Annotated in this window: 46 protein-coding genes, 4 tRNA genes, 3 rRNA genes and 1 riboswitch (2 of these 54 only partly in view); of the genes, 26 read left to right on the top strand and 27 right to left on the bottom strand. The window is 56.0% G+C overall.

What is annotated here, in order from left to right:
• A protein-coding gene (locus tag MWU60_RS09785; RefSeq protein WP_247227080.1) for a trimethylamine methyltransferase family protein crosses the window boundary here: on the bottom strand, positions 1-1,417 show its 5' portion. 122 nt of this gene lie to the left of the window's left edge; 1,417 of the gene's 1,539 nt are visible here — the first part of the coding sequence; it begins with the start codon at positions 1,415-1,417; the stop codon falls past the left edge of the window.
• A gap of 116 nt (positions 1,418-1,533) precedes the next feature.
• Between MWU60_RS09785 and MWU60_RS09780 the strand changes: the two genes are divergently transcribed.
• Complete coding sequence (locus tag MWU60_RS09780; protein WP_247227079.1) at positions 1,534-2,430, top strand: LysR family transcriptional regulator; 897 nt, start codon at positions 1,534-1,536, stop codon at positions 2,428-2,430.
• Positions 2,431-2,480: 50 nt separating this feature from the next.
• On the opposite strand, the gene MWU60_RS09775 is transcribed toward MWU60_RS09780, so the two are convergent.
• The 6 genes from MWU60_RS09775 to MWU60_RS09750 all read right to left on the bottom strand — a co-directional run bounded on the left by MWU60_RS09775 (position 2,481) and on the right by MWU60_RS09750 (position 7,867).
• A tRNA-Met gene (locus MWU60_RS09775) sits at positions 2,481-2,557 on the bottom strand.
• A 69-nt stretch (positions 2,558-2,626) separates the two neighbouring features.
• Positions 2,627-2,741: ribosomal RNA gene (rrf, locus tag MWU60_RS09770) — 5S ribosomal RNA — on the bottom strand.
• Positions 2,742-2,867: 126 nt separating this feature from the next.
• Positions 2,868-5,699, bottom strand: a 23S ribosomal RNA gene (locus tag MWU60_RS09765).
• 355 nt (positions 5,700-6,054) lie between these two features.
• Positions 6,055-6,131, bottom strand: a tRNA-Ile gene (locus MWU60_RS09760).
• A gap of 27 nt (positions 6,132-6,158) precedes the next feature.
• A tRNA-Ala gene (locus MWU60_RS09755) sits at positions 6,159-6,234 on the bottom strand.
• Between the two features lie 169 nt (positions 6,235-6,403).
• Positions 6,404-7,867 (bottom strand): 16S ribosomal RNA (locus MWU60_RS09750).
• Together the 16S, 23S and 5S rRNA genes with 3 tRNA genes alongside form the textbook arrangement of a ribosomal RNA operon.
• Positions 7,868-8,728: 861 nt before the next feature.
• On the opposite strand from MWU60_RS09750, the gene MWU60_RS09745 reads away from it, so the two are divergent.
• Complete coding sequence (locus tag MWU60_RS09745; protein WP_247227078.1) at positions 8,729-9,499, top strand: TylF/MycF family methyltransferase; 771 nt, start codon at positions 8,729-8,731, stop codon at positions 9,497-9,499.
• 42 nt (positions 9,500-9,541) lie between these two features.
• On the opposite strand, the gene msrQ is transcribed toward MWU60_RS09745, so the two are convergent.
• Entirely contained in the window at positions 9,542-10,159 is a 618-nt protein-coding gene (gene msrQ, locus MWU60_RS09740) for a protein-methionine-sulfoxide reductase heme-binding subunit MsrQ (RefSeq protein ID WP_247227077.1), read from the bottom strand.
• Positions 10,160-10,161: 2 nt separating this feature from the next.
• Positions 10,162-11,058 carry a protein-methionine-sulfoxide reductase catalytic subunit MsrP gene (gene msrP, locus MWU60_RS09735; protein WP_247227076.1) on the bottom strand — a complete coding sequence of 299 codons (897 nt, stop codon included), beginning with the start codon at positions 11,056-11,058 and terminating at the stop codon, positions 10,162-10,164.
• A 283-nt stretch (positions 11,059-11,341) separates the two neighbouring features.
• On the opposite strand from msrP, the gene MWU60_RS09730 reads away from it, so the two are divergent.
• Positions 11,342-11,818 carry a fasciclin domain-containing protein gene (locus MWU60_RS09730; RefSeq protein ID WP_247227075.1) on the top strand — a complete coding sequence of 159 codons (477 nt, stop codon included), beginning with the start codon at positions 11,342-11,344 and terminating at the stop codon, positions 11,816-11,818.
• A 58-nt stretch (positions 11,819-11,876) separates the two neighbouring features.
• On the opposite strand, the gene MWU60_RS09725 is transcribed toward MWU60_RS09730, so the two are convergent.
• The 3 genes from MWU60_RS09725 to clpB all read right to left on the bottom strand — a co-directional run bounded on the left by MWU60_RS09725 (position 11,877) and on the right by clpB (position 17,606).
• On the bottom strand, positions 11,877-13,496 hold the full coding sequence (locus MWU60_RS09725) for a glutamate synthase-related protein (RefSeq protein WP_247227074.1): 1,620 nt from the start codon (positions 13,494-13,496) through the stop codon (positions 11,877-11,879).
• 78 nt (positions 13,497-13,574) lie between these two features.
• Positions 13,575-14,858, bottom strand: coding sequence for a hypothetical protein (locus MWU60_RS09720; RefSeq protein WP_247227073.1), 1,284 nt, complete (start codon positions 14,856-14,858; stop codon positions 13,575-13,577).
• 132 nt (positions 14,859-14,990) lie between these two features.
• Positions 14,991-17,606, bottom strand: a complete 2,616-nt coding sequence (gene clpB, locus MWU60_RS09715) for an ATP-dependent chaperone ClpB (protein WP_247227072.1) — start codon at positions 17,604-17,606, stop codon at positions 14,991-14,993.
• A 372-nt stretch (positions 17,607-17,978) separates the two neighbouring features.
• Here clpB and pyrF point away from each other — a divergent pair, with 372 nt between their 5' ends.
• Positions 17,979-18,695: an orotidine-5'-phosphate decarboxylase gene (gene pyrF / locus MWU60_RS09710; protein ID WP_247227071.1), complete on the top strand. Its 717-nt coding sequence runs from the start codon at positions 17,979-17,981 to the stop codon at positions 18,693-18,695.
• 35 nt (positions 18,696-18,730) lie between these two features.
• Here the strand turns inward: pyrF and MWU60_RS09705 are convergent, their stop codons facing one another.
• The 3 genes from MWU60_RS09705 to MWU60_RS09695 are packed head-to-tail and all read right to left on the bottom strand — an operon-like array spanning position 18,731 to position 21,179.
• Positions 18,731-19,003 carry a hypothetical protein gene (locus MWU60_RS09705; RefSeq protein ID WP_247227070.1) on the bottom strand — a complete coding sequence of 91 codons (273 nt, stop codon included), beginning with the start codon at positions 19,001-19,003 and terminating at the stop codon, positions 18,731-18,733.
• Entirely contained in the window at positions 19,003-19,896 is an 894-nt protein-coding gene (locus MWU60_RS09700; RefSeq protein WP_247227069.1) for an SPFH domain-containing protein, read from the bottom strand. Before MWU60_RS09700 ends, MWU60_RS09705 begins: the two co-directional genes overlap by 1 nt.
• Positions 19,897-19,937: 41 nt before the next feature.
• Entirely contained in the window at positions 19,938-21,179 is a 1,242-nt protein-coding gene (locus MWU60_RS09695; RefSeq protein ID WP_247227068.1) for a D-amino acid dehydrogenase, read from the bottom strand.
• 108 nt (positions 21,180-21,287) lie between these two features.
• A riboswitch (glycine riboswitch) is annotated at positions 21,288-21,375 on the bottom strand.
• A 158-nt stretch (positions 21,376-21,533) separates the two neighbouring features.
• On the opposite strand from MWU60_RS09695, the gene MWU60_RS09690 reads away from it, so the two are divergent.
• Complete coding sequence (locus tag MWU60_RS09690) at positions 21,534-21,938, top strand: VOC family protein (RefSeq protein WP_247227067.1); 405 nt, start codon at positions 21,534-21,536, stop codon at positions 21,936-21,938.
• 13 nt (positions 21,939-21,951) lie between these two features.
• Here MWU60_RS09690 and MWU60_RS09685 read toward each other — a convergent pair whose 3' ends face one another.
• Positions 21,952-22,389 (bottom strand): NUDIX hydrolase, encoded by a 438-nt coding sequence (locus tag MWU60_RS09685; protein ID WP_247227066.1) that lies wholly within the window; start codon positions 22,387-22,389, stop codon positions 21,952-21,954.
• Between the two features lie 25 nt (positions 22,390-22,414).
• On the opposite strand from MWU60_RS09685, the gene MWU60_RS09680 reads away from it, so the two are divergent.
• Positions 22,415-23,668: a DNA polymerase IV gene (locus MWU60_RS09680; RefSeq protein ID WP_247227065.1), complete on the top strand. Its 1,254-nt coding sequence runs from the start codon at positions 22,415-22,417 to the stop codon at positions 23,666-23,668.
• Between the two features lie 214 nt (positions 23,669-23,882).
• Complete coding sequence (locus MWU60_RS09675) at positions 23,883-25,397, top strand: ABC-F family ATP-binding cassette domain-containing protein (RefSeq protein WP_247227064.1); 1,515 nt, start codon at positions 23,883-23,885, stop codon at positions 25,395-25,397.
• 29 nt (positions 25,398-25,426) lie between these two features.
• Here MWU60_RS09675 and MWU60_RS09670 read toward each other — a convergent pair whose 3' ends face one another.
• A complete protein-coding gene (locus MWU60_RS09670) occupies positions 25,427-29,026 on the bottom strand; it encodes a hydantoinase B/oxoprolinase family protein (protein ID WP_247227063.1) in 3,600 nt (1,199 codons plus the stop codon).
• Between the two features lie 109 nt (positions 29,027-29,135).
• Between MWU60_RS09670 and MWU60_RS09665 the strand changes: the two genes are divergently transcribed.
• From MWU60_RS09665 to MWU60_RS09655, 3 genes are all read left to right on the top strand, one after another.
• Positions 29,136-30,095 (top strand): TRAP transporter substrate-binding protein, encoded by a 960-nt coding sequence (locus tag MWU60_RS09665; protein ID WP_247227062.1) that lies wholly within the window; start codon positions 29,136-29,138, stop codon positions 30,093-30,095.
• Positions 30,096-30,172: 77 nt separating this feature from the next.
• Entirely contained in the window at positions 30,173-30,697 is a 525-nt protein-coding gene (locus MWU60_RS09660) for a TRAP transporter small permease (protein WP_247227061.1), read from the top strand.
• Between the two features lie 2 nt (positions 30,698-30,699).
• Positions 30,700-32,001, top strand: coding sequence for a TRAP transporter large permease subunit (locus MWU60_RS09655; RefSeq protein ID WP_247227060.1), 1,302 nt, complete (start codon positions 30,700-30,702; stop codon positions 31,999-32,001).
• Here MWU60_RS09655 and MWU60_RS09650 read toward each other — a convergent pair.
• Together MWU60_RS09650 and MWU60_RS09640 are read right to left on the bottom strand one after the other, a co-directional pair.
• Entirely contained in the window at positions 31,998-32,519 is a 522-nt protein-coding gene (locus MWU60_RS09650) for a winged helix DNA-binding protein (RefSeq protein WP_247227059.1), read from the bottom strand. The genes MWU60_RS09655 and MWU60_RS09650 overlap by 4 nt on opposite strands.
• Positions 32,520-32,989: 470 nt before the next feature.
• Entirely contained in the window at positions 32,990-33,853 is an 864-nt protein-coding gene (locus MWU60_RS09640; protein WP_247227058.1) for an N-formylglutamate amidohydrolase, read from the bottom strand.
• A 154-nt stretch (positions 33,854-34,007) separates the two neighbouring features.
• Here MWU60_RS09640 and MWU60_RS09635 point away from each other — a divergent pair.
• The 4 genes from MWU60_RS09635 to MWU60_RS09620 all read left to right on the top strand — a co-directional run bounded on the left by MWU60_RS09635 (position 34,008) and on the right by MWU60_RS09620 (position 36,898).
• Positions 34,008-34,082: transfer RNA gene (locus MWU60_RS09635), tRNA-Val, on the top strand.
• Positions 34,083-34,159: 77 nt separating this feature from the next.
• Complete coding sequence (gene ykgO, locus MWU60_RS09630) at positions 34,160-34,285, top strand: type B 50S ribosomal protein L36 (protein WP_008231708.1); 126 nt, start codon at positions 34,160-34,162, stop codon at positions 34,283-34,285.
• Positions 34,286-34,412: 127 nt separating this feature from the next.
• Positions 34,413-35,606, top strand: a complete 1,194-nt coding sequence (locus tag MWU60_RS09625; protein WP_247227057.1) for an NADH:flavin oxidoreductase/NADH oxidase family protein — start codon at positions 34,413-34,415, stop codon at positions 35,604-35,606.
• Positions 35,607-35,704: 98 nt separating this feature from the next.
• The gene (locus MWU60_RS09620) at positions 35,705-36,898 is read left to right on the top strand and encodes a DVUA0089 family protein (protein ID WP_247227056.1); all 1,194 of its coding nucleotides are present in this window, start codon (positions 35,705-35,707) and stop codon (positions 36,896-36,898) included.
• An 87-nt stretch (positions 36,899-36,985) separates the two neighbouring features.
• Here MWU60_RS09620 and MWU60_RS09615 read toward each other — a convergent pair whose 3' ends face one another.
• The 5 genes from MWU60_RS09615 to MWU60_RS09595 all read right to left on the bottom strand — a co-directional run bounded on the left by MWU60_RS09615 (position 36,986) and on the right by MWU60_RS09595 (position 43,134).
• Positions 36,986-38,461, bottom strand: coding sequence for a peptidoglycan-binding protein (locus tag MWU60_RS09615; RefSeq protein WP_247227055.1), 1,476 nt, complete (start codon positions 38,459-38,461; stop codon positions 36,986-36,988).
• 125 nt (positions 38,462-38,586) lie between these two features.
• A complete protein-coding gene (fdhF, locus tag MWU60_RS09610; protein ID WP_247227054.1) occupies positions 38,587-41,355 on the bottom strand; it encodes a formate dehydrogenase subunit alpha in 2,769 nt (922 codons plus the stop codon).
• Between the two features lie 134 nt (positions 41,356-41,489).
• A complete protein-coding gene (locus MWU60_RS09605; protein WP_247227053.1) occupies positions 41,490-42,329 on the bottom strand; it encodes a PA2778 family cysteine peptidase in 840 nt (279 codons plus the stop codon).
• Positions 42,317-42,718, bottom strand: a complete 402-nt coding sequence (locus MWU60_RS09600; RefSeq protein ID WP_247227052.1) for a PA2779 family protein — start codon at positions 42,716-42,718, stop codon at positions 42,317-42,319. Before MWU60_RS09600 ends, MWU60_RS09605 begins: the two co-directional genes overlap by 13 nt.
• A 128-nt stretch (positions 42,719-42,846) precedes the next feature.
• A complete protein-coding gene (locus tag MWU60_RS09595; protein ID WP_247227486.1) occupies positions 42,847-43,134 on the bottom strand; it encodes a YggT family protein in 288 nt (95 codons plus the stop codon).
• A 138-nt stretch (positions 43,135-43,272) separates the two neighbouring features.
• Here MWU60_RS09595 and MWU60_RS09590 point away from each other — a divergent pair, with 138 nt between their 5' ends.
• From MWU60_RS09590 to MWU60_RS09560, 7 genes are all read left to right on the top strand, one after another.
• On the top strand, positions 43,273-43,815 hold the full coding sequence (locus MWU60_RS09590; RefSeq protein WP_247227051.1) for an acyl-CoA thioesterase: 543 nt from the start codon (positions 43,273-43,275) through the stop codon (positions 43,813-43,815).
• Between the two features lie 69 nt (positions 43,816-43,884).
• Complete coding sequence (locus tag MWU60_RS09585) at positions 43,885-45,261, top strand: MFS transporter (RefSeq protein WP_247227050.1); 1,377 nt, start codon at positions 43,885-43,887, stop codon at positions 45,259-45,261.
• On the top strand, positions 45,246-46,148 hold the full coding sequence (gene mepA / locus MWU60_RS09580; protein WP_247227049.1) for a penicillin-insensitive murein endopeptidase: 903 nt from the start codon (positions 45,246-45,248) through the stop codon (positions 46,146-46,148). Before MWU60_RS09585 ends, mepA begins: the two co-directional genes overlap by 16 nt.
• Before the next feature lie 39 nt (positions 46,149-46,187).
• On the top strand, positions 46,188-47,000 hold the full coding sequence (locus MWU60_RS09575; RefSeq protein ID WP_247227048.1) for an esterase-like activity of phytase family protein: 813 nt from the start codon (positions 46,188-46,190) through the stop codon (positions 46,998-47,000).
• A 78-nt stretch (positions 47,001-47,078) separates the two neighbouring features.
• Entirely contained in the window at positions 47,079-47,720 is a 642-nt protein-coding gene (locus MWU60_RS09570; protein ID WP_247227047.1) for a queuosine precursor transporter, read from the top strand.
• Positions 47,721-48,023: 303 nt separating this feature from the next.
• Positions 48,024-48,437: an alternative ribosome rescue aminoacyl-tRNA hydrolase ArfB gene (gene arfB, locus MWU60_RS09565; protein ID WP_247227046.1), complete on the top strand. Its 414-nt coding sequence runs from the start codon at positions 48,024-48,026 to the stop codon at positions 48,435-48,437.
• Positions 48,438-48,525: 88 nt separating this feature from the next.
• Positions 48,526-49,623 (top strand): diguanylate cyclase, encoded by a 1,098-nt coding sequence (locus tag MWU60_RS09560; protein ID WP_247227045.1) that lies wholly within the window; start codon positions 48,526-48,528, stop codon positions 49,621-49,623.
• 28 nt (positions 49,624-49,651) lie between these two features.
• Here the strand turns inward: MWU60_RS09560 and pncB are convergent, their stop codons facing one another.
• Positions 49,652-50,944, bottom strand: coding sequence for a nicotinate phosphoribosyltransferase (gene pncB / locus MWU60_RS09555; protein ID WP_247227044.1), 1,293 nt, complete (start codon positions 50,942-50,944; stop codon positions 49,652-49,654).
• 72 nt (positions 50,945-51,016) lie between these two features.
• On the opposite strand from pncB, the gene MWU60_RS09550 reads away from it, so the two are divergent.
• Together MWU60_RS09550 and MWU60_RS09545 are read left to right on the top strand one after the other, a co-directional pair.
• On the top strand, positions 51,017-51,553 hold the full coding sequence (locus tag MWU60_RS09550; protein WP_247227043.1) for a hypothetical protein: 537 nt from the start codon (positions 51,017-51,019) through the stop codon (positions 51,551-51,553).
• Positions 51,554-51,590: 37 nt separating this feature from the next.
• A complete protein-coding gene (locus tag MWU60_RS09545) occupies positions 51,591-52,448 on the top strand; it encodes a DMT family transporter (RefSeq protein WP_247227042.1) in 858 nt (285 codons plus the stop codon).
• Here the strand turns inward: MWU60_RS09545 and pncA are convergent.
• Entirely contained in the window at positions 52,445-53,038 is a 594-nt protein-coding gene (gene pncA, locus MWU60_RS09540; protein WP_247227041.1) for a bifunctional nicotinamidase/pyrazinamidase, read from the bottom strand. The genes MWU60_RS09545 and pncA overlap by 4 nt on opposite strands.
• 79 nt (positions 53,039-53,117) lie before the next feature.
• Between pncA and MWU60_RS09535 the strand changes: the two genes are divergently transcribed.
• From MWU60_RS09535 to MWU60_RS09525, 3 genes are read left to right on the top strand one after another with little or no spacing between them, the layout of a single operon-like run.
• Positions 53,118-54,419 (top strand): Hsp70 family protein, encoded by a 1,302-nt coding sequence (locus MWU60_RS09535; RefSeq protein WP_348644680.1) that lies wholly within the window; start codon positions 53,118-53,120, stop codon positions 54,417-54,419.
• A 24-nt stretch (positions 54,420-54,443) separates the two neighbouring features.
• Positions 54,444-55,349, top strand: coding sequence for a rhodanese-related sulfurtransferase (locus tag MWU60_RS09530; RefSeq protein ID WP_247227040.1), 906 nt, complete (start codon positions 54,444-54,446; stop codon positions 55,347-55,349).
• Positions 55,350-55,359: 10 nt separating this feature from the next.
• Entirely contained in the window at positions 55,360-56,409 is a 1,050-nt protein-coding gene (locus MWU60_RS09525) for an AbrB family transcriptional regulator (RefSeq protein ID WP_247227039.1), read from the top strand.
• Here MWU60_RS09525 and gyrB read toward each other — a convergent pair.
• Positions 56,406-57,671 carry the 3' portion of a DNA topoisomerase (ATP-hydrolyzing) subunit B gene (gene gyrB, locus MWU60_RS09520; protein ID WP_247227038.1) on the bottom strand. Its footprint extends 1,149 nt past the window's final position, so only the last 1,266 of its 2,415 coding nucleotides appear in the window; its start codon lies beyond the right edge, outside the window — the gene reads right to left on this strand; it ends in the stop codon at positions 56,406-56,408. The two genes, MWU60_RS09525 and gyrB, sit on opposite strands and share 4 nt — an antisense overlap.

Below are 57,671 nucleotides of genomic sequence, written 5' to 3'. Positions count from 1 at the left end.
GGTCCGCTTCGTTCCATTCCTTTGGGCTCATCCGGTTACCCAAGGTGGGGTAGATGTATTCAGTCTGCATCAATTCAAGCGTTTGATCGGACCCTAGGTAGTGACCGGGGCCGTCAAGACAAACGGCTTTCATCGCCTCAATCGAGGTGCTGTCTTCGGTCACGTCGATACCGCGGACGGTGCGCAAGACTTGCCCGATCACGTCATCGCCCAACACCAGCGATTCAAGGCAGAACCCCAAGAGCGAGGCATGCATACCAACGGCCTCATACGCCATGTTGAGGCCTGAGAGACCAGCAAGCACATTGGTGATGCCAGTTTCCCAGCCTGCCTGCATGTCGGGCAATTTCGCATCCGAGATACCAGCGGCAGCGCCACCCGGGATATCATAGAACCGATGCATCTGCGCGCAGCCCGCCGTCAGGAGTGCCTGTTCAGCGGACCCACCGGACATCGCCCCGGTGCGCAAGTCAGATACAAACGGCCATGTCCCAAAGACCGCGGTGTGTCCTGGCGCCATGGCGTTCACATAAACGACCCCGGCAAGGCATTCCGCCACTGCCTGCACGATCGCCAATGCGATGGGCGCGGGCGCTGTTGCCCCCGCTTGTCCGGCCGACAGCAGCAGCACCGGCATACCGGCGCGAATGCAGGCCTCCATCGACCGGCAGCTTTCCTCGGCAAACTTCATGGGTGGCACCACAAAGCAGTTCGAATTGGACACGAAAGGGCGCGCACGCCATGCGTCTTCGCCCCCGGCCAGACGGTGCAAGAGTTCAATAGCGGGTGCGACATGGCTGGGGTCATCAAAGGACGTGCCAATATGCTTGGTCGTGCCAGCACAGCAGGCGTAGATTGTGTTAAGGTCCATTTCAAGGTTGTCAGGGATATCACGGGCGACCATCGCCCGCTGGAAGAAATGTACGTTATCAAGAGCATGCGTTATTTTCGCTGCATTATGCAGGTCTTGTGCAGTGCTATCGCGGTAAGTGTTGGTTTCCAGGTCAACCACATGAACTGCGGCGCCAGCTGTTCCAAAATGAACGTTGGATCCGGTCAGATGCAAATCATATTTTTCCTCACGGCCACATAGGGTGATATTACGTGCAGCTTTCGCAAGCATGTCTTCCACCAAAGCACGCGGGAACCGGATGCGCCCGTCATCGCCCAGAATGGCACCAGCTTTGGTCAGGATTTCAACCCCAGAGGGCGGCGCTTGTGACAAACCAATCTGTTCAAGTGCATCAAGGGCGGCATGATGGATCCGCGTGACATCAGCATCAGTAAGCGGTTTGTACTGACCGCCCGGTAATCCCGGGCGAACCGGGCGCAGATCTTCGGACAAAGGCGCACTGCGCAATGCGACACGTGCGGCACGCCCACCGCTACGACCTGTTCTTTTTCGTGGTTCTGTCATGGGGCAGCCTCCGCTCTGCTGGAAAGTAGTATTCTCGCCTCTTCACCTCTGATCAATCCGCAGGTCCGGTCATTATTGATCGGAGTAGCCGATTAGTGCAGTCTAAGGATATGCAAATGGAACTGATCGACACCTTTCTGGACCTCTGTGAGACCAAGAGCTTTAACCAAACCGCCGAACGGTTAGGCGTCACCCAATCAACGGTGTCAGGTCGGATCAAATCGCTGGAGGCGGCGGTTGGTGTCAGGCTGTTTCAACGATCACGTGCCGGGACCGCACTGACCACGCAAGGGCTACGGTTTGAACCGCACGCCCGTAGTCTGCGCCACAATTGGATCACGGCGCTGAACGCAACCCGCGACACGGCCATGGCTGGCGTGACAATGCGCATTGGCCTGCAGCATGATCTGGTCAGTCTTGAAATGAACCGATTGATTGGCGCGTTTCGGGATGTGTTACCGGATACGGCGTTTTTGGTCGAGGCGGACTATTCGACGCAAATGTGCGCTGATCTGATGTCGGGGGCGCAGGACATTGCGGTCCTTTACTCACCGCGACAGCAGCCCGACCTGCATTTTCAGACGCTGGGCGACGTGCGCTACGTCATGGTATCGACCGAATGCGAGGATCTGTCCAAGATCGACCCCGCCAGCTATATCCTTGCCAACTACTCTCCGGCATTTGCGCACGCACATGCAGCACTGCTTCCGGCTCTCACCCATGTGTCGTTGTCGATTGGGCAAAATGCGGCCATGGTCGATTTGCTGACATCACTATCAGGGAGCGGCTATGTGTTAGAGCATTCGGCAAAAGCGCTGGTCGCATCAAAAGTATGTGCCCATGTCGCCGGCGCACCCGTCATTCATCAACCGGTTTTTGCGGGCGTAAACCTACGTAACCGACATCGGGCAGCCTATCGTAAGCTGATCCGTATTCTCCATGGCCAATACACACCTAAAACGCCAGATAGGCGGCGGGACCGTGTCGTGGGCAGAGTGCGCAAAAAGGAATAAACGCAAAAAACGCCCAATGGGCGTTTGCTTTTGTGTCGGACTTGGTGATTTGGTTGCGGGAGTAGGATTTGAACCTACGACCTTCAGGTTATGAGCCTGACGAGCTACCGGGCTGCTCCATCCCGCGCCAAAAAGCGCACCTCAGAATGTCGAATTGAGGTGCATCGATAGAGAGATAAATTGTACTTCTTATTAGGTTTGGCAATGACTTACTCTCCCACGCCTTAAGACGCAGTACCATCAGCGCTGCGGCACTTAACTGCCGAGTTCGGGATGGGATCGGGTGTTTTGCTCGCGCTATGATCACCAAACCAAAAAAGAAGTACAAAACATCAGCCTTGCATGCACCGCATGCAATCGTTGTTCCAGATATCATCGTATACTGATGATTGTGTGTGTATGAACTTTGATTTTTTCCAGTCTTACTATTACTGGATCAAATCAAGCCTATCGAGCAATTAGTACCAGTCAACTGAACGCCTTACAGCGCTTACATCTCTGGCCTATCGACGAGGTGGTCTACCTCGGCTCTCAGGGATATCTTGTTTTGAAGGGGGCTTCCCGCTTAGATGCCTTCAGCGGTTATCCTGTCCGATCATAGCTACTCAGCACTGCCGTAGTCGACAACTGATCCACCAGTGGATCGTTCACCCCGGTCCTCTCGTACTAGGGGCAACTCTTCTCAAATATCCTACACCCACGGAAGATAGGGACCGAACTGTCTCACGACGTTCTAAACCCAGCTCACGTACCTCTTTAAACGGCGAACAGCCGTACCCTTGGGACCTGCTCCAGCCCCAGGATGAGATGAGCCGACATCGAGGTGCCAAACGGTGCCGTCGATATGGACTCTTGGGCACCATCAGCCTGTTATCCCCAGCGTACCTTTTATCCGTTGAGCGATGGCCCTTCCACTCGGGACCACCGGATCACTATGGCCGTCTTTCGACTCTGCTCGACTTGTCAGTCTCGCAGTCAGGCTGGCTTCTGCCATTGCACTCAACGAGCGATTTCCGACCGCTCTGAGCCAACCTTCGCGCGCCTCCGTTACAATTTGGGAGGCGACCGCCCCAGTCAAACTACCCACCACGCAGGGTCCCGGACCCGGATAACGGGCCGCGGTTAGACATCAAGCAGAATAAGGGTGGTATCTCAAGGGAGGCTCCACCGAAACTGGCGTTCCGGTTTCAAAGCCCACCACCTATCCTGCACATACTGTGCCTGATGCCAATGCGAAGCTATAGTAAAGGTGCATGGGGTCTTTCCGTCTAACCGCGGGTATCCTGCATCTTGACAGGAAATTCAATTTCGCTGAGTCCACATTTGAGACAGCGGGGAAGTCGTTACGCCATTCGTGCAGGTCGGAACTTACCCGACAAGGAATTTCGCTACCTTAGGACCGTTATAGTTACGGCCGCCGTTTACCTGGGCTTCAATTCGGAGCTTGCACTCCTCCTTTTAACCTTCAGGCACCGGGCAGGCGTCAGACCCTATACGTCGTCTTGCGACTTCGCAGAGCCCTGTGTTTTTAGTAAACAGTCGCCACCCCCTGGTTTGTGCCCCCGCCCAAAAGTTGCCTTCTGAACGGGCCTCCTTCTCGCGAACTTACGGAGGTATTTTGCCGAGTTCCTTAAATGTGGTTCTCTCAAGCGCCTTGGTATTCTCTACCTATCCACCTGTGTCGGTTTAGGGTACGATCTTATGGAGGGCTATTTCCAGGAACCAATTAACTGCTGGGGCAACTACGCCTGATCCAACAATCTTCATGATCCGTCACCATCTCCTGGCCCAGGAATATTAACCTGGTTCCCATCGACTACGCCTTTCGGCCTCGTCTTAGGGGTCGGCTTACCCTGCTCAGATTAGCTTTAAGCAGGAACCCTTGGATTTTCGGCGAGGGAGTCTCTCACTCCCTTTGTCGCTACTCATGTCATCATTCTCACTAGTGATCTCTCCACCGGATCCCTCACAGGCCGGCTTCACAGAAAATTCCTTGCGTCCAATACCCCCCGAAAGAGGTTAAGGACGCATGGAATTATGTCACACTACGCTCTGCTACCATGCAATAAATTGCATCCTAGACTTCGGCTCATGGCTTGAGCCCCGTTACATCTTCGCCGCAGGACAACTTATTTAGACCAGTGAGCTGTTACGCTATCTTTAAAGGATGGCTGCTTCTAAGCCAACCTCCTGGTTGTTTTGGTCGTCCCACCTGCTTTCCCACTTAGCCATGAATTAGGGGCCTTAGTCGTAGGTCAGGGTTGTTTCCCTCTCCACAACGGACGTTAGCACCCGCTGTGTGTCTGCCGGATATTACTCCTCGGTATTCGGAGTTTGATTAGGATCAGTAAGGCTGTGGGCCCCCATTACCCATTCAGTGCTCTACCCCCGAGGGTATTCGTCCGACGCTCTACCTAAATAGATTTCGCAGAGAACCAGCTATCTCCGAGTTTGATTGGCCTTTCACCCCTAGGCACACCTCATCCCGACCTTTTTCAACAGGTGTGGGTTCGGACCTCCAGTAAGTGTTACCTTACCTTCATCCTGGACATGCCTAGATCACTCGGTTTCGGGTCTAATGCATCTAACTCAATCGCCCTATTAAGACTCGCTTTCGCTGCGCCTACACCTAACGGCTTAAGCTTGCTAGATACACTAAGTCGATGACCCATTATACAAAAGGTACGCTGTCAGGCCGCAAGGGCCCTCCAACTGATTGTAGGCGTTCGGTTTCAGGTACTGTTTCACTCCCCTCGTCGGGGTGCTTTTCACCTTTCCCTCACGGTACTGGTTCGCTATCGGTCAGTAAGGAGTACTTAGCCTTCGAAGGTGGTCCTCCGATGTTCAGACAGAATTTCACGTGTTCCGCCCTACTTAATACGTCTGATCATGCTTCTTATACGGGACTGTCACCCACTATGGTTGGCCATTCCAGACCATTCTAATCACACTCACAGCTCGGCTGGTCCCCGTTCGCTCGCCGCTACTAGGGGAGTATCTATTGATTTCCTTTCCTCCGGGTACTTAGATGTTTCAGTTCCCCGGGTTTGCTTTTTTAACCCTATGTATTCAGGTTAAAAATACCTGTTTTACCTCATTATTAATCACCCCGAAGGATAATAATAACAAAGTATCAGGTGGGTTGCCCCATTCAGAAATCCATGGATCAAAGCTTATTCTCAGCTCCCCATGGCTTATCGCAGAGTATCACGTCTTTCATCGCCTCTTACTGCCAAGGCATCCACCAAACGCCCTTTTCGCGCTTGATTTGATCCAGAAACAGTCAGACTGCTTCTGTGGGCCCACCCTTTTGTAAAGTTCAATGGGCCCTTAATCAAAATGCATACATTGCAGTGCTTGCCGCTGGTTCGCAACAAACACTGTTCGAGTAGTATTACTACTACTCCGGTTAGTGTACTTGACTTGGAACAAAATAGATTTGCGTGACGGTCAATGGCTCCATGCGGAACCTCACGTCAGCTGTTGATCCCTTACGCGGGTTCAACATCTATTCTGATGTTTTGTATCTCTCTAAACGATGTCAAATGATCCGAAGATCAAGTCGTCCAGTTGGACGGCAAAACAGCAATGCTGTTTAACGGTCTAACTGGCTTTTGAAGTTGTTGGTGGGTCGAGGAGGACTTGAACCTCCGACCTCACGCTTATCAGGCGTGCGCTCTAACCACCTGAGCTACCGACCCAACTAGGTTGAAGTCAGAGACTTCAAATGGTGGAGCGTATCGGGATCGAACCGATGACCCCCTGCTTGCAAAGCAGGTGCTCTCCCAGCTGAGCTAACGCCCCATAGGTGAGTTCCGCCGATGCGAAACTGCTAACTGAAGAGATATGAGGACGGCCTGGCTCTAGGTCACTTCCAAGGAAAGAGGAAGTGCCTGAATATGCCGGCTTTGTTTGCCGACTGCTAAGTGTTCCACGAGTATGAACAAGTTCATGCTGCTAGGAACATCCTTAGAAAGGAGGTGATCCAGCCGCAGGTTCCCCTACGGCTACCTTGTTACGACTTCACCCCAGTCGCTGATCCTACCGTGGCCGCCTGCCTCCCCGAAGGGTTAGCGCAGCGTCGTCGGGTAGAACCAACTCCCATGGTGTGACGGGCGGTGTGTACAAGGCCCGGGAACGTATTCACCGCGTCATGCTGTTACGCGATTACTAGCGATTCCGACTTCATGGGGTCGAGTTGCAGACCCCAATCCGAACTGAGACATCTTTTGGAGATTAACTCACTGTAGATGCCATTGTAGCACGTGTGTAGCCCAACCCGTAAGGGCCATGAGGACTTGACGTCATCCACACCTTCCTCCCGCTTATCACGGGCAGTTTCCCTAGAGTGCCCAGCCGAACTGCTGGCAACTAAGGATGTGGGTTGCGCTCGTTGCCGGACTTAACCGAACATCTCACGACACGAGCTGACGACAGCCATGCAGCACCTGTCACTTGGTCTCTTACGAGAAAACCAGATCTCTCTGGCGGTCCAAGGATGTCAAGGGTTGGTAAGGTTCTGCGCGTTGCTTCGAATTAAACCACATGCTCCACCGCTTGTGCGGGCCCCCGTCAATTCCTTTGAGTTTTAATCTTGCGACCGTACTCCCCAGGCGGAATGCTTAATCCGTTAGGTGTGACACCGAAGGGCAAGCCCCCCGACGTCTGGCATTCATCGTTTACGGTGTGGACTACCAGGGTATCTAATCCTGTTTGCTCCCCACACTTTCGTACCTCAGCGTCAGTATCGAGCCAGTGAGCCGCCTTCGCCACTGGTGTTCCTCCAAATATCTACGAATTTCACCTCTACACTTGGAATTCCACTCACCTCTCTCGAACTCTAGACTGATAGTTTAGGAGGCAGTTCCAGGGTTGAGCCCTGGGATTTCACCCCCTACTTTCCAATCCGCCTACGTACGCTTTACGCCCAGTAATTCCGAACAACGCTAACCCCCTCCGTATTACCGCGGCTGCTGGCACGGAGTTAGCCGGGGTTTCTTTACCAGATACTGTCATTATCATCTCTGGCGAAAGAGCTTTACGACCCTAAGGCCTTCGTCACTCACGCGGCATGGCTAGATCAGGCTTTCGCCCATTGTCTAAGATTCCCCACTGCTGCCTCCCGTAGGAGTCTGGGCCGTGTCTCAGTCCCAGTGTTGCTGATCATCCTCTCAAACCAGCTACTGATCGTAGACTTGGTAGGCCGTTACCCCACCAACTATCTAATCAGACGCGGGCTAATCCTTCACCGATAAATCTTTCCCCCGAAGGGCGTATACGGTATTACTCTCAGTTTCCCGAGGCTATTCCGTAGTGAAGGGTATATTCCCACGCGTTACTAACCCGTCCGCCGCTCACTCCGAAGAGTGCGCTCGACTTGCATGTGTTAGGCCTGCCGCCAGCGTTCGTTCTGAGCCAGGATCAAACTCTCAAGTTGAAAGCATCTTGCGATGCTAACCTTGACGTTCGAACCTCTGCACATCACCACTTGGCCTTACTGAAACCAAATGGCGTTTTCTCTGTTTATCGTGCTTCAGTTATCAAAGATAACTGGAAGCCGTCCAAACAGTGAAGCTGACACTCTATAATCGAACCGAAGTTCTAAGAGCGTTGATATACAGACGTCTGATCCATCGAACTGAACCAAACCGCCCACATATCTCTTCAGATATATCAATTTCAAACAGCGTAGAGACAAAAAAGAACTAGATGCGCCGTAACTTTCTGGCGCGCCTGGCCTGTATTATCTCTGTTTTTAGTCTTGCGTCTCGTTGCCGTGTGGCCCGTCTGGCGCCCCGTTGGTGCTTGTTAGCGCCGCCGGTGAGGGGGGTTCTACGGTTAGTGGCTGGTACCCGCAACCCCTTTTTTCGAGAAAAATGCATTTTTTATGACAAACCCTATTTTTCCTATGTTTTAAGGGGTTTAGCGCAATTTCGATACGTCTACCCTAGGTCATATCGCAATTTTCTTAGGCGGAATAGAAACAGAACATACCATATTTGGGGTTATCCACAGAGTCCCCCACAAGACTCGCATAGACTCAGGGGGACTCAGCGCCACAAATTGACCTGAATCGCATCGATTCATCCTTTGTTAAGGGGACAGGTGTCAGTTTGGCATCAAGATTCATCGCGATTCTCCTCCTCAGAACGCAAAGACCCGGCAGTTTTGCTGCCGGGTCAGTGAATCAAGCTGTTGCACCACCCCTAGTCGGCTGGTTCCTTTTGACCCAAGACACTGCGCAGCGCTTTGGACGGATGCTTGCACCCCTAACCAATCGGTGTCTTAAAGACGCCAAATGCTGACCAGTCCTATGGGCGATCATCAGCGATATGGGGATGGGTCTAAGATGAAACTACTGGCACGGCTTAAGAAGAAAGCATCAGCACTACTATACAAGGTCCTCCTAAGCGCCGATGCAAAAGCCGTGCGGGCGGACAAGCTGACCTATCTTCATCCACCAAAGATACGTCGGCTTGAACGTTTGGCGCTCCGCGCAATGAAAACGACTGATGGTTGCCTGATGGAGTTTGGCGTGGCGCTCGGCGGCTCTGCCATTCTTTTGGCAAAGCAGGCGCGACTAGAACAGCGACAATTTCACGGCTTTGACGTGTTTGACATGATACCTGCCCCCACATCCGACAAAGATGGTGACGGCGCGAAGGCCCGCTATGAGGTTATTGCATCAAAACAGTCTGTCGGAATTGGTGGTCAGGAATACTACGGTTACCGGTCAGATCTTTATGGCGATGTCTGCCGCGCGTTCGACAAACACGGCATTCCCGTTGACGGCGCTGGCGTGCAACTTCATCGCGGCTTATTCGAGAACACCCTTGCCAGCTTCCCGCAAACAACCATTGCATTCGCTCATGTCGACTGTGACTGGTACGATCCGGTAAAGCTCTGCTTGAGTGAGATAGACGCGCGCTCATCTGTCGGCACAATCATCCTTCTTGATGACTATCACCACTATGATGGCTGCAAAACAGCGACAACGGAATTCCTGCAAAATCATCCAAACTACCGGCTGGAAGATGGTCCAAACGTTGCTCTTGTTCGTGTTGAGTGAACTGTCGGCCAAGCAGTTTGGCAATTAATCAGCTTTTCGGCGTCACATAGCTGCGCGCCGCTTTTCCTGCCAGTTCAATCTTGTCGCCAGAAGGCCCAGGATCACCACCAGATAAATGATCGGCTCGAGCTGAAAGCCTTTTACAAGCCATAGATAATGTATCGCCCCAAGGATCGCCGCCGGATAGGTCAGCTTGTGCATCTTGCGCCAGGCTGCCGACCCCATCTTGCGCACTGACAGGTTGTTAGATGTCACAGCCAACGGGATCAGCATCAAGAATGCCGCCATGCCGACTGTCACATAAGGTCGCTTCACGATCTCTGTCCAAACGCGACTGACGCTTTGGACATCCAGGATGGCAAAGACAAGGAAATGGGCGAGGACAAACAAGAACGCCGTCACCCCAATGGCCCGGCGAAACTTGATCAGGTTCACACCCGTCCACTGACGCAGCGGGGTCACCATCAGACCCACAACCATCAGGATCAGGGCAATCTCACCATAAGCGCGCTCAAGCACATTGATCGGTTCGACCAGATACGGGCCGATCTGGTTGAGGGCGCGCCAAAACTCCCAAACCGCATAAGCGGCACCGACTATATATATAGTCCACGCTGGGAGGCGGCGCAGACCGCCATTGATGGCTTGAGCAACCGCCATTTTTAGATGTCCACTGTCAGATCTTGGCCTTCATAAAGCGGCGCCACTTCAGGATAGCCATTAAACATCAGCGTGTCCTGACGCGATGCGAACAGGCCACCACCAATGCGGCGCTCGGTTGCCTGGCTCCAGCGCGGGTGATCCACGGTTGGGTTCACATTACTATAGAAGCCATACTCGCGAGGATTTGCGATGTTCCAACTGGTTGGCGGTTCCTGATCGGTCAGCGTGATGCGCACGATCGACTTGATTGACTTGAACCCATACTTCCACGGCACAACCAGACGGATCGGCGCGCCGTTCTGGTTTGCAATCGGTTCATCATAAATTCCGGTCGCCATAATGGTGAGCGGGTGCATCGCCTCATCCAGGCGCAGACCTTCGACATAAGGGAAGTCCAGAACGCGGCGCTGCACGCCGATCATGTTCTCTGGCTGAACGACCGTTTCAAAGGCCACGTATTTCGCACCGGACTGCACACCGACCTTATTCAGGATATCGGCCAGCTCAATCCCGTTCCATGGGATCACCATCGACCATGCTTCAACGCAGCGGAAGCGGTACAGGCGGTCTTCAACCGACAAGCCTGCCAGCAGATCATCCAAAGCATAGTCACCGGGGTTATCTACCATACCGTCCACTTTGATGGACCATGGGGATGTCACCAACTGATGGGCGTTCTGTGCAGGATCGTTCTTGCCCGTGCCGAACTCATAAAAGTTGTTGTAGCTGGTGATCTCTTCCAGCGTGTTTGGCTCAAGCTCTTGCGCGTTGGCACGGCCGGCGAGGCCAATGGCACCCAGACCAACCGTACCCGCCAAAATTTGGCGGCGATTGAGATATGCGGCCTTGGGTGTCACGTCAGCCTGCGTCAGGGTGTTGGTCCAGCGATATGCCATTGTGGCTCTCCGTTCATTTCGATTCTAACGATCATATAGGTGAGAACTTCTGAAAGATGTTTCACGTTGCCGCCAGAACGATGAAATGTTCCAAAATCAGGGCAGATCAATCACGATTTTTCACGCAGCTGTGACTGGAAACTGGCAAATACGCAGGCTTAGGCGATATGCGATTTTCGTCAAGTCGCATAGGCAAACATCCCCCATGATCCAAGGCACAACGACCCCGTATAAAGTGCGATGCCAAAGAAAAGGCATTCCTTAAAATCTGGGAGACTACTAAATGCTACGCAGAACTTTTATCGCACTGACAACAACCGCGGTTTTCGCTACATCCGCTTTCGCTGGCGGACACTCAAAAGACATCGTTGATACCGCCGTCGAAGCAGGGACCTTCACAACGCTGGTCGCCGCTGTTGAGGCCGCAGGTCTGGTTGAGACACTGAAAGGCGAAGGTCCTTTCACAGTCTTCGCACCAACGGACGAAGCTTTCGCAGCACTGCCCGAAGGCACAGTCGAAGGCCTTTTGGCTGATCCAGAAGCGCTGGCTGCCATCCTGACCTACCACGTGGTCCCCGGCAAAGTGATGTCCACTGACCTGTCCAACGAAATGATGGCAACAACAGTGAACGGCGCGGACGTAACAATCATGACCGAAGGCGGCGTGATGGTTGACGGCGCAAACGTTGTGACCGCTGACATCGAAGCGTCAAACGGCGTTATCCACGTCATCGACGCAGTGATCCTGCCCGCAAGCTAAAGGCTGCTGTCAGGTTTGATCGGAAAGCCCCGGCCTGCTGGTCGGGGCTTTTTATTGGCTAGGTCCTGACCCCAAGGCCCCCGAATGGCACGCCGGACAGATCTGCCATTTCACGCTTCCAGGTGGTCAGGTCCGCCCCGTTGAATTTCGACAGGTGATCATGCCCGCAAGCCCGCGCCATCACTTGCATCAACTCTACGCTCGCCTCAAAGAAATTCGCCAGTTGCCTGGCAGAGCTTTCAACGATCACCCGGCTGGCCAGTTCGGGGCGTTGCGAGGCAATCCCGACGGGGCAGTTGTTTGTGTGACATGCGCGCATCGCGATACAGCCGATCGCCTGCATCGCCGCGTTTGAAACGGCAATCGCATCCGCCCCCATCGCCAAGGCTTTGATAAAGTCTGCCGGTTTGCGTAGACCACCAGTGATGATCAGCGACACATCCTGCCGCCCCAACGTATCAAGATGCCGCCGCGCCCGTGCCAATGCCGGGATCGTCGGGACAGAGATGTTATCGCGGAAGATAATCGGGGCCGCACCAGTCCCACCGCCCCGCCCGTCAAGGATCACATAGTCAACGCCAACTTCCAGTGCGGCATCAATATCCTTCTCGATATGCTGGGCCGACAGTTTGTAGCCGATGGGGATACCACCGGTTCGATTGCGTACTTCGTCAGCAAACGCCTTAATCTGAGATGGCTTGGTCCATTCGGGGAAGCGCGGCGGCGAAATCGCATCCTGCCCTTCGTCCAGTCCGCGCACCTCGGCGATCTTGCCATTCACCTTATGGCCCGGCAAATGCCCGCCCGTTCCGGTCTTGGCCCCCTGCCCGCCTTTGAAGTGAAACGCCTGCACCTTATCCAGCTTTTCCCATGCAAAACCAAAACGGCCCGAGGCAAGTTCATAGAAATAGCGGCTGTTCGCCTCTTGCTCTTCCGGCAGCATCCCGCCTTCACCGGAACAGATGCCTGTGCCCGCCATCTCGGCCCCCATCGCCAATGCCACTTTCGCAGGTTCGGAAAGCGCGCCGAAAGACATGTCCGACACAAAGAGCGGGATCTTCAAACGCAGCGGTTTCTGCGCGTTTGGCCCGATCACGACGTCCGTGCCCACCGGTTGATCATCCAGCAGCGGGGCTTTGTGCAACTGCGCGGTCAGCAGTTGAATATCGTCCCAATCGGGCAATTCATGACGCGGCACCCCCATTGCATCGACCTTGCCGTGATGTCCGGTTTTGGACAGGCCATCGCGGGCGTATTGCTGGATCAGCTTTGTGTATGGTTCCTCGGCCGCCCCGCCGGAATGGTCGGCATAAAGCCCCATATAGGCGTCGCGGTTATAGGGTTGCGGATTATCCTCGGCCCATGCCGCGACCTCATCCGCGTCAACGAGGATGTCATCGCCCTCCACCCATGAATTGAACTTGGGCAGCACCTCTTCATTGTTGTAGGCCGACACCCCTGTATCCAGGCGGTAATCCCAGTTGTGGACCCCGCAGATCAAGTCCTTGCCCCGCACGAAGCCGTCGGACATCAGCGCACCGCGGTGCAGGCAGCGCCCGTAAAAGACCGAGATTTCATCATCAAATCGGACAACAACCAGATCAACCTCGCCCACCAGCGCGTACTGCGGATTGCGGTCTGGTAGCTGGCTGAGGCTGGCGACTTTGGTCTTGTTCATGGCTGTCCCCTACGTGGCTTTGGGTACACCAAAGCACGGATCGGGTTTTCGGGCTAGCCAAGGATCAAAATAGCACCGTCACAGCCTTGCAATGGCATCCCAATAGGCGCTTTCGTCAGCGAACAATCCGTTGGAAAGCACCACGCCGTCTTTGTCTAAGACCAAACAGGTTGGTGCGCGATAAATGCCCAATTGATTGGAAAGATCGTTCAGCGACTGCTTCCAACCGCCCGCTTGGTTGCCATCAAGAAAGTGGATCGGCAAAGCATTCGCATATGCAATGCCTTCTGCCTCGGCGCGATGCTCTGGCGAGAGCATGTAGGTGCTGTCACTGATCACATGAATCTGGGCAATTCGGGACGGATCAAAACGATGCAAGGCAGCCAGCGCAGGTAGATCAAGATTATAGTAATAGTTCGCCCGATATCCCGGTAGCAATACGACGATCAGGATTTGCCCGGCGGTCAGCGTAGCCAGCGACTGCTTCAGCGAGACAAACCCTCCGTCCGGCCAAAACCCCAACGGATCATGTTGCTTGAAGGCATAGTCAATGGGGCTTGGTTCACCAACCCATTTCGGCTTGTGCACAAGTGGAGGTTTATCCGTCCAGATCGCATAGGTATCCAAGAGAAGCTCAAAGTCCGGCGCATCGGCCAATGCATCCTCAAGATAACGCAGACCCTTTTCACGATCTCCGGCATCCCAACTCAGGCGAGCCGCGATATATGACTGCAACGCTGTCTGTAAAAGAGAAAAGCTTTGCTGACCGCTTTTTTGCATTTGGTTGTGGCTCGCGACCAAAAAGAAGTCCGCACGGTCCGCGTTGCCCTGCGCCAGATATGACAGCGCAAGAAACGCCAGCGAAGCAAAGTCAGGGTTCCGGGCGATGCTGCTGTCTTGGTGCGCCTCTTTCATGAAGGGCGCCAACAGTTTTGCGCCGGGCAGACTGAGCACCAAGCGAAAGGCATCTTTCATCAACGCAAAGCTATCAAGCTCTCCGCGACCAAAGGCCTGATAAAGCTGATCTTGAACATCATCGCGCCGCTTGATCCGATCATTGAACCCCGGTGTTCCGACGCCGGTAAGTGTGAGGCCCAATGGCCAGGGTCCCTTTGTGAGTTCATATGCGGTCTCGGCCTGAGGGTCGTAGAACAGATAAGTGTTGTCTGGGGCCAGCCGCAGCAGTTCAAGATCACTGCCTGCGCGAGCATCGCGCTTTGCCAACAACACAAACCACCCGACCTTCAAGCCGATGTCCTGCGCCGGCGATCCAGGAAACACCCGCATGATACGCTGACTGTTTTTCAAGTGGCTTTGCAGGGCAGCCGACTGCAGCGCGACAGGCGTAAGTGTTCGGGGCATCTTGGGGACCTTCATTCTGGGGTTCGCGTCCCCTGACGCTAGGCGAATTTTGCAAAGCTGTGAATCCTTAAGCATGAGTCTTGAGGAGTTCAGCCAATGCAAACGGGGCGCCCGCGAGCGCCCCTGCCAAGATCAATGTACAACCGCATCCTGCGGCGGTTGCCGGTTGCTGGATGATACGCGGTCACCGACCAGCAACCCATCCACACCCGCGCTGACCTTGATCGCATCACCGTCCATGACGTCACCGGCAAGGATCATCTCGGCCAGTTGGTCTTGCAACGCGCGCTGGATCACCCGCTTCAGTGGCCTTGCACCAAACACAGGATCATAGCCTTCGTCGGCCAGCCATTTCAGCGCGGCCTCATCCAGATCAAGGTGGATGTTGCGACCCGCCAGCCGCTTTTCAAGCAACCCAAGCTGGATCGTGACGATCCCGGCCATGTCTTCGCGGGCCAGACGGTCAAAGATGACGGTCTCATCCAGACGGTTCAGGAACTCGGGCCGGAAATGCGCACGCACCGCGTCCATTACATCGCGCTTGGCCTCTGATGCATCCGCACCATCAGGCAGTTGGCTGAGCGCCTGCGCCCCAAGGTTCGACGTCAGGATGATCAGCGTCTGCTTGAAGTCCACGGTGCGGCCCTGACCATCGGTCAGCACACCATCGTCGAGGACCTGCAACAGCACGTTGAAGACATCCGGGTGCGCCTTTTCGACCTCGTCGAACAGGATGACCTGATATGGACGGCGACGGACCGCCTCGGTCAGAACACCACCCTCGTCATAGCCAACATAGCCCGGAGGCGCGCCAATCAGACGGGCAACCGCGTGTTTTTCCATGAACTCTGACATGTCGATGCGGACCATAGCTGAATCATCGTCAAAGAGGTATTCAGCCACGGCCTTGGTCAACTCTGTCTTACCCACACCTGTTGGCCCGAGGAACAGGAACGAGCCAAGTGGCCGGTTCTCGTCATTCAGACCGGCACGGGCGCGGCGCACGGCATTGGCCACTGACCGCACAGCAGTTTTCTGACCGATCACGCGCTTGCCAAGCTCTTCTTCCATGCGCAGCAGTTTGTCGCGTTCGCCTTCAAGCATCTTGGAGGTCGGGATACCCGTCCACCGCTCGACCACTTCGGCGATTTGCTCAGGCCGCACGGCTTCTTCGACCATCAGGTCGTCGTCGCCTTCTTCGACTTGCGCCACCAGACGCTCCAACTCCGGGATCACGCCGTAAGACAGCTCACCCGCTTTCGCGAGGTTGCCTTCACGCTTGGCGATGTCCAACTCGGCGCGCGCACGGTCCAGCTTTTCCTTCACGTCGCGTGTGCTTTCCAGCTTGTCGCGCTCTGCCTGCCATTTCGCGGTCATTTCAGACGCGCGATCTTGCAGGTCGGCCAGTTCTTTCTCCAGCTTCTCCAGACGGTCCTTGGAGGCCTGATCGTCCTCTTTCTTCAACGCCTCGGATTCGATCTGCAATTGCAGGATCTGGCGATCCAGCGCATCCAGTTCTTCCGGCTTGCTGTCCACTTCCATGCGCAGACGGCTTGCTGCCTCATCCATCAGGTCGATGGCTTTGTCGGGCAAGAATCGGTCGGTGATATAGCGATGCGACAGCGTGGCGGCGGCTACCAAGGCACTATCGGAGATACGGACACCGTGGTGGAGTTCGTACTTTTCCTTGATGCCGCGCAAGATGCTGACCGTATCCGTGACCGTTGGTTCTTCAACCATCAACGGCTGGAACCGACGGGCCAAGGCCGCATCTTTTTCGACATACTTGCGGTACTCATCCAAAGTCGTGGCACCAACACAGTGCAGCTCACCCCGCGCAAGCGCAGGCTTGATCAGGTTGGCGGCATCCATTGCGCCATCCGCCTTACCTGCACCCACAAGCGTGTGCATTTCGTCGATGAACAGAATGATTTCGCCAGCAGCGGCTTCGATCTCTTTCAGAACGGCTTTCAGGCGTTCCTCAAACTCACCGCGGTATTTTGCACCAGCGATCAAGGCCCCCATATCCAGCGCCATCAGCTTTTTGTTGCGCAGGCTTTCGGGCACATCGCCGTCGATGATGCGCAGCGCCAAACCTTCGGCGATGGCTGTTTTACCGACACCGGGTTCACCGATGAGGACTGGGTTATTCTTGGTCCGGCGTGACAAAACCTGCATCGCGCGGCGAATTTCTTCGTCGCGGCCAATAATCGGGTCGATTTTGCCTTCGCGCGCAGCCTCGGTCAGGTCGCGGGCGTATTTTGCCAGCGCTTCAAAGCTATCTTCGGCGGTGGCACTATCGGCAGTGCGGCCTTTGCGGATGTCATTGATCGCGGCGTTCAGGTTTTGGGCAGTGACACCACCCGCATCCAGCGCGTCTTTCGCCTTGGACTTCACCAAAGCCAATGCCGTCAGCAAACGCTCAACTGGCACAAAGCTGTCGCCGGCTTTCTTGGCCACTTTTTCAGCCTCGGCCAGCACTTTGGCGGTGATGTTATCAAGATAAACCTGCGCGCCTTCGCCAGTGACCTGGGGCAGTTTGGCGAGGCTGGCATCAATGGCTGACAACACCGCTTGCGGGTTACCGCCCGCGCGCGTGATCAGGTTGGAGGCCAACCCTTCTTCGTCATCCATTAGTGCCTTAAGCAGGTGTTCAGGCGCAAACCGTTGGTGGTTTTCGTGCATCGCGATCGTCTGGGCGGCTTGTACGAAACCGCGCGACCGCTCGGTGAACTTGTCTAAGTTCATGGGTCTCTCCTTTGTTAAGCGCCCGGATCATTGGGATGCCCGGCTTGGCGGCACATCCCTGTTTGGGCCTCGACAGTTAGATGGGGATTTTGCTGACAGCTCGCAAGGCTACGGTTCGGATTTTCCACCCGGGGGGAGATCATACAAATTTTTCCCCGCGCAATTTTGACATGTGTAAGGCAAAACGGCCTTGTTGAGATTGATCTTATGTCTCCGGCCCACAAGCCACTCACACGACCCCCCTCCTTGGTCGTCTCTGGTGAAGACGATCAAGGCGCAATGACGCGACCCCGAAAGAGGTTGCGTCATTGCATTTGCACCCCCAGCCAGCAATCGCTAGACCCATTCAGAACCAGCCAAGGAGTACCGCCCATGTCCGATGACCGTTTGATCGTAGCGATGGATGTAGCAAACGTTCTTGATGGACTGGAACTGGCCAAGACGCTGGGTGATAGCGTGAGTTTCTACAAGATCGGTTTGGGCATGCTATGCGGGGGCGGACTGGCGCTGGCCAATGAGCTTAAGCAAGAGCACGACAAGCGTATTTTCCTCGACATGAAGTTCTTTGATATTGGCGCCACGGTCGAGGCTGCTGTGCGTGGTGTTGCGCAGTTCAATCTGGATTTCCTGACCGTGCATGGCGACCCTCACGTTGTGCGAGCGGCGCGCGAAGGGGCTGGCGGGTCGGACATGAAAATCCTCGCCGTGACCATTTTGACGTCGCTGGATCGCGATGATCTGGATGCATCTTGCATCAAGGCCGGCGATGTCGCCGATCTGGTGCAGGAACGCGCGGGGATTGCCCTGTCGAACGGCGCAGACGGTGTGATTGCGTCGCCGCAAGAGGCCGCATTGATCCGCGCTTTACCCGAAGCCAAAGGCAAACTCATCGTGACCCCCGGCGTACGTCCAGCGGGTGCAGCGCTGGGTGATCAAAAGCGGGTCATGACGCCTGCACAAGCCATTGCGAACGGGGCAGATCATGTCGTTGTGGGGCGGCCGATCTGGCAGGCTGAAAACCCGAAAGCGGCGGCGCAAAGCATTCTGGCTGAACTGGCCTCACCCCAAGCAGAAACCCCCAACCACTAGGGCCGGGGGTTTCGTTTCGCATCATTTGTCGTGGATCAGTCGTTGACGTCAGTGTCCCAGATTTTGACCTGACCGGTCTTCAATCCAAAATACTTGCGCATCGCGATGTAGGAAATCAGCGACAGCACCGCAAAGACAACCAATGTCAGAGCCAGTCCAGATGCCGAGACCCCAAAGAGGATCAGCAGTCCCATCATCGCCGCACCGATTGCGAACCCCAGAAAGATATAGCCGGGGATCAACACTTCGAGCGTTGCGAGGATCAAAGCCCCTGACATCCAAACCCACCATTCCGTCCAAAGAGGCATTATCCACGTCCTTTCAGCATTGAGAATGCATTGGCAAAAGCATCCAGCGCGTTGGCAGGCAGAATAACTGTCTGGCTTCCGGCACCTTCACCCAGCTTGTTCAAGGCTTCGACCTGCTTAAGAGCGACCTGATACTGCGCCGCCTCAAGCCCATTTTCCGCAATCGCGACCGCAACCACTTGGGTCGCATAGGCTTCGGCATCGGCCAGCACACGGCGGGCTTTTGCATCCTGCTCAGCGGCATAAAGTTCCGCATCTGATTGCAGCTCGACCGCACGCTTTTGACCTTCGGCTTCTGTCACCTGCGCACGACGTGCACGTTCAGCGTTCAGCTGTTGCAGCATCGCGTTACGGGTGGCTTGATCAAGGTTCACGTCCAAGATCTCTGCACGGGTCACTTCGATCCCCCAGTCATCCACCTGCTGGGCCACTTGGGTGCGCACAGCGTCGATCAAATTGGCACGGTTCGCCTGCACTTGGTCCAATTCCATACGACCAATTTCAGAGCGCACGATACCAGCCACAGTGGTTGAAATCGCACCATCCACATCGCGAATACGGTAAACCGTCTTTTCCGGCTCGATGATCCGATAAAACACTGATGTTTCGACCTGCACCAGCACGTTGTCTGATGTAATCGCATCTTGGCTCATGGACGGCAGCTGGCGCTCAAGAATAGATACCTTGTGCCGGACACGGTCCAGAAACGGTACGATAAAGTTGATACCGGGCCCCAAAACAGAGCGGAGACGCCCAAGGCGTTCCACCACAAACTTCTCTGACTGCGGCACGATGCGGACACCGGCCATAATACAGACGATGATAAACACCGCCAGCAGCAGCCAAAGTATGTTTTGTCCAAAGAATTCAGCGAATAAGTCTTCAATCGGCATATATCTGTCCCTCATTGTTATGAAGGACAGATAGGTATGATCTAGGCCAATTTCAATGTATGCTGTGGTATACTATTCGTTTTAAACCGTGCTGTGACTACTGCGCCGATGGTGTCTGCGGTTGCCGGGCTGAGCGTCCAACCAAGGTGCCCGTGCCCTGTATTATAAAAGACTCTGTCGTTTTTTCCGGCGCCCACACGCGGCATCATATTGGGCATCATCGGACGCAGACCTGCCCAAGGCACGCAGCTTTCTGTGGACACATCGGGGAAATGCTCTTCACACCATTTGATCAATGGACGAACACGTTTTTCGAGGATATCGCGATTCTCTCCGTTGAACTCGGCCGTGCCAGCAATGCGAAAGCGATTCTTACCCAAACGGGACGAGACGATCTTGGCTTTGTCGTCCAGCAGTGAAGTTGTTGGCGCGGCGGCCTGACTGACCGCATCATCAAGATTTACGGTGATGGAATAGCCCTTAACCGGGTACACGTTCACGCGGTCGCCCAGCATTTGCGCAAACTTGCGGCTGCCCACACCAGCAGAGACGACCACGGCGTCATAACGCTCTTCATGGCCGCACTCGACGTGTACGCCATCATCACGCACATGCAGATCGGTGACCGGAGCGCCAAGCTTGAACACGACGCCCTGTTTCTTAAGCCAATCAGCCAAACCGATGGTGAACTTGTGAATATCACCGGTGCTGTCGCTTTCCGTCCAAAAGCCGCCAATGATATCGCCACGCAGAGTGGGCTCTTTCGCCATGACTTCATCGACGCTCAACTCGTGGCGCTCCAAACCGCCCTCAGCCAGCAAGCCATTGACCATGCGGGCATGCTTGAGGTCTTTTTCTGTCTTATAGAAGTGCAGAATGCCAGCCGGACTGAAATCAAAATCAACCCCGGATTTATCTGCCATCTCAGCCAAACCGGCACGCGCGGCAACAGCCATCGCAGCAGTTTTTGTGGTATTCGTCTTATAGCGCGGGATGTTGGCCAAAAATTCGGTCATCCAGCTGACTTTGTGCCAACCCGGGCGCGGGTTCACAAACAAAGGCGCGTCGCCCTCGAACATCCACTTGATGCCCTTAAGGACAGTGGACCATTGGTTCCAGACCTCAGCATTGGAAGCGCTCAACTGGCCACCATTGGCAAAGCTGGTTTCCATTCCGGCATAGCGCTGGCGGTCATAAACCGTCACGTCAAAGCCACGGATCATGAGTGAATAAGCAGTGGTGACACCGGTAATCCCGGCACCAAGTACAGCAATCGAAGGCATGGTAATTCTCCTTACCATCTGCCCCCGCCGTCTGCTGTACCTGAGAGATTCGCCCAAGCTTGGGCTTGCTCCTTCGGCGGACCATTTAAGGTCTCTCTTCGGCGTGTTGCACCCCAACCGGTCCTTTTGCCTGAGAGTGACCGGGGCGGTTGCTCCTTCGGCGACGGACTGAACCGGTCTCTCCCGGTCAGCGTGTTTCCTATTGGAAACTCATAGACAGATTGTCGCACAAAGCAACCAAAATGTGCGGGTCATTTCCGCAGTACACCGGAAGTTTTGAATTACTTGATTTGACGGTATCATGAAGCAAGCTGCCAAAGCCAAATCTGGCGTTCATATGAATGGAAAATCGCCTTGCAAGACACAAATCAATCGCCGTTTGAAGCGATCCGCGCCATCGACTACACCGTCATCTTTGTGCGTGACATGGACGCGATGCAGCAATTCTATGAGAACGTTCTCCGATTTTCGATCAGTCGCAAACTATCTGAAAACTGGATCGAATACACTGTCGGCCCTAACACTTTTGTACTTTCAAGACCGGGTTACACGGCCAAGGATGACCCACTTCCTGAAGGGTCTGCCGCTCTACAGCTCGCCTTCAAGGTGACAGGGAGCCAAGTCGATGCATGCGCGGTCGAGTTGGCAAAACTTAACATACCGATTCTGTCACCCCCGACTGACAGGGATTTTGGTCATCGCACGTTGTTCTTCCGCGATCCAGATGGGAACCTGCTTGAGGTTTACGCAGAGATTTAGACTGAAGCTCTGATTAACCGGCCAAACCATCCGTTTCGGCCAGCCATTTCCGCAACCGCTGCCCGTAGGATGGCACCCGATCAGGCAGCGCCAGGAAGCCATCCAGATCATAAAGTGCCCAGCGCTGTCCTTCATCCCCAAAGACGATGTCTTCGACCGCAGCCGCCGGCAACTGCGCAACAAAAAACGCCACCCATTTGCTCGGATTGTAGTTGGCTGGAAATGCACTTTCCCAAAGCACTGCCGAGGCTGGCAAGATCAAACCCAACTCTTCATGCGTCTCGCGTGCAACAGTCTCAAACGGGGTTTCGCCCGGATCACGGCCTCCGCCGGGTAAATCCCAGAGGTTTGGGTAGGTGATATAGTGAAAGTCATCCCGCAGGATGCTGACGATTTGGTCCCCCAAAAACAGTGCAACCTTCGCCCCATCATGCGGCCCCGTTGTGTCCATATCCTACGCCTCGTACACTGTCGCCATGCCCGCTCTCTGCCGCGATTGCCTGACAACCTTTGATAGCGAAACCCGCTGTCCGCAATGCCGCAGCCCAAGGGTGACGCGGCACCCAGAGTTGTTCGATCTTACCATCGCACACATGGATTGCGATGCCTTCTATGCCTCTGTGGAAAAGCGCGACAATCCCGAACTGGCCGACAAACCCGTGATCATCGGCGGCGGGCGGCGTGGCGTTGTCTCAACCGCTTGCTATGTGGCCCGGATCAAGGGCGTAAAATCCGCGATGCCGATGTTCAAGGCGCTGAAACTCTGCCCAGAGGCCGTGGTCGTGCGACCCAATTTCGACGCCTATGTCGAGGCCTCCAAGGCGATCCGCGCAATGATGGATGAGCTGACACCCGTTGTCGAACCGCTCTCACTGGACGAGGCCTTCATGGACCTCACAGGCACCGAACGTCTGCACCATGCGCCGCCTGCGGTGATGTTGGCGCGGTTGATCAAGCGGATGAAGGATGAGTTGGGGCTGACGGGCTCTATCGGCCTCAGCCATAACAAGTTTCTGGCCAAAGTTGCCTCTGACCTCGACAAACCGCGTGGCTTTTCGATCATCGGGAAAGAGGAAACCACCGCCTTCCTGCGCCCTAAATCAGTGCGCCTGATCTGGGGGATCGGCCCCGCCGCACAAACCAGCCTGAACAACGCCGGTATCCGCACCTTCGACGATTTATTGCGCTGGGACCGACGCGATCTGCACGACCGTTTTGGCGGTATGGGCGAGCGGCTTTATAGCCTTGCGCGCGGTGAGGATGGGCGCAGGATTTCACCGCACAGCCCCGTCAAGACGCTGTCGAATGAGACGACCTTCAACGAAGATACAGGCGATGTGGATATCCTCGATGGACACCTCTGGCGCATGGCCGAGAAGGTCAGTGCGCGGGCGAAGGCCAAGGATAAGGCTGGGCGGGTTGTGATGCTGAAACTCAAGACCTCAGATTTTAAACTGATTTCCAAGCGGCAGAGCCTGCATCACCCGACCCAGATCGCCGATACGGTTTATCGAACGGCAAGAGGCTTGTTCGATCAGGTCAGTGGGCGCGGGCCATTCCGGCTGTTGGGGGTCGGGCTGTCGGATATCACCTCAAACGCAGATGCAGACCGCGAAGGTGATCTGCTTGATCCCGGCGCGCAAAAGCGGGCGCAGGCCGAAAAGGCCGCCGACAAAATCCGTGCACGGTTCGGGAAAGATGCCATCATCAAAGGGCGGGCATTGCGTTAAACGTAAGGTGGGTCTTGACCCACCTTACGTGCTGCACATACGGTTCCTTCAACAGTCACACGCAACAACAGGAGGACAGTGCTGAGCATGCGTATCACCCGTCGCCTTCAGCATGGTCCCCGTCCCGCCCTGTAAATCCGTTTGCAGGGCTGATCAGTCAACGGTCTGCCCCAAATGCCGTGCGCGGCGCATCTTTTTGTGACTGAGACTTCTTATGACCATCATCAACATCAATGCCCTTGGCGTGACCTTGGGCGATCCGCTTTTCACTGACCTCAATCTCACCATCTCCAAGGGCGACCGTATCGGATTGGTCGCCGCCAACGGGCGGGGCAAGTCCACGCTGATGGGTTGCATTGCCGGAACATTAGAACACACCACTGGCGACATCACCCGCGCGCGGGGCCTGCGCGTTGGATATGTTGAGCAATATGTGCCGACAGCGGCGCAGCAGGATACTCTTTATAATCTGGTCCTCGCGGCCCTCCCGCAAGAGCAAGCCGATTATGAGAGCTGGCGCGTGGATGTAGTGCTGGACGATCTGAAAGTGCCATATGAGTTGCAACAAAAGCCGGTCGCGGAACTCAGTGGCGGCTGGCAGCGCACCGCCCTTTTGGCCGCTGCATGGATCACCGAGCCTGATATTTTGCTGTTGGACGAACCCACCAACCACCTTGATTTGCACCGCATCGGTTTGCTGCAAGACTGGCTGGGTGCCTTGCCCCGCGACACTCCGGTGATCATCACCAGCCATGATCGTGCTTTTCTGGATGTAACGACAAACCGCACCCTGTTCTTGCGCGCCGAACGCAGCCGCGTCTTTCAACTGCCTTTCACAGAAGCCCGCGCCGCCTTGGCCGAAGCAGATGCCTCTGACGAACGTCGCTTTGCCAATGACCTCAACAAGGCCCAGCAATTGCGTAAGCAAGCGGCGAAGCTCAAGAACATCGGGATTAACTCTGGTTCCGATCTGTTGGTGAACAAAACCAAGCAACTCAGCGAACGCGCGGCCAAGATTGAGGCGGCGGCCAAGCCCGCGCATAGCGAACGGGGTGCGGGCGACATCAAGCTGATCAATAGCGGCACCCATGCAAAGGCGTTGATTGCGCTGGATGACGTGGGTGTCGAAACCCCAGATGGACGGCTGCTTTATACGACCGGCAAACAGTGGATCACGCAAGGGGATCGCGTCGTTTTGCTAGGCACGAATGGCACCGGCAAGACGCGACTGATCAAAATGATCCATCGCGCGATCGTGGATGAGGTAGCGGGCATCAAAAGCGCGCCAACGGTCGCTCTGGGCTATTCGGATCAACACCTCAGCCAGTTGGATGATGCTGACACACCGATGACTGCCGTCGCTGGGCAATTCGATGTGGGCGATCAGCGCGCACGCGGGTTGCTGGCCGGGGCCGGTGTGACCATCCAAATGCAGGATACAAAGATCGAGGCGCTCTCAGGCGGGCAAAAAGCGCGGCTTGCGATGCTCATCTTGCGGCTGAAACAGCCGAATTTCTATCTGCTGGACGAACCGACAAACCACCTCGATATCGAAGGGCAGGAAGCTTTGGAGGAGGAACTGATCCACCACGGCGCTGCCTGCCTGCTTGTCAGCCACGACCGCAGCTTCCTACGCAATGTGGGCACCAGGTTCTGGCAGATTGACCGGAAACGACTGGAGGAAGTGGACGATCCAGAGGCGTTCTTGGCGGGTGAGATGGTAGCGTAACGCGCAATACGAAGATCGGCATATGTGTGTTAGCGTGCTGGTCCGTAACCACCACCACCGGGCGATTTCAGAATGAACACGTCGCCCGATTGCATTTGCGCGACATCGTTGCCTTTGAGCCTTTCCAGCGTCCCATTTGCGCGCATGATCGCATTTTCACCTGTCTTGCCCGCACCCCCGCCTGCCGCCCCGTGCGGTGCGGTGATCCGGTGCGAGGTCAGAACGGTGACCGTCATCGGTTCGAGGAAGCACAGTTTGCGCTGGATGCCGTTGCCACCTGTGAACTGACCTGCACCACCGGACCCTGCACGGATCGAAAACTCATCCACGCGCACTGGAAACCGTGTCTCTAGAACTTCTGGGTCGGTCATCCGGGTGTTGGTCATATGGCTGTGGACGGCGCTTGCGCCGTCGAACCCATTGCCAGCACCCGTTCCGCCGCAGATAGTTTCATAGTTCTGGAACGTCTCATTGCCATAGACAAAGTTGTTCATCGTGCCCTGACTGCCCGCGATCACACCCAGTGCGCCATAAAGCGCGTCAGCGATGGCTTGGCTGACTTCTGTATTGCCAGAGATAACCGCGGCCGGGGTCTTTGGGTTAATCATTGATCCTTCGGGAATAATCAGGTGCAGGGGTTTCAGGCACCCTTCGTTCATCGGGATATTTGCGCCGACCAAAGTGCGGAACACATAGAGCACAACCGCATGGCAGATGGCGCTTGGTGCATTGTAGTTGAATGGGTCTTGCGGCGATGTGCCGGTGAAATCAATCGTCGCTTCGCGGGCGGATTTATCGACGGAAATCGCAACTTTGATCTGTGCGCCGCTGTCGAGCGGATAGGTGAAGGCGCTGTCGTGCAACACATCCAGCACGCGGCGCACGCTTTCTTCGGCGTTGTCCTGTACGTGGCGCATATAGGCATGCACGACGTCCAAACCAAACTGGCGGGTGATCTTTTGCAGTTCCTGCACGCCTGTCGCGTTGGCTGCGATCTGAGCCGCAAGGTCCGCCATGTTCTGGTTGATATTGCGACAAGGGTATTTACCGGAGCCGAGCAACTCGCGCGCGGCGGCGTCTTGGAGTACGCCTTGTTTGACCAGCAGGAAATTGTCGATCAGCACACCTTCGTGGTCGATATGGGTGCTGTCCGGTGGCGCAGAGCCGGGGGTTGTGCCGCCGATATCGGCGTGATGCCCGCGGGATGCGACGGTGTAGATGATATTGTCGCCGGTGTCGTCAAACACCGGGGTGATCACCGTAACATCGGGCAGGTGCGTGCCGCCGTTATAGGGGTTGTTCATCATAAAGACGTCACCGGGACGGATATTGCCCGCATTCTGCGCCAAGATTGTACGCACACTTTGGGACATTGACCCAAGGTGGACCGGCACATGCGGTGCGTTGGCAACCAGATCGCCTGCCGCATCAAAGATCGCGCAGGAGAAGTCGTAACGCTCTTTGATGTTGACGGAATACGCTGTGTTCGCAAGCGTTGCGCCCATTTGCTCTGCAATCGACATGTAAAGATTGTTGAACACTTCGAGCATGACAGGATCGACAGACGTACCGATCGCCTCTTGCCGGTCCAGCGGGACAACCCGGCGCAAAACCAGATTGCCACCCAATTCGCAGGTTGCTTCCCAACCGGCCTCAACAATGTTTGTACCAGTCGGTTCGGTCAGAATGGCGGGGCCTTTGATAGTGTCGCCAGCACCAAGCGTGGTCCGGTCGACCAGCGGCACATCGCACCATGCACCGCCGCTGAACATGGTGGCGTTTGCGGTTTGGGCGCGTGCTTGCGCGGTGTTAGGTATTGTCACCTGTTCACCGGTTGATCCAATCGCCTCTGCGGTCAGCAGATCAATGATAAGCTCGGCGTATTCGGGGACAAAACCAAAGCGTTGTTGGTGGGCCTGTGCAAAACTTGCGGCCATCTGCGCGGGATCGCCAAAGGGCACCTCAAGCGTTTGGTGCGCGCCACTGGTGCGTATATGTGCAACAGCAACCGTGTGAAGCGAATGCTCAGAAATGCCTTGCGCCCGCACTTCAGCCTCAGCATCACGTGTTAAGGTCTGCACGGCGTCACGGGCGGCTGCAATGTCATCAATCGAACGGGCGAATTGCAATTCGCGGATCGCGCGTACATCGGCCAGCCCCATGCCAAAGGCGGACAGAACGCCAGCAAATGGATGGATGAAAATGCTTTCCATCCCAAGTGCATCCGCGACAAGGCAGGCATGTTGTCCGCCCGCGCCACCAAAGCAGTTCATTGTATATCGGGTGACATCATAGCCACGCTGTACGCTGATTTTCTTGATTGCATTGGCCATGTTTTCGACGGCAATCCGTAGAAAACCTTCGGCGATATCCTCGACCGATTTATCGCTGCCGATCTCCGTAGCAAGGGCGTCAAACTTCGTCCGCACGATATCCGCATCAAGCGGTTGATCGGCGTTTGGTCCAAATACAGCGGGGAATTGATCTGGCTGGAGTTTACCGAGCAGAACATTGCAATCGGTAACTGTCAGCGGGCCGTCACGGCGATAGGATGCAGGACCCGGATTGGCACCTGCACTTTCAGGGCCGACCTGCATGCGTCCGTCTTTGTAGGACAGGATCGACCCGCCGCCTGCCGCGACCGTATGGATCGACATCATCGGCGCGCGCATTCGCACGCCCGCGACCTCGGTCTCGAACGACCGTTCAAATTCACCGGCGTAGTGGCAGACATCCGTCGAGGTACCACCCATGTCAAAGCCGATCAGTTTTTCAAACCCAAGGTCCGCCGCCGTGCGCACCATGCCGACGACACCGCCAGCCGGTCCCGACAGGATTGCGTCTTTGCCTTGAAACATCCGCGCATCGGTCAACCCACCATTGGACTGCATGAACATCAGGCTGTCGCATCCGCCATCTGAAGACCCAAGCGCATCGGCCACTTGCGCGACATAGCGGCGCAAAATGGGGGAGAGGTAGGCGTCAACAACGGCTGTATCAGCACGCGACACCAGTTTGATGAGTGGGCTTGCCTGATGGCTCAGCGATACTTGGTCAAACCCGGATTGGCGCGCCATTTTGCCCAACCGCTTTTCGTGATCGGTATAGCGGTAGCCGTGCATGAGGGCGATTGCGACGGATCTGAAGCCTTTGCCATAGGCGCGAGACAGCGCTTCACGGGCGTGGGCCGTATCCAGCGGTACGATGATTTCCCCTTCGGCACCAACGCGTTCTTCAACTTCTATAACGTGATCATAAAGCAGTTCGGGAAGCTTGATATTCAGATCAAACAGGTTCGGGCGGTTCTGATAGCCAATCCGCAAAAGGTCTTTCATACCTTTGGTGATCATCAGAACCGTGGGTTCGCCTTTGCGTTCCAACAAGGCGTTGGTTGCCACGGTTGTACCCATTTTTACAGCGGATATCTGACCTGCTGGAATGACCTCACTCGGTTTCATGCCAAGCAGCGCGCGGATACCGTGAACCGCAGCATCTGCATAGGCCTCAGGGTTCTCCGACAAAAGCTTATGTGTGCGCAGTGCACCATCTGGCCTACGTGCGACGATATCGGTGAAGGTGCCACCACGATCGACCCAGAACTGCCATTTGCTCTCGCTGGAAAAACTCATCTATGCTGCTCCGAATCAATTTGTTGTTGCTTTATGGATATAACACTGACAAATTGTCAACGTAATGAAATCGAATAGATTCGCACGCACCAACATCGGAGAGAACCACATGAAACATTTTCTAATCGGCGCAGCCGCTTTGACGCTGACCACCGCCGCCCATGCTGAAAGCTGGGACATGCCCACGCCCTATGGCGACACCACCTTCCACACACAGAACATCATGCAATTCACAGACGATGTGCGCGCGGCAACGGATGGCGGATTGGACATTACGATCCACTCAGCGGGCTCGCTGTTTCCCCATTCTGAAATCAAAGGTGCTGTACGCAACCGGCAGGTTCCGATGGGTGAGTTCTTCCTATCCACCCTATCAAACGAAGACCTGGCCTATGGCCTTGATAGTCAGCCATTTGTCGCCACAAGCTATGAAGACGCAGCCAAGCTTTGGGACGCGCAGCGCCCAGTGGTCACCGAATTGCTGGCAGAACAAGGGCTCATGCCGCTGTTCTCCGTGCCTTGGCCACCGCAAGGGCTTTATACCAATGGCGAAATTGCAACCGTGGCGGATCTGAACGGGCTGCGGTTCCGTGCCTATAATGCGGCTTTGGAAGAATTCGCAGCACTTGCGGGTGCAGCCCCGGTGCAGGTCGAAGCCTCTGACATCCCGCAGGCGTTTGCCACCGGTCAGGTCGCGGCCATGATTACGTCGCCATCTACCGGCGTCAATTCAACGGCCTGGGATTTCGTCACGCACTACAGCCCGATCAACGCCTGGGTGCCCAAGAACATCGTTGTTGTGAACCAGCGCATGTTCGACGGCCTTGATGCAGACACGCAAGCAGCGGTTATTGCCGCTGCCGAAACGGCGCAGACCCGCGGCTGGGAGATGTCCGCCGCAGAAGCAGAAACCATGACGGCCGCCTTGGCTGAAAACGGCATCACCGTCTATGAGCCAAGCGCGGAACTGGTCGAAGGCTTGCAGGGCATCGGTGCCACAATGCTGGAAAACTGGCAGACCAATGCGTCTGAAAGCGCCGCGGCGATCCTGCAAGCCTATCAGCAGTAAAGTATCCTCCCTGACTGGTCGGCAGCCCTGTAGGGCTGTCGGCCACTTTTCGTTTCATAATTAGGGGTACAGGCGTCATGGGCCGCACACTTCAAAAGCTATACGATATCTGCGGAGCGATTGCCGGGGGGCTGATCTTGCTGATCTGCCTGCTAATTTCGGCCCAAATCGTTCTGAACGGATTTGGGCGGCTTAGTCCCGGTACATTGCCATCGACCATTCCGTCTTATGCCGACTTTTCCGGATTTATGTTAGCAGGCGCTACGTTTTTGGCTTTGGCGCATACTTTGCGCGCTGGGGGACATATACGCGTGAACCTCGTTACCGGACGCTTGCCAATGCGACTTCAGTTCTTTGCCGAGGCTGTTGTGCTGGTGATCGCCATCTTGCTTGTCGGATTTGCCACATGGTTCATGGGAGGCTTGGTCCTTGAGAGCCTGCACTACGGCGATGTGTCCACAGGGATCGTCCCGGTCGCACTTTGGATACCCCAAAGCATCGCGGCTTTTGGGATGGGGCTGCTGCTGTTGGCTTTGGTACATACGCTGGTTGATTTGATCCAAGCGGGCAAACCCATTCTTTCAACTCCGGATGAGGTATAGCCATGTCTGATCCTATGATCGGCCTTACCTTACTGGCCCTTTTGATCGCGCTGCTTGCGTCCGGCGTCTGGGTTGCCATTTCGCTGTCTTTGGTGGGGCTTGCGGGCCTTGTGTTTTTCTCGAACGCGCCATCTGGGTTGATCCTCGCGACGACCTTTTGGGGCCATTCCCATAGTTGGGCGCTGACGGCACTGCCGCTTTTTATCCTTATGGGAGAAATTCTGCTGCGATCCCGGATCAGTGACGACATGTTTACAGGGCTCGTCCCGTGGCTGAGCCGCGCGCCGGGACGGTTGCTGCATGTGAACGTCTTTGGCTGCGCAATTTTTGCGGCTGTCTCGGGGTCGTCAGCGGCAACGGCTGCCACAATCGGTCGCATGTCAGTGCCAGAACTGACCAAGCGCGGCTATCCCGAAAGCCTGATCTTGGGCACATTGGCAGGATCAGCCACTTTGGGCCTGTTGATCCCGCCCTCCATTATCTTGATCGTCTATGGCGTCGCAACAGAGCAATCCATCGCCCGCCTGTTCATCGCGGCCATCATTCCGGGCCTGATGATCCTGGCGCTGTTCGCGGGCTATGTGGCGGTGCGCGCATGGATGAACCCCGCGTTGATCCCAGCCATTGACGAGACGTTTTCCTTCAAACAAAAGATTATGGCCTCAAGGCGGTTGATCCCCGTTGCACTGCTCATCGGTGGCGTAATCGGGTCGATCTATGGCGGACTGGCATCGCCCACCGACGCGGCGGCGCTTGGCGTGGTGCTGGCAACGATCCTTGCATGGGCGTCCGGGTCATTTAGCTGGAAACTGTTCGGGCAGGCCGTGATGTCGGCCACCCGAACGTCCTGCATGATTGCGCTGATCCTTTTGGGAGCCGCATTTCTATCGGTGTCCATGGGCTTTACCGGTTTGCCACGTAATCTGGCGGCATGGATTTCTGACATGAACTTATCAGTGCCAGTCTTGCTGTTTGCACTGACGATATTCTTTATCATCTTGGGCTGCTTTCTAGACGGTATCTCGGTGATAGTGCTGACCACATCCATCATTATGCCAATGATTACGGCTGTCGGTATCGACCCACTTTGGTTCGGCATCTATCTGGTCATTGTCGTTGAGATGAGCCAGATCACCCCACCCGTCGGGTTCAACCTGTTTGTCATTCAAGGTTTGACGGGGATCGACATACTTAGGATCGCGAAAGCAGCATTTCCATTTTTCCTGCTGTTATTGCTAGGTGTTCTGCTGATCTGCATGTTCCCGCAGATCGTCACGATCCTGCCCACCTACATGAGCAGTTAAAGCGATGCAGCCGCGCGGCTGGCCTGATCATATTGCCCCGAAAAGGCGCGCAGGCTGGCCGCGATATCGCGCATCTCTTCACTGCTGATATCAAGGCGTGACAAGCCATCCAGGAAACACCTCTCGCGGACGACGCGGTAGGCTTCGCATAGCGCGCTGCCTGTTTCAGACGTGCTGTAAAAGACCTCTTTGCCGCGCTTGTCAGAAGTAAGAAGTTCCATTTTCATCAACTTGCGCAGGGCGTAGTTGACGGTATGGGTGTCTTCAATGTTCAGCAGAAAACAGATGTCCGTCAGGCGCTTGTCGCGTCCACGGTGATTTGCGTTATGAAGCACAAGGATTTCAAGCGGTGTCAGATCGGTGTTGCCAGCCGCTGACATGCAACGGGTCATCCAGCGGGAAAAAGCGTTGTAGGCGATGATCATGCCATACTCGACTTCTGACGATTCCCAACCATCACCTTCGGCAAGGTGACGTGAGGAAACGATGCGCCGCTTTGGGTCAGTGTTTTCTGGCATGGCTCTTATCTTTCGTATTTTGCTTGCATAAAGTAAGTAATATATTGACTTTTTGCAATCATGCGAAACGCTTGGCTGCGCTTTCGAGAGAATTTCTTTCATATAAGACATCCTCCGCACAACTTGGCAAAGACTGTCTCTTTGGCGAGCAGCACAACAGTGTGGGGTCGCGTGAAGGTTTCGGGTCTTACGGTAAATCAGTGTGACTGTTGTTCGCGGCATCCAATGCGTGCCATATCCACTTGGATCAAAACCAATAGCTGAGACCCAGTTCCAGAAGGTCGGCTTGTGCGCAAACTGTGAATTCGCTGCGTGATCCTCGCTGCGGTCTGCCGGAATGACCGTTTCTTGCGCTGCATAGCGGCGTCACATTCTTCGCTCGCGTGGCACTTTTGACGATGCGTGCGCATGCAGCGAGGACATCGAATTCACAGGTTGGCTCAAATCAGAGCTTAATGTCGACAGCGTCCCTACTCGGCGGCTACCTTCTGTTCACCGGCCACACCAATACCCGCCACTTCCGCGATCACACCAGCCATCAGCGTCTGGAAAGCCTCGAAATCTCCATTCAGCTCCAGCGTCCGTTCATTCATATAGAGCGCCCGGTCAATCTCAACTTGGATGGCGTGTTGTTGCCGCGAAGGTCGTCCGTAGTGTTGCGTAATGAAGGCACCTGCAAAGGGCATGTTGCGCGCGACCCGCAGACCGGCACTAGCGAATGCGGCCTCGACCTGCTCTACAATTGACCCTGCCGCAGCCGAGCCGAACCGATCCCCAAGCACCACATCAGGCCGCGCGCTGCCGGGAGGGCCTACATTTTCAAGCGCTTCATGCGGCATGGAATGGCAGTCGATCAGAATTGCCTCGCCAAAAGCATTAAAGCTTTCGTCTAGCAGCGTTTGCAATTGGTCATGGTAAGGGCGCCAATAGTTCGCAATGCGCTGATGTGCTTCAACCAAGGTCAGCTTGCCACGATAAATGTGGCGGCCATTGGCGACGACGCGAGGGATCACACCAAGGCCACTGGCGATACGGGGATTGTGGGCGCTGCGCCGCACACCTTCGATCAAGGCCGAGTCCAACTCGTCCGCGCCGCGGTTCAGATCAAGATATGCCCGCGGAGCCGTTGCTGTCAGAAGCGGCGCGCCGTTTGCAGGCACCGCTGCAAACAGTTGATCTACGAAGGCATCTTCGGACGATCGGATTTCGCTTGCATTCAACACCGCCCGACGCAGAAACGACGCGGGGTAATCGCGCCCGCTGTGCGGGGACGCAAAAACAACACTCGTGGTACGTGTTTCAGGTTGGGCCAGTTTAAACGCGGTGTTAAGCAAGAATTTCGTCCCTTCGTGCCAATAGATAGCGTGCTTTTGGAAAATTCCAAAAGGCCTTGATCCCTCTCACGACTCCTTTTATAGACCGCACGACTGACGCGGTTCGCCCCGCGTCCTATTTCGTTATGGGACGCAGGCGATACGCAGACGACATGGATGATTAGCTCAGCGGTAGAGCACTTCGTTGACATCGAAGGGGTCACTGGTTCGATCCCAGTATCGTCCACCACGAATTCGCCGGGCTTTCGGGCCTGAAACGTAACCCAAGGCGCAAATCGCGCGCCGCGACAGATAGGATACGAGACCATGAAGGTACGTAACTCACTCCGCTCGCTCAAGCAGCGCCACCGCGATTGCCGCATCGTGCGCCGTAAGGGCCGCGTCTATGTGATCAACAAGACGCAACGCCGGTTCAAAGCCCGTCAGGGCTAAACCTGCGATAAGAAGATTTTCGAAAAGGGTCGTACCGCTGGTACGACCCTTTTTCGTTTTCACCGATCTGTGCGGCAAGTAAGGTGGATCATGATCCACCTTACCCCACCTCTGGACCCAACCTGACATGCAGATAGACCCGCTTTTCGCTCCTTTGACTCTGCCTTGTGGTGTCACTTTGAAGAACCGGCTCGCAAAATCTGCGATGTCGGATGCGCTCGGTGATGGGCGCGGCAATCCAACGCCTGCGCAGATCAGGCTTTACGAACGCTGGGCAGAAGGCGGCGTCGCCTTGTCTATCGTGGGCGAGGTGCAGGGCGACCCCCATGCGGCAGAGAAACCCGGCAACCTCGTCTTGGGGCCGCAGTCTGACGATAGGTTGCTGCGCGCATTGACCCAGCGCGCTTCGGTGAATGGGTCTTTGCTTTTTGCCCAGCTTGGTCATGCCGGCGCCATGACCCATCCGCCAATCGGCGCGCCAAGAGGCCCCAGCGCATTGACTTTACCGGGCCTAACCTGTGCCGCGTTGACGATTAAAGAAATCGAGGCCCTTCCTGCACAGTACGCCCGTACAGCCCAACACGCCAAAGCGGTTGGGTTTGGCGGCATTCAAATCCACGCAGCCCACGGATTTCTGCTCAGCCAATTCCTGTCGCCGCTTTTCAACAAACGCGATGATGCATATGGCGGTACCCTGACAAACCGGGCCCGCCTGCTGTTGCAGGTGATCAAAGCCGTGCGTGCCGCTGTTGGTCCCGCCTTCCCCATCGCCATCAAACTGAATGCCACCGATCAGTTGGAAGGTGGTTTTGCTGAAAGTGATGTGCTCGCGGTCATTACCATGCTAGATCAGACGTCGATTGATCTGATCGACATCAGTGGCGGGACCTACTATCCGGGTGCCAAATCAGCCTCGGACAGTGCCGGAGGTGGTCCGTACTTTGCACAGTTCAGCCGGGCAGCACGCGCTGAAACGACCAAACCCTTGATGATCACCGGCGGGTTCAAAACGGCCCGGCAGGCCCTGCAAGTGCTGGAGGATGGTGATGCGGATATGATCGGTGTTGCGCGCGGGTTTATCATTGATCCCCATCTGCCCCGGACATGGCGCGCCCGCGAGGGCGAGGTTGTTTTCCCCCGTTTCATTGATCCGCCCGAGGGTGGTATCACCGCGTGGTATACCCAGCAATTAACCCGTATCGGTAACGATCAACACGTTGACCCGGATGCTGACCTTGCGGTGGCCGTCGCAGAATACAACGCCCGCGACGCAGCGCGTGCCCCTTTGTGGAACGCACAATTTGGCGCGCCGCGAAGGTAGGGTTTTCGCCACTTTCTCTGATCTGCCCTAGCCATTCCTGTCGCACTCACGTTACCTTCTGCCCAACGATCATGTGCAACCACAAAGGACCCTGCCCCATGACCCCCCTGAAATTGAAGACACCCGCTATCGCCGCATTGATGCTTGGCGTCGCAACACCCGCCATCGCGCAGGATATGTGCGGCGGATTTGGTGACAATGGTATTTGGATCGGTGGTGATGAAGCCTCATCTGATATCGCAACGGCGGACAGCTACCGCGAGCAGATGGCACTGGTTCTGGGTGGAAACGAATATGTGTCGCTATTCACACTATCGGCCCCGACAGACGTGCGTGTTGAGGCCGCAGGGCGCGGTTCGGGTGATCCGATTATTGACCTGATCGACAGCACCGGGGGCGTTATTCTGTCTGATGACGATTCTGGCGGTAACGCCGCATCGCGGGCAGAGACATACTTGGAGGCCGGAACCTACTGCATGTCGATGCGCAGCTACGATGGCGGTCCAATGACCGCCTTTGTGCGTGTGGGCCGGCAGGATCAAGAGCCGTTGACCGATGGTGTCGCGTCCGGCGGTGACGTGTCCACGGGAAGTTGTGATGAGGCCGTGCCATTTGGTGCGCTTGGGACGACCAACGCCGCATCCGTCGATGACACCCCATACTGGAGCTTCACGCTGGACACCGAAACACCGATCACCATTACAGCCGAGAACGAATCTGCTGACCCGGTGATTACCCTTTATGGTCCGGGCGAGGTTTATATCGACGAGAACGACGACTACGACGGGCTGAACTCTCGCCTTGATGTAACCGACGGTTTGGCACCCGGCACCTATTGCCTTGCGGTCGCAGCACTCAGCGATGACAGCGCACCGATCACCGTCAACATCAGCGCATACGATCCCGAAGAGGCCCTGCGCAACCTTTACGCCCGTGGCGAAGCGGCCCCGCCGCTTGATGGCAGCGTGCAGGTCACTGATCTGGGTGTTTTGACATCGCGCGTGCGCCAGGATGTGCAGGCCTCAGAAGACGTTTCATGGTTCAGCGTTGATTTTGCAGACCCCGGCCTGTTGGTGGTTGAGGCGATTGCCAATGGCAACAGTGATCCATGGTTGGTTATCTATGATGATCTAGGGCGTCAGGTCGGACAGAATGACGACTATGGCGACGGGCTTGATAGTCTGATCGCGGTGCGTCTGCAGCCGGGCATCTACATCATTGGCGTGCGCCAGTACGAGGGCGGTCAGGGGTTCATCAGGTTGTTGGCAGAGCGGTACGTGCGGGCGCAGTAAGCCCCCGTCACTGGAATAAAAAGGGGCGTGTCAGTTGCTGACACGCCCCTTTTTATGGGAAAGTGAGGGGAGCCTGCCCGTCCTTCATCACCGCCCGAAAGTATCTGCCAGAAGCCTTGCCAACGTCGGCTGATCAAGGAACCCAGTGGCCGTCAGATTGCCCTGTGCCTGATATCTGCTGATGGCACGGCGCGTGCTGTCGTCAAATCGACCGTCCACCGGGCCGGGATTGAACCCAAGTTGCGACAAACGGTTTTCGATCAAACGCCGCAAGACAGGATTGATGTTGAGCGCCTGCTCCCGCGCGCGTGCCTCGTCATTATTCGTCTCTTCCACTGCGGCCAGTTTGCTGCGCGCCTCGCCTGCAAAAATACCTTCAGGATACCGGTCGAGATACGCGCGATAGCCTGCATTTGTCCCGCGCGCACCTGTCTCTTCCCAATAGTCGCGGTCAAGCGCGATGGCTTCCTCACGCGCGCGCTCTTCCTCGGCTTCGGCCTCAGCCGCGCGACGGCCGGCTTGGGCATCAAGACGGTTGATCTGCTCGGTCGTCAAAAATGAGGTCTGCGTAAAACCGTTGCTTTGCTGCCAGTTGCGGATCGCTGCGCGTGATCCGGGGCCAAAGATACCATCAACACCGCGTGTATTAAAATCCAGCAAGGTCAGGTTGCGCTGAATGGCGCGGCGTTCGTTGCGTGTCAGGTTCAGCCCGTCTTCTTCAATCTCGGCAAGACGGATCGGGTCACGTTCGATCTGATCAAGCCTGCGGCGCGCTTCAGCGGCATAAGGACTGCGCGGGTTATCAAAGATGAAATCGCGATAGCTATCCGCGGTATTGGCCTCTTGTGCGTCATTCCATGCGCGCAGGCTGGGGATTGTCCCGCCTGACGATGGGGTAGATGGTGTCTCTGCGCCCTGCGGCTGCATGATAAGCGTTTGCGGCGTATAACCCGTTGCATTCAAACGGCGGCTATCACGGACGAATTCCATCACGTTTTCACCGGGAACCGTCAGCGCGTCTAGCACCACACCATCGGTCATGTCGGGTTCACCATAAAGAACCGTCACACCTTGGGGCACATCAAGACGCCCGACGCCTTGGCGCAAATAGGCACCGATTTCGCCATCCGCATCCTGATCAAACCCGAGGATCAGAACCGCCTGCCCCGGCGCTTGTGACAGTACGTGCATAACCATTTCGATGGATACGGCATCGTCCAGACCGAAAGGCGAAGGACGGTCCGCATCCCTGGCCAAGAACCAACTACGCGTTCCATCAGTGACAAAGCGCCCGGCCAGACCAATAACAAGACGATCCGCATCCGTTGCATCAACGGCAAACCGTTCCAACAGGCGGTCCATGTCGCTGCCCGCACCATTTGCCAGCGTACTGACAGCGTAACCCGCATCGCGCAGCGCGTCGGCTGAATTCAGGACGTCCTGCCCGTTGCTGACCCGCCGAAACTCATCATAGCGCGACACGCCCATCAGCAAGGCAGCGTCATCCGCCATTGCTGGCAATGCAAGGCCCGTCAGGGCGGCGATCAGGGTCAGTTTGCGCATGGCGCGTCTCCTTTAGTTATTCATGCATGGGCGCGCAGAAAGCGCACCATGCACCAAACAGGCTAGGCCAGTGCAGGGCTGCTATTCAATAGCGTGGAATAAACCAAAGGCAGATGGGCCGATTGTTACTCTGCCGCGACCTGTCCATTCGCCTTTTCGACTCTTACCGCGGAGAACTTGAACTCTGGGATCTTGCCGTAAGGATCGACCGCCGGGTTCGTCAAAACATTCGCGGCCGCTTCGACATAGGCGAAAGGTACGAACACCATATCGGGGGCGACTGCGCGGTCTTCGCGCGCCATGATCGTGATGCTGCCGCGGCGGGTGGACAGCGTGACAAGACCACCCGGTTCAACCCCCAGCTTTCGCAAGGTCGAGGGATGCAAGGAACAGTTCGCCTCGGGCTCAACCGCGTCCAGCACCTTTGACCGCCGTGTCATGGACCCGGTATGCCAGTGTTCCAACTGCCGCCCGGTGGTCAGGATCATCGGGTATTCTGCATCGGGTGTTTCATCTGGTGCGATCACGCTGGCGGGTGTGAATTTCGCCCGCCCGTTTTCGCGCGGAAAACCGTCACCGAACACGATCGGCTGGCCGGGATCTGTCGGCGACAGCGACGGGTAGGTCACCGCATTCTGCTCTTCCAGCCGGTCCCATGTGATGTTGCTCAGCGACTTCATCGACAGCGCCATCTCGGTGAAGACTTGGGAGGGATGGGTATATGCCCAGCTGAGGCCAAGCCGTTTGGCCAGCTCTGTGGTGATCCACCAATCCTCTTTCGCGTCGCCGGGTGGCGGCACCGCAGGGCGGCCCATTTGTACTTGGCGATTGGTGTTCGTGACCGTTCCCGACTTTTCCGCAAAGGCCGAGGCAGGCAGGATCACATCAGCGTAGTTTGCCGTTTCGGTGATAAAAATATCCTGCACAACAAGGTGTTTGAGTTTCGCCAGCGCATCGCGCGCATGTTCAACGTCTGGATCGGACATCGCTGGATTTTCGCCCAGAATATACATGCCGTGGATGTCGCCTGTGTGCACCGCATCAAGGATTTCCGTGACCGTCAGGCCCTTGTTGGGGTCAATCGACCCCTCCTGCCAAATCTCCTGAAAGGCAGAGCGCACACCATCATCGCCCACAGGCTGATAATCAGGCAGAAACATCGGGATCAGCCCGGCATCAGACGCACCCTGTACGTTGTTCTGACCGCGCAGCGGGTGCAGGCCAGCGCCGGGGCGCCCCACTTGACCGGTCATCAGCGCAAGGCTGATCAGGCAGCGCGAATTGTCGGTGCCGTGGATGTGTTGGCTGACACCCATGCCCCAGAAAATCATTGCGGCCTTGGCACCTGCGAAAGTGCGTGCGACATCGCGCAGGGTCTGGGCGGGGATGCCGCAGATACCTTCCATTTTCTCGGGCGTGAAGTCCGCCAGATGCGCTTTCTCGGCCTCCCAATTCTCGGTGTAGGCTTCGATGTATTGACGATCGTAAAGCTCTTCTTCGACAATCACATGCATGATCGCATTCAGCATCGACACATCAGCGCCGGGCCGGAATTGCAGCATATGCGAAGCAAACCGCTTGAGCGCCTGACCGCGCGGGTCCATCACAATCAGCTTGCCACCGCGTTTGGTGAACTGCTTGAAGTAGGTCGCAGCAACCGGATGGTTTTCGATCGGGTTGGCCCCGATGACAATGGCGACATCAGCGTTTTCAATCTCGTTGAAGGTTGCAGTTACAGCGCCTGAGCCGACATTTTCCATCAGCGCCGCAACAGAGGATGCATGGCACAGTCGCGTGCAGTGGTCGACGTTGTTGTGCCCGAAGCCTTGGCGGATCAGTTTCTGGAAAAGATAGGCTTCTTCATTGGTGCATTTGGCCGACCCGAACCCCGCAACGCCCTTGCCGCCAATGTCCTTCATGCCCTTGGCTGCAAAGTCGAGCGCTTCTTCCCAACTCGCTTCGCGGAAGTGCGTTTGCCAGTTGGCTGGGTCCACATTGAGACCCTTTGCAGGCGCATCTTCGCGGCGGATCAGAGGTTTGGTCAGGCGGTGATCATGGTGGATGTAATCGAACCCGAACCGCCCTTTGACGCAAAGACGCCCTTCGTTGGCTGGGCCGTTGATCCCTTCGACAAATTTGACCTTGTTGTCTTTGATCTTCAGCGACACCTGACAGCCAACACCGCAGAACGGGCAAACGCTTTCGACCTCGCGGTCATAATCCTTGGTGTCGCCCATCTGTTTTTCATCCGTGACGGTCGCGGGCAGCAATGCCCCCGTTGGACAAGCCTGCACGCATTCACCACAGGCCACGCAGGATGACGCGCCCATTGGGTCGTCCATGTCGAACACCGGATAGGCGGTGCCGCCGCGCCCGGCCATGCCGATCACGTCGTTGACTTGCACTTCACGACAGGCGCGCACGCAAAGACCACATTGGATGCAAGCGTCAAGGTTCACCGACATCGCAACGTGGCTGTCGTCAAGCAGCGGGATGTGGTCGGGGTCTTTCGCCGGAAAGCGGCTGTCGCTGACGTCTTGCGTCGCGGCCATGTTCCATAAATGGGATGACTTGTCGTGTGCAACCTCTTGGGCTGGCTGATCCGCAACCAGCAGTTCCATGACCATCCGGCGCGCCTGTTTCTCACGCGGCTGATCGGTGGTCACAACCATACCTTCGGACGGTTCACGGATACAACTCGCAGCCAACGTGCGCTCGCCTTCAATAGCGACCATGCATGCCCGGCAATTGCCGTCAGACCGATAGCCCGGCGCGGGCTTGTGGCACAGATGCGGGATGATAAGGCCGCGTCCGTTGGCCACTTCCCAGATCGTTTCACCCGGTGCGGCGGTCACGGACTGGCCGTCGAGCGTGAAGGTAATGTGGTCTGACATGCGCGTTCTCCGGGCTTTGTTGTCCAGAATAGACCATTTGCGCGGATTTATCGAAAGGTCGTGCGCGACCGCCAGCGCGACATTTGCGCCATGCGGGATTTCCGATGGGTTACCGGGGTTTCTGTTGGGTGGCGCTAGCTGGCGATCTCGGCTTCTACAAAAGCAAGATTCGCGCGAATCTCGGGGATTGATGGATCAAGTGCTCTTGCCCGCCTCAGCGCCTGCCGCGCGCCGCGCAGGTCTCCTTGGGCATAGCGTGCATTACCAAGTCCGAATTGCCAAAGCCAGTTTTCAGGCCACTGCGCCGCGCCGGTTTCATAAAGCGCTTCTGCGGCCTCAAGTTGGTCCACACGTTCCAGTGCTGCCGCAGCTGACAGCACGTCGGTTTCTGCGGCACTGACAGGCAATTGATCGGGCGGCAACACAACCAGCCCCCAATAGTCACCGCGCCGCCATGTTCGCTCAAAGACCGCGAAAGGCATCACCATTTGGTCTAACTGGCCGGAATTCAGGTAAACCTCATCCTTGGCAAAGTCGTAGCCTGTGACGACACCGTAGTGCCACACCGGGAAAACGCCCAGGCCGAGGTTTTGGAAAACGATTACCGGGTGACCTGCGGCAACTTCGGCGAGCAGCTGGTCAAAGTCGCCGATCTCAACCGCAAGCTGCCCCAAGCGACGACTACTGCCAATCATATCAGCCAGATAGGTCCCGCCAGCTCCCGGACTGAATGCCAGCGCTGCAACATCTTGTTGGCTGATATCCGCACCGGCCCATTGCATCACCATCGCGATTGAGGCGGGGCCGCAATAAAACGCCTCTTGCTGGATCAATGGCACGCCCGACACTTGGGCGCGGGTCGGCGCATCAATCGTCAGTCGCGCGTCAGGATCGAATGGCACAGCACAAGCCGCCAGCCAGCATAAAGCCAGCAGGCAGGCAAAGCGGCGACATAGGCGCGTTAGCGCACGCAACGTGTGAAGTTGAAGATCCGTGTCAGGCACAGGAGGTCAGTCACCAGCAGAATGATGAAGACCGTGAACAGGGTTCCTACGATGTCCGCACCGGCATTGTCGCGTTCCATCTGCGTCAGGATCGTCGAAATCTCGGCGTCAGACAGTGCGGCCAAACGCGCCTCGGCTTCTGCGGGATCAATGCCAAGCTCGATAATGCCCGCCTGTACGTCAGCGCGCTGCATTTCGTCCATCAACGCGTTGCGGTTCGACAAAGCGGTGTATTTGTTGATCGCGGCATCCGTGCCAAGCATCTCTGCCTGCGCCATTGTGACCGCTTGTGTTGCCAGAACCAGTTGCGCGGACAGAACTACTGCGACGCTTTTCTTCCCGATGTTCATAAGACCCATATCAATTTTCCCGAATTGGCGGCGTGCCCGTGCACACCGCGTTGCCCCGATTTCAGGTAGTTTTCAGTAATTTTGGCTGTGACGCAACCGATTGCTGCACCTCAAAAGGCCGATTGGCGAAAACCTGACTAGGCAAAAGCCATCATGTTGTTGATCAGGAAGATGCGCAAAATCTCGATCCCGACCAGAACCACGATGGGTGACAGATCAATGCCGCCCAGATTGGGCATGAAACGGCGCACACGGCTGTATATCGGTTCAAGGATGCGTTCCAACCCATACCAGACCTGCCCCACGAACTCTTGCCGGATGTTAAGCACTTCAAAACGGATCAGCCAGCTCATGATAAAATGGGCAATCACGAAGAAACGGACAACGCCGAGGATGAGCAGAATAGCTTGGATGATTGTCAGCATTGAAGTGAAGTCCTTTGTTTCGTCGGCCATGACCTAAGCACTTGCGCCTGCCCCGGCAAGTCCAAGGTTGCCGCGAGGTCAAAGTTGACGTTTACGTCAAGCACGCGCATTCATGCATCAAAGCAAAGGACGCCGCCAATGTATCCTATGGTACGTTTGATTAAAGAAGTCGTGAAGGCCCGCCGCATGCCGCCCCTTCATGCATTAGGCAGTCATGTGTCGCATCATCGGTGCTGGCCGCAGGATCTTGATTACTTCATGGAAATGAACAACGGGCGTATCCTGACGATACTGGACCTTGGCCGCACGGGCCTTGCGCAGCGTGTCGGGTTGCTGACAGCGTTGCGCAAAAACCGCTGGGGCCTCACCATTGCCGGGTCGTCTGTCCGCTATCGCAAACGCATAAGACCTTTCGTCAAGTTCCGCATCGTCAGCAAGGCTGTCGGCTGGAGCGAGCGTTTCTTTTACTTGGAACAGACCATCTGGATCGGCGAAGACTGTGCGGTTCAGGCGCTCTACCGCTCTGCTGTGACCGACAAGAACGGGATCGTGAACCCGGTCCATGTTTTTGCCGCTATCGGTATGGATCAGCCCTCACCCGAAAAACCGGCTTGGGTGCAGGCGTGGATTGATGCCGACAATACAAGGCCCTGGCCACCCGCAAACGACGGTACGTCGTAAGAAAGATTTCTTGCCAGCCAAGGGCTTATCTGTGTCTTATTCCCGCAAGGCAAGCGCAGGGTAAGACATATGGCAGTGGCAAAGAAACGTATCTGGGGGTGGATGGCCTTTGATTGGGCATCGCAACCTTTTTATACACTTGGCCTGACCTTTATCTTCGGCCCCTATTTCGCGGTTGTCGCGACCGAGTATTTCCTCAGTACCGGACTGGACGATGGCGCCGCCAAAGCGCAATCGCAGGCGGTTTGGTCACTGGGGCAAACGGTTGCTGGCCTTATGATCGCATTTACAGCCCCGTTTTTGGGGGCTTTTGCCGATAACTCTGGCCGCAAAATGCCGTGGATTGCTTTCTTTTCCGTGGTCTATGTCGTGGCCGCGTTCATGCTCTGGGGTCTGACGCCCGATGGGTCCACCATCATGCTGACCCTGATCATCTTCTATGTGGGGTTTTTTGCTGCTGAAAGCGCGCTGAACTTCGTCAACGCGATCTTGCCCTCGCTTGGCAACGATCAAGAGGTGGGGCGCATATCCGGCTCGGGTGCTGCGTTTGGGTATTGGGGCGGTGTGACATCGCTGTTCATCATGCTGATCTTTTTTGCCGAGAACGATCAAGGGGTCACATTCGTGGGATTGACCCCTTTGTTTGGCTTGGACCCTGACCTGCGCGAAGGCACCCGCTTTGTGGGGCCGTTCATCGCACTTTGGTATGCGATCTTTATCATCCCCTTCTTTATGTTCGTGCGTGACAACCCAAAAGCCGAAAAGAAATCCACGAAACTGAGCGCCGTTTGGGGCGAACTTCTGGAGACCCTGCGCTCTGTCTTCCATCGCAAAAGCCTGCTGAACTTTCTTGTGGGGTCGATGTTTTACCGTGATGCTTTGAATGCCCTCTATGCCTTTGGCGGCGTTTACGCAGCCTTGGTTCTGGACTGGCAAACCACACAAATTGGTATCTTCGGCATTATCGCTGCCATTGCCGCTGCGGTGACCACTTGGCTGTCCGGGCTCGCGGACTCGCGGATTGGCCCCAAACCCGTCATTCGGATCGCCGTATGGGTGTTGATCCTTGTCTCTGTGACCATCGTTGGCATGTCCCGCGAGACGCTTTTTGGTGTGCCGTTGGCCGAAGGGTCCGCCTTGCCCGACATCATCTTCTACATTTGTGGCGTTTGTATCGGCGGGGCGGGTGGCGCTGTCTATGCCTCATCCCGGTCGATGATGGTCCGCCATACCCATCCTGATCGCCCAGCCGAGGCGTTCGGCCTTTTTGCGCTGACCGGTAAAGCGACTGCATTTCTTGCTCCTGCGTTGATCACTTTGTTCACGGTGATGACCGGTAACAATCAATTAGGGTTCCTGCCCGTAATCTTCCTTTTCCTGATTGGCCTTTTGTTGCTACGATGGGTCAATAAAGACGGAGATCGCGCAGAATGGTCCGCTTCATAATCGCAGCAGTATTGATGGCAGGTTTGACAGCATGTCAGGCCGAAGATCCGCCTGCTGTCAGTCTTGCAACCCAGAATGTCAGCGACACGCGGGTCGCAAAGACCCTTTTCGGTGCAGCACCCGTCAGTTCACCTCAACCACCCCAGCCTTTTGGCGGCTATGCGCGCGGCTGTCAGGCCGGCGCCCAGCAATTGCCCGAAACCGGACCGACATGGCAGGCGATGCGCCTGTCGCGCAACCGCAATTGGGCGCAACCCAAAACCATCGAATATGTGCGTGACCTCAGCCGTTTTGCCGCCACGCAACCGGGTTGGGAAGGACTATATGTCGGCGATATGAGCCAGCCGCGCGGTGGACCGATGCTGACCGGGCATCGCAGCCATCAGACGGGGTTGGACGTTGATATCTGGATGCTGCCGCCGGACCGGCTTGATCTGACGGTGCAGGAACGCGAGAACCTGTCGTCCATTTCGATGCGTCGCAGCGCGGGTGCATTCACCAACAATCGCTGGACCCCACAGCATGAAGCGATCATTCGCGCCGCCGCATCTGATCCACGCACAGCCCGCATCTTTGTTTTCCCCGGTGCAAAAGTTGCGATGTGCAATTCCGCAACCGGTGATCGAAGCTGGCTGAACAAAGTGCGCCCTTGGTGGGGGCATCATTACCATTTCCACGTGCGGCTGAACTGCCCTGAGGGTTCTGTTGGATGCACCAATCAAGCCCCGCCGCCACCCGGTGATGGCTGCGCCGAGGCGCAAGGCTGGGTTGACCGCATCCTGAACCCACCACCACCCGATCCTGATGCACCGCCACCCACACCGCGTGCCGAATTGACGATGGCCAATTTACCAGGCCAGTGCCTGAACGTGCTGAACGCTGAATAAGTGCTGCGATTTCTCTGCTTTTTTGTCCTTCTCAGGGCCGTGCCTGCCTATGCAGAAGCGGTGTTTCTAGGCAGCTACGAATGGTCAGTCACCGACCCTCGCTTTGGCGGTTTCTCAGCCATTGAAGTGACACCCGACGGTAGTGGTTTTATCGCCCTAAGCGATCGTGGAAGCTTTGTAGAGGGCCGTTTCGAAAGAGAGCGCGGCATCATCAATGATGTGGAATTGACAGGTCTTCACCGTCTGACGAATGAAAATGGCGTGGCCTTGCAAGGCAAGGAAAATGACAGCGAAGGGCTGGCGGTTGGCGCAGAGGGGTTGCTTTGGGTGTCGTTCGAAGCGGCACATGGCATCCGCAAATTCGACGGTATTGATCAACCAGCATCACCGCTGATCACATCAGCCGCTTTTGAACGTCTTCAAATCAACTCCTCGCTGGAAGCGCTGGCGATCGGGCCGGACGGCGCGCTTTATACCATGCCAGAGAGGTCTGGGCGGGCGACAACCCCCTTTCCGGTTTACCGCTTCAAAGACGGTGTCTGGGATCAGCCCTTTGATATTCGGCGCACAGGTCCCTACCTGATTTCAGGCGCTGATATCGGACCCGACGGGTTGCTCTATATTCTGGAGCGTGACTTTGCCGGGATCGGGTTTCGCAACCGGATCAGACGGTTTGCGTTGGATGGCAGTAACGAGGAACTGATCCTGGAAACCGGCCTGCGGACCCATGACAATCTGGAAGGGATCAGCGTCTGGAAAGACACCGACGGCCTACGCATCACCCTGATCTCCGACGACAACTTTCGCAGCTTTCAACGAACCGAGATCGTGGAATACCGATTGACGCAGTAGCCCAGCGGCGTTAGATCGCCGATGTCCCCGGCAACCGGGGGCCAAGTGCCGCACCCTTGTCAAAACGGAATTTATCAAATGACACGTATCCTTCCCGGCGTCCTCGCCATGGCCATCATTGTTGTGGCGTCCAATATCCTTGTGCAATTCCTGATCCTTGATGGGCTGCTGACTTGGGGGGCGTTTACCTATCCGCTCGCCTTTCTGGTGACCGATGTGATGAATCGGGTCTATGGACCAGCGGCGGCCCGGAAGGTTGTGTTCTCTGGTCTGATCGTCGGGATCGCCTGTTCGCTTGTCGGGTCCCAAATCATGATCCAAGGGGATGGTTTCGAATATCCCGCCGTCGCCCTGCGGATCGCGATTGGCTCAGCCACAGCATTTTTGGTGGCACAACTACTTGATATCGCAGTGTTTCACCGCCTACGCGAAGGATCGTGGTGGAAAGCACCGCTGGGCAGCACGCTTGTAGGGTCAACCGTGGACACGGCGATCTTTTTCTCGATCGCATTCGCCGCTGCATTCAACAGCTTCAGCACATCCGCGGCCGAAGAAGTGATATGGGCGCAAGACACCGCACCGCTTTTGCTGACCGGCCCTGACGCGCCGCTTTGGGTGACTTTGGCCATTGCAGATTGGGGTGTGAAGCTAACCATTGCGCTGCTGGCTTTGGTTCCGTTCCGCATCATTGTGACGCGTCTGTTGCTGCGCGGCGCCTAAACACGAAATCAGGTATCTTTTTACTTGAAATATACCAAATCTGTGCGACTCTCTTTTCAGGCGAAACATTTGAAAGGAGGTGATCCAGTGCATCATGAGGTATTGGAGAAGTGTGTCGGGACAACTTGGGAGGATCGCAGCTAGGGCAGCCCTTGGCTGACGAACACCCAAGGTGGAGATCCTAACCGACCCACCTCCGTGATTCAGGAAAGGGCCATCCCGTCGCCGGGGTGGCCCTTTTTCTGTGGGGCTCGCAAAATTCCAGAATTTTGTTATTCCTCGGACGGGAGCTTGAAGAGCAAGATGAAAATCAATGATCAAATCGAGATCGCCGACTGGGAGCTGACGGAAAGCTTTGCCCGGTCCTCTGGTCCCGGCGGGCAGAACGTCAATAAGGTATCAACAGCCGTGGAATTGCGTTTTGAGGCCGAACGCTCACCCAATCTGCCTGCCACGGTGAAAGCCCGGTTGAAGCGTTTGGCCGGGCGCCGCTGGACCTTAGACGGTGCAATTGTGCTGTTTGTTCAGGAAACCCGGAGCCAAGCACGCAATCGCGAGATCGCCAAAGAACGGCTTGTCGATCTGATCAGACGGGCCTGCGAAAAACCGAAACGCCGCATTCCAACCAAGCCGACCTATGGATCGGTAAAACGTCGTTTGGCAGGAAAGAAGGCGCGCAGCGAAGTGAAAGCATTGCGCGGAAAGGTTGATGACTAAGCGGGTAACGCAATTTCTTGGTTTTCGTCACCGATTGTTAAGGGATTTGGTTAATATCTGAGAGCATTCGATCGTTGGATGTTCCGTTATGCTACAATTTCAAATCCTGCTTACCCCCGTTATTGCCCTTTTGGGTCTTGCGTTTCTGTTCAATGCGATCTTGCGTCGTTATCACGAAACCAAGCATGAACAATTGGCATTCGGTATCCTTTTCGGCGCAACAATTGTGATCGGAATGACCAACCCGCTCTCACTTGGTGAAGGTTTGATCTTTGACACGCGCACCTTGTTGTTGGGTAGTGCGGTCGTATTCGTTGGGCCGGTCGCTGGTGCCGTTGCGTTGGTGGCTGGGGTCGCATGCCGATTGTTTATTGGGGGTGCCGGCACGTTTACCGGGGTCGTCGGCTTGTTTCTTGCCTTTGGGATTGCAATCGCCTGGTACTATCTGATGCGAAATCGCATCACCAACAAGATCCTAAGCGACATTCTTCTGGGTTTCGCGATGACCTTGTCGATTTTCGCGCTGTTTGTACTGCCACGCAATCTGGCCATAGACCTGTTTGTATCTATCCTTCCAACACTGCTTATCTGCAACGTCATCGGTACTGTTGCCATTGGTTTGGTCTTTCGACGGGAAATGCGTTACTTTCAGGACAATAAGGAACTTGCCGCCCACGCCCAGACCGATGCGCTGACACATCTGCTAAATCGGCGTGGCATGGAGAGCGAGATTGGCTCAGCGAAGTTCGATGCCTCTCGCGGGCACGCGCTGTTTTACTTCGATATTGATAACTTCAAACACATCAATGATACGTTTGGCCATCCATCGGGCGACGCGACGCTTGCAATCATGGCCGCGCGCATCCGCGAGACTATCCGTGGCGAAGCAATTTTTGCCCGGCATGGCGGTGACGAATTCTCTATCTATATGCCGGGCCTTGATGCGGCAGATGTACAGGCGGTCGGTGACAGACTTTGCGCTGTCGTATCCGGTCAGAAGTTCACCCATGACAGCAATACATTTGCTGTGTCCATCAGCATTGGGGCCTATTGGACGAAGCAAGATTTGCCCCTGCAAGACATGATTGACCGCGCTGATACGCAACTACTGTTGGCAAAGCGCGCAGGAAAAGGGCGAGCACAAGTGGCTTATGGCAACGACAACAGCGCGGTCGAAGTCGCATAAGTCGGCGCAGTGCAGTTGGAACTGATGGCTAGACCAAGACCTCCATTTCGTCCTGCTGACCAACGCCAAAGACCCGCTTATACCGTGCGATTTCCTCTGCAGGACCCATCGCCTTTCGCGGATTGTCACTCAGCTTAACAGTCGGTCGGTCGTTGGCTTTGACCGCCTTACAAACAAGCGAGAACGGTGCCAGCGCATCATCAGCCACCAACCCCTTGAAGTCATTGGTCAGCATCGTGCCCCAGCCAAAACTGACGCGACAGCGACCATGAAACTGTTTGTGCAGCTCAGAGATTTTTTCAACATCAAGCCCGTCCGAGAAGATGACCAGCTTTTCGCGTGGATCCTCGCCCCGCGATGTCCACCAATTGATCGCGGTTTCAGCCCCCGTTGCCGGATCACCACTATCGACGCGAATGCCGGTCCAGCCCGCCAACCAGTCTGGCGCGCCTGCAAGAAACCCTTCGGTGCCATAGGTATCAGGCAAGATGATACGCAAATTCCCGTCATGTTCTTCCTGCCAATCGGCCAAAACATCATAGGGTGACTGTCGTAACGCTTCATCGGTGTCAGCCAAAGCAGCATAGACCATGGGCAATTCATGGGCGTTTGTACCAATCGCCTCGATTTCGCGCATCATGGCGATCCGGCAATTGGATGTACCGGTAAAGTTACGGCCGAGGCCTTCCATCATCGCCTGCACGCACCAGTCCTGCCACAGGTAGGAATGCCTGCGTCTGGTCCCAAAGTCAGCAACGCGCAGATCGGTGATCGGTTTGAGGTGATCGACTTTTTCCCAAAGCTTGGTCATCGCGCGGGCATAAAGCACCTGAAGTTCAAATTTGCCCATGTCAGCCAGCACGGCCCGGTTACGCAATTCCATGATCACGGCAAGGGCTGGAATTTCCCACAGCATGACCTCGGGCCATGTGCCTTCAAACGTCAGCTCATATTGCCCATCCCTCTTTTCAAGATGGTAGGGTGGCAGTTGCAGGTTTTCGAACCACTCCATAAAGGCAGGGGTAAACATCTGCCGTTTGCCATAAAACGTGTTACCGCGCAGCCAGGTGCTTTCGCCGCGCGTCAGCCGAAGCGACCGGATATGGTCAAGCTGTTCGCGCAACTCGCCCTCGTCGACCAGGTCTGCCAAGTGGATTGTTTTCGTCCGGTTGATCAGAGAAAAAGTGACTTGCGTGTCAGGATGATTGCGAAACACCGACTGGCACATCAGCAGCTTGTAAAAATCGGTGTCGATCAGCGACCGCACAATCGGGTCAATCTTCCATTTGTGGTTCCAGACCCGCGTGGCAATGTCGACCATATTCAGTTCCCCCTATCGGCGCTTACGTGTTAGATCAATTGGGCGCAGGGGTGGCAAGGGGGCCGTAACAACATGGCATTGCGTTATGATTTTGACATGGTCGCGGTGACGCCCGCGGGCCTGCCTGATACGTTCAACGATCTCGAAATCACCGGGGTCGGCGCTGAGAAAGTCGCGATGTTCCGCGATCCGCAAACCGTTGCGGCGCTAAAGCAGGCGGATGCGGTGGTGCAAAGCTTCCTGACTGACAGCGGTTTCGCCTTGCAGCACTATGATAGTGGAGCCCCGCCGGGTCGCTTTCCGGTCCGGGACGAGGACGCCCGCATCGCGGTGATTGAAAAGCTTTCGGCGAACCTGGGCACCCATAACCTGAGTGGCGCAAATTGGGGTGGGTTCGAGTTTCAAGCGTTTATGGAAGCCTTGTCCAAAGCCGAACCCATCGAAAACGAATTGCTTGCCCCCACAAGGCAGTCACCACGTATCGACACAGAACTTGCGGCGGCGCGCATCGCATCGCAGCAAAAGAAAGGCCGTCGCCTGATGGCACTGGGCGGATTAATGCTGGGTTTGGTCCTGCTGTTCTATGTCGCAACACAAGCATTGATGTGATTTAAGCGCCGCAAACGCACGCAAAGGCACTGATCACATGACGGCATCACCCTATTCCGCCCGATTGGTTGGTGCGGTTGTTTTGGCTATGACGCTGATCGTGGGCGGTGATGCCGCAGCGACTGTTTTGACTGGTGCTGGATTTCCGCAAACCTTTGTGGCTTGGACCCGTTTTGCACTTGCCGCGCTCTTGCTGGCCCCGCTTTGCGGATTGGTCCGGGCCGACCGGAGCCATTTTGCCGATTGGCGACTTTACCTGCGCGCAGGTCTGATCGTGGGTGGCATTGTCAGCATCCTGACGGCACTGAAAACCGAGCCGATGGCGAATGTCTTCGCCGGGTTCTTTGTGGGGCCTGTCGTGTCGTATTTCCTGTCCGCCGCGCTGTTGGGCGAACGGATTACGCCGGTGCGGACCTTCTTGCTGTTGATCAGCTTTGCAGGTGTTTTGCTTGTCGTACGCCCCGGCTTTGGGATGACGACCGGCATGGGGTTTGCCATTCTGGCAGGCTGTTTTCACGGCGCATATCTGGTGGCGACACGGTGGTTGGCAGGTGAATTCCGGCCTCGGTTTTTGTTGTTTTCACAGCTTCTTATCGGTGCCATCCTATTGTCGCCCTTTGCGTTTTCAACAATTCCTGATGTGTCACTGTCCCTCTTTGGCTTGATCACCATCTCGGCGCTTGGGTCGGCCGGGGGCAACCTTTTGCTGGTGCTTGTGAACCGCACGACACCAGCGGGCGTCGTGGCGCCATTGATCTACAGCCAGCTTTTGGCGGCCATGGTGATCGGCTGGGCGGTCTTTGGGCAATGGCCTGATGGGCTTAGCCTTGCAGGTCTTGCCATTATCATGGTGGCAGGCGTGTCGTCCGTCTGGTTCGCTGGTAGGGGACGTTAGGCGAGGCTCACACCAGCGCCCGTCATGCCCTCTTTGGCCACATCAAGTGAACCGTCAAAATCAATGGCCCGGCAGAGCGCCATATCCACAGTCACATTGAACCCCAGTTTGGCGGCATCGACCGCCGAGTAATTCACACAAAAATCCGTCGCCAACCCCACAAGTGTCAGCGTGTCGATACCGCGCGTGCGCAGATATCCTTCCAATCCGGTTGGTGTTGTTTTGTCATTCTCGAAAAACGCCGAATAGCTGTCGATGGCCGGGTTATAACCTTTGCGAATAATCAGATCAGCCCGGTCCGTTTGCAGGTCAGCATGGAACGCCGCACCCTGCGTGCCTTGGATACAGTGATCAGGCCAAAGCACCTGCGGGCCATAGGGCATTTCGGTCATACTCATGGGTTCTGCATTGTGGCTGGATGCAAAAGACGAATGCCCCGCCGGATGCCAGTCTTGCGTCAGAATGACCGCATCAAAACCCGCCATAGCCGCGTTGATGCCCGCGACGATGTCATCCCCGCCTGCCACAGCCAGCGCACCGCCGGGGCAAAAGTCGTTCTGAACGTCAACCACAAGAAGGGCGTGTGTCATGGCAGGCTCCGCATTTCGATGAAGCCACGTTAGCGAGGGAATGATCGAACCGCGACCACTTAATGCGGGGACTTGCGCTTTGCCCCTGTTTTTCATATCGCCTGCGTCTTTCACATTTGAACGGGCGGCTGAAATGGCGACTTTGGGTATCGACTTTGGGACCTCCAACACCGCAGCAGGGGTGATGGCTGCGGGTCGTCCGCATCTGATCACGATAGAACCGGGGCGCAAGACGCTGCCGACATCCGTTTTCTTTGACTATGACCGCAAAGTCACGACCTATGGGTCAGTTGCCAATGCCGCGCTGATTGATGGTCGCGAAGGGCGGTTCATGCGTGCGCTGAAATCGGTACTGGGCACGCCGTTGATGCGCGAAAAACGTCAGATTGCCTATGAACGGCTTACGTTGATTGAGGTTGTTGCGCGGTTTCTGCGGATGATCCGGGAACGCGCAGAGGCTGAGACAGGGCAGACCTATGATACCGCCCTTTCCGGACGCCCCGTTCGGTTTCATTCAACCGACCCCGCACGCAATGCACAGGCCGAGGTTGATCTACGCGAGGCTTATATGGTTGCCGGGTACAAAGACGTGTCTTTCATGTTTGAGCCTGAGGCGGCAGCACTGGCGAGTGGTCCACTTGCCAAGGGTGACTTGGGTTTGATCGTAGATATTGGTGGCGGCACGTCTGACTTTTCGATCTTTGAACGCGATGGTGATGTGACCCGCATTATTGCCAGCCACGGCGTCCGCGTGGGCGGGACGGATTTTGACCGCTCAATCAGTATTTCCAAAGTTATGCCGTTGCTGGGACGCGGTGCTGAGGTGCGAAATGCTTTGGGCGAAGGGCGTCATGTCGCGCCGAATGCGATCTTCAATGACCTCGCGACATGGCAGAAAATTCCGTTTGTCTATTCGGCTGAGAACCGGCGGATGGCTGCGGATTTTGCAAAACTGGGCATTGATCCCGCACTCTTTGCCAGGCTGAAACTGGTGCTGGACATGGAACTGGGCCACGACATCGCCTTTGCCGTCGAGGCCGGAAAAATCCAGTTGAACCAGCCTGATCTGTGCGAAGCTGGCATTGATTTGCGCGTTATTGAGCCTGCATTGTGGGCGCAGCTGACCCAAGCGGTGATGGATGACGTGCTGGCAGACCATGCAGCACAGATCGCCGATTGTGCGCAAGAGACGCTGAACATGGCCGATGTATCGCCCGCACAGATTGGCAAGATCGTTTTTGTGGGTGGCTCCAGCCTTTTGAAGGTGGTTGAGGACATTATGATCACGATGTTCCCCCACGCTGCCCTTGAACGCGCAGAGGCATTTACCGCCGTTGCCGATGGTCTGGCCATCGCTGCATCGCGTGACTTGCCCCTTTGATCCGACAGGCGTATCTGAGGCCCCATGTTTACCGTCGCAGCCCTTTATCACTTCACCCGTTTTGACGATCCCGCTGCTTTGCAGGGGCCGCTGTTAGAATTGTGCCAGTCGCATAAGGTCATGGGTACGCTTTTGCTGGCCAACGAAGGGGTCAACGGCACCATCGCGGGTGATCGTGGCAGCATTGATACTGTACTCGCGCAAATCCGCGCCCTGCCCGGCTGTGCCGATCTGGAGCATAAGGAAAGCACCGCGACAGTGGCCCCTTTTCACCGGATGAAGGTGCGCCTGAAAAAGGAAATCGTCACGATGGGCCAACCGGATGTCGATCCGGTGGCACGCGTTGGCAACTACGTGGACCCCGCTGATTGGAACGATCTGATCAGCGCGCCAGATGTCGCTGTGATTGATACGCGCAACGATTACGAGGTCGCGATTGGCACGTTTGAGGGGGCTGTCGATCCGGAAACCAAAAGCTTCGGTGAATTCCCCGAGTGGTGGGAAAAAAACAAGCATCGGTTTCACAATAAGCGTGTTGCGATGTTCTGCACGGGCGGGATCAGATGCGAAAAATCCACGAATTACCTGCTGGGCCAAGGGGTTGAGGATGTGTATCACCTGAAAGGTGGCATCCTGAAATATCTTGAAGAGGTGCCACAGGAAGACAGCAAATGGGACGGCGAATGCTTCGTCTTTGATGCCCGCGTCAGCGTGGGGCATGGGCTGGCGGAAGGCCCGCATATCCTGTGTCACGCCTGCCGACGCCCCATTGTCCCTGAGGACCGCGCCCATCCGGCGTTTGAGCAAGGTGTGTCTTGCCATTACTGCATTGATGAGACGACAGAAGAGGACAAAGGCCGCTTCCGCGAACGTCAAAAGCAAATGCAACTGGCCAAAGAACGCGGCACACACCACATCGGCGGGCTCTAGGCCCATCGGGATGAGTGCTGCAAACCCCCTCATCCCACAGTTTGTGGCGCTGGCAATTGGGCTGGCAGGTGGATTGGCCGCCTATTTTGCAGGACTACCCTTGCCATGGATGCTGGGCCCGATGATCACCAATACTGTCGCCGCCATGTTGCAAGCCCCGATTGCCGGGCCGGATAGGCTGCGCCCCTTTGTGATCCCGGTGATCGGTGTGATGCTGGGGTCCGGGGTCACCGCCGAGATTTTTGGGCTGCTGGGCACCTGGCTACTGACGCTGCTGTTATTGCCACTGTTTTTGGCCTGTGCTGCGGGAATTTCCTACGCAGTTTATCGACGGATCGGGCGATATGATCCGGTGACAGCTTTCTATTCAGCAATGCCCGGTGGTCTGAATGAGATGCTTATTCTCGGCGCGGAAGCGGGCGGCGATGAACGCCGCATCGCCTTGGCCCATGCCGCGCGGGTTCTGATTATCATCGTCTTCGTTGCGCTGTTTTTTGGGCTGGTGCTGGGTGTGTCCACCGGCGGGCGCGGGGCCGCAAACTGGGTGGGGCTCTATCAGATTACAGGTTTGGACTATCTGGTTTTAGGGCTCTGTGCTGTCGTTGGCTCTGTCTTGGGCAAATGGCTGCGCCTGCCTGCCGCCCCGGTCTTTGGCCCGATGATCCTAAGTGGTGTGGCACATGTTGTGGGATGGGTGACTGTTCCGCCACCTACGGTCTTTGTGATCGCCGCACAGATTACGATCGGGACAATCATTGGTACGCGGTTCATTGGCGCGACAGTGGCAGAGATCAGGACCGATATTGGCCTGTCGGCGATTGCATCGCTGCTGATGCTGATCGCCGCCGTTGGATTTGCCGAACTGATCGTCATGATCAGCGGCATCCCCCTCGCACAGGCATTCCTTGCCTTTTCGCCCGGTGGCCTGACCGAGATGTCACTGCTTACCCTCGCGATGGGTCAGGATGTGACTTATGTGTCGGTCATGCACATCATCCGCATTACGCTGGTGATCGCGTTGGCACCGTTTGTGTTCAAAGCGATACGCCGCAAGCCTTAGAAATCCAGATTTTCCACATTCAGAGCATTGTTCTGGATGAATTCGCGCCGTGGTTCGACCACATCGCCCATCAGCTTGGTAAAGAGGTCATCGGCTTCCGCCACGTCTTCGACCTTCACCTGCAACAGGGTGCGCGCGTCAGGGTCCAGCGTCGTTTCCCAAAGCTGATCTGGGTTCATTTCGCCCAAGCCCTTGTAACGTTGAAGGGACAGGCCCTTTTCGCCTTCTTCCAAGATCGCTTTCAGCAGGTCCAATGGTCCGTGGATCAATTGACTGCGGTCTTTGCGCACAAGCGTGGCCGGCAGGTCATAGACCTCTTGCAGGCTTTGCGTGAACGTGCCGGTCCGCCGTGCTTCACCACCACGCAGCATGGGGCCATCAAGCGTGCGCACCTCTTCCACACCGCGCAGAATACGCGCAAGACGCATGCCCTTGTCTTGCGTTATGCGACCTTGCCAGCCACGTTCCCATTCCAGCGCGATCAGGTTCAGGCGTTCGGCAACACGGTCAGCCGTGCCTTGCAAATCGTTTTCCACAACACCGGGAACGAAGGCACCTGCAATGGCTGCTTGTTCAAGGATGTGGCGTGGGTAATGGGTTGGGAAAGCTTCCAGCACGCGTTTCAACTGGCGCGCCTCGTCAACGACACGACGCAAATCAGCGCCTGCGATTTCCTCGCCGTTGCCTTGGCGCAGCATCGCGCCGTCGATGCCTTGATCAATCAGATATTCATCCATCGCAGGCTGATCTTTCAGGTACACTTCGGACTTGCCGCGCGCCACTTTGTAAAGCGGCGGTTGGGCAATGTAGAGGTAGCCGCCCTCAATCAGTTCCGGCATCTGCCGGAAGAAGAATGTCAGCAGCAGTGTCCGAATATGCGCGCCATCGACGTCCGCGTCGGTCATGATGATGACCTTGTGATAGCGCAGTTTGTCGATGTTGAATTCGTCGCGCCCAATGCCTGTGCCGAGCGCCATAACAAGGTTGCCGATTTCCTGACTGCCCAGCATCCGGTCGAACCGTGCGCGTTCGACATTCAGAATCTTACCCTTCAGCGGCAAAATCGCCTGCGTGCCGCGGTCGCGGCCCGTCTGGGCTGATCCGCCGGCACTGTCACCCTCGACAAGGAAGACTTCGGTCTTGGAGGGGTCTTTTTCAGAACAATCTTTCAACTTGGACGCGTTAAAGTTCACATCCATCGCCGATTTGCGCCGAATTTCACGGGCTTTGCGTGCTGCTTCGCGGGCGGCGGCGGCTTCGAC

This window comes from Yoonia sp. F2084L (assembly GCF_023015625.1).
In the GTDB taxonomy this organism is placed as follows: domain Bacteria; phylum Pseudomonadota; class Alphaproteobacteria; order Rhodobacterales; family Rhodobacteraceae; genus Yoonia.
This window is presented reverse-complemented; position numbering and strand designations above follow the sequence as displayed.

Coding starts and splice junctions, on each gene's coding strand:
- MWU60_RS09625 (WP_247227057.1), top strand. CDS start 34,413: ATGCAGATAGACCCGCTTTTCGCTCCTTTGACTCTGCCTTGTGGTGTC.
- pncB (WP_247227044.1), bottom strand. CDS start 50,944: ATGGTCGACATTGCCACGCGGGTCTGGAACCACAAATGGAAGATTGAC.
- MWU60_RS09665 (WP_247227062.1), top strand. CDS start 29,136: ATGAAACATTTTCTAATCGGCGCAGCCGCTTTGACGCTGACCACCGCC.
- MWU60_RS09620 (WP_247227056.1), top strand. CDS start 35,705: ATGACCCCCCTGAAATTGAAGACACCCGCTATCGCCGCATTGATGCTT.
- MWU60_RS09550 (WP_247227043.1), top strand. CDS start 51,017: ATGGCATTGCGTTATGATTTTGACATGGTCGCGGTGACGCCCGCGGGC.
- MWU60_RS09705 (WP_247227070.1), bottom strand. CDS start 19,003: ATGCCTCTTTGGACGGAATGGTGGGTTTGGATGTCAGGGGCTTTGATC.
- MWU60_RS09545 (WP_247227042.1), top strand. CDS start 51,591: ATGACGGCATCACCCTATTCCGCCCGATTGGTTGGTGCGGTTGTTTTG.
- mepA (WP_247227049.1), top strand. CDS start 45,246: ATGGTCCGCTTCATAATCGCAGCAGTATTGATGGCAGGTTTGACAGCA.
- MWU60_RS09570 (WP_247227047.1), top strand. CDS start 47,079: ATGACACGTATCCTTCCCGGCGTCCTCGCCATGGCCATCATTGTTGTG.
- MWU60_RS09660 (WP_247227061.1), top strand. CDS start 30,173: ATGGGCCGCACACTTCAAAAGCTATACGATATCTGCGGAGCGATTGCC.
- MWU60_RS09670 (WP_247227063.1), bottom strand. CDS start 29,026: ATGAGTTTTTCCAGCGAGAGCAAATGGCAGTTCTGGGTCGATCGTGGT.
- MWU60_RS09745 (WP_247227078.1), top strand. CDS start 8,729: ATGCTGACCAGTCCTATGGGCGATCATCAGCGATATGGGGATGGGTCT.
- pyrF (WP_247227071.1), top strand. CDS start 17,979: ATGTCCGATGACCGTTTGATCGTAGCGATGGATGTAGCAAACGTTCTT.
- msrP (WP_247227076.1), bottom strand. CDS start 11,058: ATGGCATATCGCTGGACCAACACCCTGACGCAGGCTGACGTGACACCC.
- MWU60_RS09590 (WP_247227051.1), top strand. CDS start 43,273: ATGTATCCTATGGTACGTTTGATTAAAGAAGTCGTGAAGGCCCGCCGC.
- ykgO (WP_008231708.1), top strand. CDS start 34,160: ATGAAGGTACGTAACTCACTCCGCTCGCTCAAGCAGCGCCACCGCGAT.
- MWU60_RS09700 (WP_247227069.1), bottom strand. CDS start 19,896: ATGCCGATTGAAGACTTATTCGCTGAATTCTTTGGACAAAACATACTT.
- MWU60_RS09560 (WP_247227045.1), top strand. CDS start 48,526: ATGCTACAATTTCAAATCCTGCTTACCCCCGTTATTGCCCTTTTGGGT.
- MWU60_RS09585 (WP_247227050.1), top strand. CDS start 43,885: ATGGCAGTGGCAAAGAAACGTATCTGGGGGTGGATGGCCTTTGATTGG.
- MWU60_RS09730 (WP_247227075.1), top strand. CDS start 11,342: ATGCTACGCAGAACTTTTATCGCACTGACAACAACCGCGGTTTTCGCT.
- MWU60_RS09600 (WP_247227052.1), bottom strand. CDS start 42,718: ATGGGTCTTATGAACATCGGGAAGAAAAGCGTCGCAGTAGTTCTGTCC.
- MWU60_RS09780 (WP_247227079.1), top strand. CDS start 1,534: ATGGAACTGATCGACACCTTTCTGGACCTCTGTGAGACCAAGAGCTTT.
- MWU60_RS09615 (WP_247227055.1), bottom strand. CDS start 38,461: ATGCGCAAACTGACCCTGATCGCCGCCCTGACGGGCCTTGCATTGCCA.
- MWU60_RS09680 (WP_247227065.1), top strand. CDS start 22,415: ATGCCCGCTCTCTGCCGCGATTGCCTGACAACCTTTGATAGCGAAACC.
- MWU60_RS09595 (WP_247227486.1), bottom strand. CDS start 43,134: ATGCTGACAATCATCCAAGCTATTCTGCTCATCCTCGGCGTTGTCCGT.
- MWU60_RS09695 (WP_247227068.1), bottom strand. CDS start 21,179: ATGCCTTCGATTGCTGTACTTGGTGCCGGGATTACCGGTGTCACCACT.
- MWU60_RS09655 (WP_247227060.1), top strand. CDS start 30,700: ATGTCTGATCCTATGATCGGCCTTACCTTACTGGCCCTTTTGATCGCG.
- arfB (WP_247227046.1), top strand. CDS start 48,024: ATGAAAATCAATGATCAAATCGAGATCGCCGACTGGGAGCTGACGGAA.
- MWU60_RS09685 (WP_247227066.1), bottom strand. CDS start 22,389: ATGGACACAACGGGGCCGCATGATGGGGCGAAGGTTGCACTGTTTTTG.
- MWU60_RS09725 (WP_247227074.1), bottom strand. CDS start 13,496: ATGAACAAGACCAAAGTCGCCAGCCTCAGCCAGCTACCAGACCGCAAT.
- fdhF (WP_247227054.1), bottom strand. CDS start 41,355: ATGTCAGACCACATTACCTTCACGCTCGACGGCCAGTCCGTGACCGCC.
- msrQ (WP_247227077.1), bottom strand. CDS start 10,159: ATGGCGGTTGCTCAAGCCATCAATGGCGGTCTGCGCCGCCTCCCAGCG.
- pncA (WP_247227041.1), bottom strand. CDS start 53,038: ATGACACACGCCCTTCTTGTGGTTGACGTTCAGAACGACTTTTGCCCC.
- MWU60_RS09675 (WP_247227064.1), top strand. CDS start 23,883: ATGACCATCATCAACATCAATGCCCTTGGCGTGACCTTGGGCGATCCG.
- MWU60_RS09530 (WP_247227040.1), top strand. CDS start 54,444: ATGTTTACCGTCGCAGCCCTTTATCACTTCACCCGTTTTGACGATCCC.
- MWU60_RS09525 (WP_247227039.1), top strand. CDS start 55,360: ATGAGTGCTGCAAACCCCCTCATCCCACAGTTTGTGGCGCTGGCAATT.
- MWU60_RS09720 (WP_247227073.1), bottom strand. CDS start 14,858: ATGCCCCGAACACTTACGCCTGTCGCGCTGCAGTCGGCTGCCCTGCAA.
- clpB (WP_247227072.1), bottom strand. CDS start 17,606: ATGAACTTAGACAAGTTCACCGAGCGGTCGCGCGGTTTCGTACAAGCC.
- MWU60_RS09650 (WP_247227059.1), bottom strand. CDS start 32,519: ATGCCAGAAAACACTGACCCAAAGCGGCGCATCGTTTCCTCACGTCAC.